At 68.9% G+C, this 54525-nt stretch carries 39 protein-coding genes (1 of these 39 only partly in view); 12 read left to right on the forward strand and 27 right to left on the reverse strand.

Annotated features, from left to right (window positions below):
- The 5 genes from HW130_RS24685 to HW130_RS24705 form a co-directional block, all read right to left on the reverse strand.
- Window positions 1-184, reverse strand: partial view of a RidA family protein gene (locus tag HW130_RS24685; RefSeq protein WP_177151880.1) — the 5' end (the start) only. The gene continues 320 nt to the left of window position 1, outside the view; the window shows 184 of its 504 coding nt (coding positions 1-184); its start codon is at window positions 182-184; its stop codon lies beyond the left edge, outside the window.
- A gap of 167 nt (window positions 185-351) precedes the next feature.
- Window positions 352-843 carry a hypothetical protein gene (locus HW130_RS24690; RefSeq protein WP_177151881.1) on the reverse strand — a complete coding sequence of 164 codons (492 nt, stop codon included), beginning with the start codon at window positions 841-843 and terminating at the stop codon, window positions 352-354.
- 930 nt (window positions 844-1773) lie between these two features.
- On the reverse strand, window positions 1774-2367 hold the full coding sequence (locus HW130_RS24695) for an isochorismatase family protein (protein WP_177151882.1): 594 nt from the start codon (window positions 2365-2367) through the stop codon (window positions 1774-1776).
- A 250-nt stretch (window positions 2368-2617) separates the two neighbouring features.
- Window positions 2618-3073 (reverse strand): ATP-binding protein, encoded by a 456-nt coding sequence (locus tag HW130_RS24700; RefSeq protein WP_309140558.1) that lies wholly within the window; start codon window positions 3071-3073, stop codon window positions 2618-2620.
- Between the two features lie 159 nt (window positions 3074-3232).
- Window positions 3233-3937, reverse strand: coding sequence for a DUF4190 domain-containing protein (locus HW130_RS24705; protein WP_177151883.1), 705 nt, complete (start codon window positions 3935-3937; stop codon window positions 3233-3235).
- 268 nt (window positions 3938-4205) lie between these two features.
- On the opposite strand from HW130_RS24705, the gene HW130_RS24710 reads away from it, so the two are divergent.
- Window positions 4206-4403, forward strand: a complete 198-nt coding sequence (locus HW130_RS24710; RefSeq protein ID WP_177151884.1) for a hypothetical protein — start codon at window positions 4206-4208, stop codon at window positions 4401-4403.
- A gap of 52 nt (window positions 4404-4455) precedes the next feature.
- Here HW130_RS24710 and HW130_RS24715 read toward each other — a convergent pair whose 3' ends face one another.
- The 4 genes from HW130_RS24715 to drmA form a co-directional block, all read right to left on the reverse strand.
- A complete protein-coding gene (locus HW130_RS24715; RefSeq protein WP_256356310.1) occupies window positions 4456-4905 on the reverse strand; it encodes a DUF6336 family protein in 450 nt (149 codons plus the stop codon).
- A gap of 328 nt (window positions 4906-5233) precedes the next feature.
- Window positions 5234-5998 (reverse strand): DISARM system phospholipase D-like protein DrmC, encoded by a 765-nt coding sequence (gene drmC / locus HW130_RS24720; protein WP_177151885.1) that lies wholly within the window; start codon window positions 5996-5998, stop codon window positions 5234-5236.
- Window positions 5995-7887, reverse strand: coding sequence for a DUF1998 domain-containing protein (drmB, locus tag HW130_RS24725; RefSeq protein WP_177151886.1), 1893 nt, complete (start codon window positions 7885-7887; stop codon window positions 5995-5997). Before drmB ends, drmC begins: the two co-directional genes overlap by 4 nt.
- The gene (gene drmA / locus HW130_RS24730) at window positions 7884-11702 is read right to left on the reverse strand and encodes a DISARM system helicase DrmA (protein ID WP_177151887.1); all 3819 of its coding nucleotides are present in this window, start codon (window positions 11700-11702) and stop codon (window positions 7884-7886) included. Before drmA ends, drmB begins: the two co-directional genes overlap by 4 nt.
- A gap of 177 nt (window positions 11703-11879) precedes the next feature.
- Here drmA and HW130_RS24735 point away from each other — a divergent pair, with 177 nt between their 5' ends.
- Window positions 11880-14051 carry a DEAD/DEAH box helicase gene (locus tag HW130_RS24735; RefSeq protein WP_177151888.1) on the forward strand — a complete coding sequence of 724 codons (2172 nt, stop codon included), beginning with the start codon at window positions 11880-11882 and terminating at the stop codon, window positions 14049-14051.
- 52 nt (window positions 14052-14103) lie between these two features.
- Here the strand turns inward: HW130_RS24735 and HW130_RS24740 are convergent, their stop codons facing one another.
- Window positions 14104-20088, reverse strand: a complete 5985-nt coding sequence (locus tag HW130_RS24740) for an AAA domain-containing protein (protein ID WP_177151889.1) — start codon at window positions 20086-20088, stop codon at window positions 14104-14106.
- Window positions 20089-20710: 622 nt separating this feature from the next.
- Here HW130_RS24740 and HW130_RS24745 point away from each other — a divergent pair.
- From HW130_RS24745 to HW130_RS24755, 3 genes are all read left to right on the forward strand, one after another.
- Window positions 20711-21547, forward strand: coding sequence for a hypothetical protein (locus HW130_RS24745; protein WP_177151890.1), 837 nt, complete (start codon window positions 20711-20713; stop codon window positions 21545-21547).
- 104 nt (window positions 21548-21651) lie between these two features.
- Entirely contained in the window at window positions 21652-24207 is a 2556-nt protein-coding gene (locus tag HW130_RS24750) for a DUF262 domain-containing protein (protein ID WP_177151891.1), read from the forward strand.
- 7 nt (window positions 24208-24214) lie between these two features.
- Window positions 24215-24889: a hypothetical protein gene (locus HW130_RS24755; RefSeq protein WP_177151892.1), complete on the forward strand. Its 675-nt coding sequence runs from the start codon at window positions 24215-24217 to the stop codon at window positions 24887-24889.
- A gap of 238 nt (window positions 24890-25127) precedes the next feature.
- On the opposite strand, the gene HW130_RS24760 is transcribed toward HW130_RS24755, so the two are convergent.
- The 3 genes from HW130_RS24760 to HW130_RS24770 form a co-directional block, all read right to left on the reverse strand.
- Window positions 25128-26183, reverse strand: a complete 1056-nt coding sequence (locus HW130_RS24760) for an EcsC family protein (protein WP_177151893.1) — start codon at window positions 26181-26183, stop codon at window positions 25128-25130.
- Window positions 26184-26571: 388 nt separating this feature from the next.
- Complete coding sequence (locus tag HW130_RS24765; RefSeq protein WP_177151894.1) at window positions 26572-26847, reverse strand: hypothetical protein; 276 nt, start codon at window positions 26845-26847, stop codon at window positions 26572-26574.
- Between the two features lie 162 nt (window positions 26848-27009).
- Window positions 27010-27660, reverse strand: coding sequence for a PASTA domain-containing protein (locus HW130_RS24770; RefSeq protein WP_256356311.1), 651 nt, complete (start codon window positions 27658-27660; stop codon window positions 27010-27012).
- A gap of 735 nt (window positions 27661-28395) precedes the next feature.
- On the opposite strand from HW130_RS24770, the gene HW130_RS24775 reads away from it, so the two are divergent.
- Complete coding sequence (locus HW130_RS24775; RefSeq protein WP_177151895.1) at window positions 28396-29475, forward strand: MerR family transcriptional regulator; 1080 nt, start codon at window positions 28396-28398, stop codon at window positions 29473-29475.
- 331 nt (window positions 29476-29806) lie between these two features.
- Here the strand turns inward: HW130_RS24775 and HW130_RS24780 are convergent, their stop codons facing one another.
- From HW130_RS24780 to HW130_RS24805, 7 genes are all read right to left on the reverse strand, one after another.
- The gene (locus tag HW130_RS24780) at window positions 29807-31930 is read right to left on the reverse strand and encodes a hypothetical protein (RefSeq protein WP_309140559.1); all 2124 of its coding nucleotides are present in this window, start codon (window positions 31928-31930) and stop codon (window positions 29807-29809) included.
- A gap of 393 nt (window positions 31931-32323) precedes the next feature.
- Complete coding sequence (locus HW130_RS24785; protein ID WP_177151924.1) at window positions 32324-33706, reverse strand: CCA tRNA nucleotidyltransferase; 1383 nt, start codon at window positions 33704-33706, stop codon at window positions 32324-32326.
- The gene (locus tag HW130_RS37045; protein ID WP_375256581.1) at window positions 33643-34680 is read right to left on the reverse strand and encodes a competence protein CoiA family protein; all 1038 of its coding nucleotides are present in this window, start codon (window positions 34678-34680) and stop codon (window positions 33643-33645) included. Before HW130_RS37045 ends, HW130_RS24785 begins: the two co-directional genes overlap by 64 nt.
- Window positions 34681-35023: 343 nt before the next feature.
- The gene (locus HW130_RS36170) at window positions 35024-35350 is read right to left on the reverse strand and encodes a hypothetical protein (RefSeq protein ID WP_256356312.1); all 327 of its coding nucleotides are present in this window, start codon (window positions 35348-35350) and stop codon (window positions 35024-35026) included.
- A gap of 182 nt (window positions 35351-35532) precedes the next feature.
- Complete coding sequence (locus tag HW130_RS36175; RefSeq protein WP_256356313.1) at window positions 35533-35979, reverse strand: hypothetical protein; 447 nt, start codon at window positions 35977-35979, stop codon at window positions 35533-35535.
- Window positions 35980-36071: 92 nt separating this feature from the next.
- Complete coding sequence (locus HW130_RS24800; protein WP_177151898.1) at window positions 36072-36935, reverse strand: SMI1/KNR4 family protein; 864 nt, start codon at window positions 36933-36935, stop codon at window positions 36072-36074.
- Window positions 36932-37264 carry a deoxyxylulose-5-phosphate synthase gene (locus HW130_RS24805; RefSeq protein ID WP_177151899.1) on the reverse strand — a complete coding sequence of 111 codons (333 nt, stop codon included), beginning with the start codon at window positions 37262-37264 and terminating at the stop codon, window positions 36932-36934. Before HW130_RS24805 ends, HW130_RS24800 begins: the two co-directional genes overlap by 4 nt.
- Before the next feature lie 163 nt (window positions 37265-37427).
- Between HW130_RS24805 and HW130_RS24810 the strand changes: the two genes are divergently transcribed.
- Complete coding sequence (locus tag HW130_RS24810) at window positions 37428-38108, forward strand: hypothetical protein (RefSeq protein ID WP_309140560.1); 681 nt, start codon at window positions 37428-37430, stop codon at window positions 38106-38108.
- Here the strand turns inward: HW130_RS24810 and HW130_RS24815 are convergent.
- Entirely contained in the window at window positions 38059-38637 is a 579-nt protein-coding gene (locus HW130_RS24815; RefSeq protein ID WP_309140561.1) for an ATP-binding protein, read from the reverse strand. The two genes, HW130_RS24810 and HW130_RS24815, sit on opposite strands and share 50 nt — an antisense overlap.
- Before the next feature lie 241 nt (window positions 38638-38878).
- Between HW130_RS24815 and HW130_RS24820 the strand changes: the two genes are divergently transcribed.
- On the forward strand, window positions 38879-39727 hold the full coding sequence (locus HW130_RS24820; protein ID WP_177151901.1) for a helix-turn-helix transcriptional regulator: 849 nt from the start codon (window positions 38879-38881) through the stop codon (window positions 39725-39727).
- Window positions 39724-39930, forward strand: a complete 207-nt coding sequence (locus tag HW130_RS24825; protein ID WP_177151902.1) for a DUF397 domain-containing protein — start codon at window positions 39724-39726, stop codon at window positions 39928-39930. Before HW130_RS24820 ends, HW130_RS24825 begins: the two co-directional genes overlap by 4 nt.
- A gap of 85 nt (window positions 39931-40015) precedes the next feature.
- On the opposite strand, the gene HW130_RS24830 is transcribed toward HW130_RS24825, so the two are convergent.
- The 4 genes from HW130_RS24830 to HW130_RS24845 form a co-directional block, all read right to left on the reverse strand.
- A complete protein-coding gene (locus HW130_RS24830; RefSeq protein ID WP_177151903.1) occupies window positions 40016-44332 on the reverse strand; it encodes an Eco57I restriction-modification methylase domain-containing protein in 4317 nt (1438 codons plus the stop codon).
- Window positions 44329-47589 carry a DISARM system SNF2-like helicase DrmD gene (gene drmD, locus HW130_RS24835; protein WP_177151904.1) on the reverse strand — a complete coding sequence of 1087 codons (3261 nt, stop codon included), beginning with the start codon at window positions 47587-47589 and terminating at the stop codon, window positions 44329-44331. The genes HW130_RS24830 and drmD overlap by 4 nt, the downstream gene beginning before the upstream one ends.
- 125 nt (window positions 47590-47714) lie before the next feature.
- Window positions 47715-48974 carry a serine/threonine-protein kinase gene (locus HW130_RS24840; RefSeq protein WP_177151905.1) on the reverse strand — a complete coding sequence of 420 codons (1260 nt, stop codon included), beginning with the start codon at window positions 48972-48974 and terminating at the stop codon, window positions 47715-47717.
- Between the two features lie 98 nt (window positions 48975-49072).
- Window positions 49073-50014 (reverse strand): serine/threonine-protein kinase, encoded by a 942-nt coding sequence (locus tag HW130_RS24845; protein ID WP_256356314.1) that lies wholly within the window; start codon window positions 50012-50014, stop codon window positions 49073-49075.
- A gap of 144 nt (window positions 50015-50158) precedes the next feature.
- Here HW130_RS24845 and HW130_RS24850 point away from each other — a divergent pair, with 144 nt between their 5' ends.
- Window positions 50159-52141 (forward strand): N-6 DNA methylase, encoded by a 1983-nt coding sequence (locus tag HW130_RS24850; protein WP_177151907.1) that lies wholly within the window; start codon window positions 50159-50161, stop codon window positions 52139-52141.
- Between the two features lie 24 nt (window positions 52142-52165).
- Here HW130_RS24850 and HW130_RS36180 read toward each other — a convergent pair whose 3' ends face one another.
- Window positions 52166-52288, reverse strand: coding sequence for a hypothetical protein (locus tag HW130_RS36180; protein WP_256356315.1), 123 nt, complete (start codon window positions 52286-52288; stop codon window positions 52166-52168).
- Window positions 52289-52587: 299 nt separating this feature from the next.
- On the opposite strand from HW130_RS36180, the gene HW130_RS24855 reads away from it, so the two are divergent.
- Window positions 52588-53391, forward strand: coding sequence for an N-formylglutamate amidohydrolase (locus HW130_RS24855; RefSeq protein WP_177151908.1), 804 nt, complete (start codon window positions 52588-52590; stop codon window positions 53389-53391).
- 33 nt (window positions 53392-53424) lie between these two features.
- Here the strand turns inward: HW130_RS24855 and HW130_RS24860 are convergent, their stop codons facing one another.
- Window positions 53425-53979, reverse strand: coding sequence for a M23 family metallopeptidase (locus tag HW130_RS24860; protein ID WP_309140562.1), 555 nt, complete (start codon window positions 53977-53979; stop codon window positions 53425-53427).
- A 183-nt stretch (window positions 53980-54162) separates the two neighbouring features.
- On the opposite strand from HW130_RS24860, the gene HW130_RS24865 reads away from it, so the two are divergent.
- On the forward strand, window positions 54163-54525 hold a 363-nt coding region (locus HW130_RS24865; RefSeq protein ID WP_177151909.1), incomplete at its 3' end, for an NUDIX domain-containing protein.

Here is a 54525-nt window from a genome sequence, read left to right on the forward strand (position 1 = left end):
AGATCCCCTGCGAGTAGGGCCCGATGGCGGCGGGCGCGTCGGGGGTGGCGACGACGCGGTGCCGGGATGTCTGCTCGGCGACGGCGGCGGAGCCGCCGATCCCGACGGCCAGCACGGCGGCCGCGGCCAGGGCCCCCAGCGCCCGTCGGCGGCTCCCCGGCCGGAATGTATTCGAGGTCTGCATTCGCTGTCCTCCCGCACGCATCGACACATGGACACGCCCTCGTTCGGGGCGTTGCATGCTGGTTGGTTGCGGGAGGCTGGGCGGAGGTTTACGGACGGGGGCATGGGATTGGCGTAGTTGTCCGATCCCCTGGGCGGCGCGGGTATCGACACCGCCCGGAGGTGGTGTCACAGCCCTCGCTGATGTTCTCGAACATAGGTGAAGCCACGCGGCAGTTCATGAGGGCCTACCAGGCCGGCCGCGGCATGGTCCTGCCGGTAGGCGGCCCTCGCCTCCGCGCTCGCTTCTTTGCCCAGGTGGCCGATACGCATCAGATGTCCGGCAACCCGGTGTGCACTCACCTCATGTGTGGCATGGAGAGGATTCGCCTCCAGATCTTCCTCCCCGGCGGGACGCACCACGGGGACGTAGCAGAGCAGCGGGACGAGCGGTTCGCCGGTGCGTGCGGGGTGGCGGAGGAAGCCCCCGGCGCCGAGGCTGCCCTGCCCCCTGGTGAGCACGCCCCGGGACAGCAGGCGCTCAACGGCCGCGCTTGTCCTGCCCCGTGCCGGTGTGTTCGGCCTGCTGCGCTCTGCGGTGTTACTGAGCAGGGCGTTCTCCGGCAGGAAGGCCCTGCCCTTCTCGTCCAGGTAGCCCAGTTCGCGCAGGGTGAGCAGCACCGCCTCCTCGACATGGTCGACTCCTTGCGCCCACGGCCGCGAGATCGCGCGTCATGATCCTTGGGTCGTACTCGAAGCGGACGTAGCAGCCGTCGATCACCTGGGGCTTGCTCAGCGGCGTGAGAAGGACACGGATATTGGTCCAGAGGTCCCACCGCACCGACACACGGGTGCCGGGCAGAACGAAACGCGGCCAGTCGAAGCCCACGAGTATCGGAGGGTCGCCCTGAATGTCGGGCTTCACGTCGTGTGGCGCCCAGAGGTTTCGGCTGAACTTGCCGCCCCGCCAGAAGCTGATGTGCAGCGCGTGCCGCGGAAGCCTTCTGGCCGTCTCCTCCGGTACAGGCAACGTCCTCCCCGCGATGTGCTCCGCGCGCACGACGAGTTTCCACTCCACCGCTTTGCTGGTGTGGGTGACGTCGCAGGGCGCCCCGCCGTCCGGTTCCTCGATCCCAAGCCGGGGGGCGTCCGCGGCAGTCGGCCGCTCGTCCTGCGGGTCCGGCCGGTCCTGCCGAGGCACAGGGGCGGGTTCCGTCGCGGAAGCCGGGGTGCCAAGGCCGATACCGGTGCCCAGCTGCGCCGGTGACCGACCGGAACCGCCGGTATCGGACTGGACACGCCCGTAACATCCGTTGCACACCAGCCGACCAGGGTCGCCGGGGTCCGTCGCGACAAGCTTCGCCGTCTTGCGCTGCTCGCAGTGGGAGCAGAGAAAAGAGGTCACCGACTCGAGCCGGAAGAGCTGCATTCCACCCTTCGGCGGGTAGGTCTTCACGATCTTTGCGTTGAACACTGCGATGCCCCCCGGCCCGTCCACCACTCACCCTCACGCCGGCGCGGCGCCTGCACCGGAGCACCTTGCGGGTCACGGTACTCCGCCCCACTGTAGGTACACCTCAAGGGCGTCCACCCTCGCGTAGGCAGTGGGGTTCAGGGTGCGGACACGGGCGATGCCGGCACCGCCTGGAACACCACATCCGAGGCGTGCGGGGTGATCTCGACGTCACTTCCGAGAGCCCATTCGGCCACCCGCGAGACCACGGCCGCGGGAATCCGTTCGCTGATGCCCGGGGCCGCCGGGATGTCCTGCGTGGCATGCGCGTCGTGCGGCAGGACGACGCGGTACCCGAGCGCCAGCGCCGTACGAGCCGTGGCCTGTACGCACATCTCGGACATCACACCACAGATGGCAAGCGACTTCACGCCGGCATCGGTCAACAGGCGCTCCAGAACGGTTCCTTGGAAGCCGTCGTCCTCAGGTTTGCGGACGACGGCCTCAGTGGGCCCGGACTCGACGGCGTGATGGAGCGCCCAGCCGGGCGTGTGCGGCTCGTCGTCCGCCCCGGCGGGACCGTCGTTCTGGAGGTGGATGACGAGCGCCCCGCTCCTTCGCGCCCGCGCGATCAGGTCGGTCGTCCGGTCCACGAGGCGGACGGCGTCGGGTACGGCGCCGCTGCCGGAGACGAACGCCGACTGAACGTCCACCACGATGAGGGCCTCTACGGGCTGCAGGTGAGTGCTCATGGCGTCATCATGACTGTCGCCATCACGCGCCTCCACCCGGTTTGGGTCTCTGAATATGAGTTTCCGTGGAACACCCTGACCGGCGCCGTCCACGGGCTCCGACAGCACCGGGTCGCAGCAGCGGCGCCGTCTTCGTGTCGCGCGGGGCGAACCGTCCCCACATCACTCGGCAGGGGCTCTCCCGGGGCTTGACCTGAATTCGAGGCCGGTCGCGACGGATCCAGGAGGGCGGCGACGCTCCCGGCTGCGGTCACGCCCTTCGACGGACAAGGGCGACTTCCGCCCAGACCGTCTTTCCGGACGGCGGATACGGCAGCACACCCCAGCCGTCGGTCAGTGCATCCACGATCACCAACCCGCGCCCGCCCTCGTCGGCGACGGGGGATGCGGCAGGGAGCAGGTCACCCCGCGGGTCGGTGACCTCGATCCGCAAGCGGGCGTCGGGAAGCAGCATCAGGCCCAGGCGGAAGCCACGGCCGGCCAGACGCCCGTGCACGACCGCGTTCGTGGCGAGTTCGGCGACGACGACCTCTGCGGCTTCCGCGCGCTCGCTGTCGCGCGGCCATCCCCACTCCACGATCTGCTCCATGGTGAGCAGCCGGGCGAGGCGGGCCCCGCGCCGTGTAGCGCTGAGCAGTTGACTGAACTGCCGTAAGGACGTGACTGGTTGTTGGGGCACAAAGGTCTGTACGGATTCGCTCTTCACGCCATTCAGCGTGGCGACACGCAACCGCACTGACCAGCAACGCTGAGCACACCCTGCCTGAATCCGCACCAAGGGCGTCACCGCAGCCGCCCCGCACGGTGGCTGCGGTGACGCCGAACTACTGGTTCGCCGGTATCTTCCGCCCGGCGGTGGAGCAGCTCAGAAGTCGTGGCGGTTGGCCTCGATGACCTTGCATTCGAGCTTCTTCGCACCCTCGAGCTTGTCGGAGGACACCAGGACGCCCGCATCCTCGTCCTTGAAGGTCTGGCCGGGGGCCAGGTTCTCCGCGGTCGACAGGAAGTCGCTGATCTTCTTGCCGTCGGCGAGGACCTCGCCCTCGAGGAAGTACGAGTACCGGCGGTCACCGTTGTTGGTGTAGTCGATGTGCAGCGCGAGCTCCTTGCCGCCCCATTCCGAGGTGGTGACGTCGCACTTGGAGAGGCGGAAGTCCTTCAGGACCGGGTTCTCATCCGTGCCCTTGCCGGTCTTGGCGCTACCGTCGTCGTCAACCTTCGCCGAGTCGTACGACTTGTCGAGCTCGTTCTGCGTCTCCTTGACGGCCTCGTCGACCGCGGACACGAACACGGCGTTCATGACGAAGAACATCACCACCGAGACGAGCGAGGTGACCAGGGCGGTGATCGACGCTCCCTTGCCCTTTCCGACCCTCCCGGACTTGGCCAGACCGATGGCACCGAAGATGAGGCCGAGGATCGCGAGCGGCCACACGATCACGTTGACCAGAGGGATGAAGCTGAAGATCACCGCGATGATGCCGAGCACCAGGCCGGCCGTGGCCAGGCCGTTGCTCCTGGCCGGCTGACCGCCGTCGACAACTGGTCCGGTCGGCTGAACGTAAGACATGGAAGATCCCCCCACGGGATGTGATGTATGAACCCCGGCGCACAGCCGGGTCGATCTACAGGTAGTTGACGTGTACACGACCTGGCCGTTGACCAGCCGCGCATGCACGAGCCCCCACCCTCTGACCAGACGACGAGGAACCCCCACCCCATCGCAAGCCCAGAAAGCAAAGCATGACATGAAAACATCGTCAATTAGCTGACATGTTCGGCGCACAGCCTATCGTTACGGTTGGTATCGGCAGGCGCTGGGCAACACGGACGCCCTCGTGATCTCGCTCCGCTCCGGTCTCGACTCCATGGTGGACGACCCGCGTCTGCTGGACCGCGGGGGCATCACGACGGTGGACGCCTTCGCCGGCCGTGTCGTGACCGAGCCGCCGGGTGCGGTGGCCCGACGGCCGCTTGTACGTCTCGTGGACGGGGCAGCCGAGTCCGTTCCTCGTGGAGGCGGGCGTGTCGGTTGAATTGACGCGCTCAGGGGCGCCGGGGTCGCGAGCGACGCCAGGCCGGCCCGGCTCAGGCCCCGTACAGGAAGCTGTCGTACGGCGCGTTGTCGACCACCTCGTAGAGGCCGAACGCGCCGGGGAAGAGCACAAGCGCGAGCACGCCGAGACGGAAGAGTGCCGGGCCCATGACCGTGACGGCTTCCGTCTGGCCGGTGATGGTGCGCCAGTCGCGCCACCGTCTGACGTCGCCCCCGCAGACGGCCCAGAAGAAGCCGCCGAACACGATGCACACCCCGGAGCCGACCATCGAGAACCCCGCCACAACGGCCAGGAACGTCTCGCGGTCGTGGTGGTCGGCGACGAACAGTGACACGACGGCCAGCAGGACCACGGCGGCGATCCCTTGCACGGCTCCGCGTACGACAACGTCCTTGAAGCGCAGTCGCGGCAGTCGTACGCCGTCCTCGTCGGTCGTCGGTGCGGGAGCGGGCTCCGGTCCGGGCCGCAGGGTGCGCGTCATGCGGGCACGCTACCCGGCGCGTTCGCAGGGCGATGCGGGGGCCCTGGTCGCGTACGTCTTCACTGTCGTCCCAGGGGGGAGCCCTGTGTCGGACCCTCCGGTTGGAGTCGTTCCCAGGTCGCCCGCTGCTTCGCGGGCAGACCGCCTCTGGTGGGGAGGTGCCCCGTTGTCCTGTCGCCTCGGCCACCGCAATACTCCCCCTGCCCACGGCCGCCTGCGGTGGTGTGGTTACGGCCGCGGTGAAGTCCGACTCCGGCGGCGATGCCCATACAGCAGTGATCGCCCATCCTGGTGACCGATTACGGAACTGAATTCCGCCCGGACCTCGTCATGGCCGCAAACGGCGCAGAACTCCCTGGCTTTGAAGTGCCATGATGTGCTCGGCCGCCCGCAGTGGTGCATCTCCCCCACGTATCAACACCCCCGCCTCCATATTCCTCTTCGCAGCCGACTCGGTGAGATTGGCGCTACTGAGGAACAGCACACGGCGGTCGGCGACCGCGAGCTTTGCATGCTGGCGCGACCGCTCACGCGAAGCCGGATCGCGCGCCCAGTGCCACAGGCGCACCCCATCGACGGATGCGAACGCCTTGGCTGGTTCGTCTCCGGCGAGCAACCCGGCCGCCCCCGCCAAGGTCTCCACGATCACGTGCACGACGACACCGCGGGCAGTCGCCTCTGTCAGCGCACGGGTCAGCGTTGGATAGGGACGGGCCGCATAGGTCATGGCGAGTAGTTCGTGACGTGACTCGTGTATCACCTCGGCCAGTACCTGCGCTGTTGCCCGAACGGGCACCGCAGGTGTGGCCGGCCCACTCCACACAGTACGTACCTGCACCGCATCCCGTGTATGCAGCGTCGCTGCGACGTAGCCGCGCAAATAGGCGGCGGCTTCCTCAGGACGAACACCGTCGGCCGCCACAGCCTTGTAGAGCTGCTCAACTGCCTCACGGAAGCCGGGAGTCGACAGTTCGGTCAGTGCCCGTTCGCGGCTGTGCCCGATCGCCAGCAGGCCGGCGAGGTCCTTCGTGCGGGAGGGGCCGAGGACCGCGACCACCGTTTCGGCCGCGGCCTCGAACCGTCGCCTGCTCATGGCAGCAGACCTACTGGAGTGAGCACTTGTTCCTTGGTGCCAGTGATAGGCACCAGAAACCGACGGTCGAGGAAGCGATTGCCCCGTTCGCACGTCGTCTCTGAGACGAACAGGCAGATGTGACAAGCAGCTCCGTGCAGATAGTCGGCCGGGTCGTGCGGCAGTCGCTCGGAGCACAGCGGGTCGGCCGAGCAGTGGGAGGCGTCGCCGAGGGCGCGGCGGACGATACGGCCGAGATCCCGCTCCTCCGCCAGTGAGACGAGGCCGCCGAGGGTTCCTTCGGAGTCGGGCACCGCGGTGTAGATGAGAATGCCGCTCTTCGGGTTCTCGTCGTTGCCCGCGTAGATCCGTTCGGCGAGTGACGCGGAGCTGTAGCCGCATTCGAGGGCGATGGTCCGGATCAGCAGGTGGGACAGCGTGTGCAGGGCGATGTAGCGTGCGCCGGGCCACCCGTGCAGGGGATCGAAGTCGCTCGTCTTCCGGTCCGACTTGCGGTTGGTGCGGAATCGGGCGAACGCCTCCTGATGGGCCGCCATCTCCGGCGACTTCTCCATCCTCATGGTCCAGTCGGCCATCAGGTCGTCACGTACACGCAGGAAGATGCCCTCGCCTCGTACCTCGCTGGCCGGCACCCAGTTCTGGGTGCCGCGGGAGAGGTCGACGCGGGTCGCGATCTCCGGCGACTCGGGGTCGGGAGCGTCGAGGCGGGTGAAACCGATCAGCGCCCGTGCCTCACGGAGTCGTTCGACCTGCCTGACGTCGGAGAAGAGTTCGCCGAGCGGCGCCGGTACGGTGACCGGGCGGAGCGTGAAGTCGTCGCTGGGCGGCGGGACCGGTCCCGAGAGCGCGTCCCATTCGGGTCCGAACAGCCAGTCCTGGACGTCGGGTGCGGACGGGGCAGGGCCGTCGGCCCCGGCCTTGCGGGCCGCGACGGCGGCCACCACGGCGTCCGCGTCGAAGTCTTTGAGGTAGCCGAACGCGGGAATGGCGGCAAGGAACGTGAGGTTCTCGCGGGATTCGATGCCCTTCAGCTCCGGCCAGTGGTCGTCCAGCAGTTTGTCGATGTCCCCGCTCTGACCCTTGGGCAGCGCGAGTGCGCTGAGGGTCAGCGGGAACCACTGGTTGGACGCGCCGGCGACCATCAGGACTGCGTCTTTGTCGCAACCGCGGGCCTCGAAGATACCGAGGTGGGGGTGCCGTCCCCGGCAGCTCGGCAGGTTGCGCCGGCCCCGGTCGCCCATCGCCTCACGGATGTTGCGCTTCGTGCCGCACGCGACGCATTCGATGGTGACGTTGGCCGCCTGATTGCCTCCGTGGTCCTTCATCCGCAGCTTGGGGCGGGGCGTCTTGCCACAGGTCTGGCCGTGATGGACGTAGGACGTGTACGGGAATTCGTCGAGGTGTCCGTCGGTGCAGACGAGAGTGAAGCGGGCCGCGACCGCGAGGGGCTTGCCGCGCTTGCAGTCGTGGACGAACTTGGCCTCGTGCGGCGTGCGAGGGTTGAGGTTGACGTAGGCGAATTCGCCCGAGTCCACGGCGGCGAGAACGTTGCACGCCGTGCACCGCAGCCACTGGGGGAACGGCGTCACGGGCACGCCGATCCCTTGCGCCGCCCAGCCCTTGGGGTCTGAGTCCGCGCCCTCCAGCCATGGGGCGGCCCGCAACTGCTCGATCTCGCCTCGGCCGTACCTCTGAAGGGTCCGGTTGACGGCGGCCCTCAGCCGCGGTTCGTCGATGTCGTAGTCCGTGACACCGGAGTAGCTCCAGGAGTCGATCCCCCGGACGAGCACCGAGAAGTTGGGCAGGTCGACGAGTGAGCCGATGCCGGCGGTGTACATGAGGTGGCTTGGGCGGACGGCGCCGACCCTGCGGTTGGTGTGGGCGCTCATCGCTGTCCCTTCCCGGCTCCGCCGGCGGCCGTTCCGTACTCGTCGCTGTCGACGGTGGCCGCGGCGTCCGGATCGGTGTCCGTGTCCGAGGCGCCGAAGTTCCAGTCGGGGCCGCTGCCCGCGGGCTCGTCGAGGAATGCTCCGCCGCCCGGCAGGAGCAGGTTGATCTCGTTCTCGGTCTCGCGCATGGACATACCGACGGTCAGATCGGTCCACTGCGAGCCGTCGGCACGGCGCAGGAGACCGCTGACGACGGTGTTCTTGCGCTTCTCCTTGCGGTATCCGAGGGCGGCGCTGCTTTCGTCGCGCTTGCGGCGCCACTCGTCCTTGAGCCGGTCCAGGCGTTCGCCGAGGTACTGACGGGCACGCTCCCGGCCCACCCGTTCTGCCCGTTCGAGGAGTCGCCGTTCCACCTCCGCCGCTAGTGGGCCGTCCAGATCGACGTCGTGGGCGTCGAGGTTCCGCGAGGTGTCGTACGCGGCATGGCGCAGCGCTGCGACATAGGTGGCGGCGACGCCGCGGTCGAGGGCTCGGCGGGTGAAGGGGGTGACCGACAGCGCTTCGACTTGCCGGTAGAAGGTGGCGTGGTAGTGCTCGAAGTCCTCGTAGTGGGCGAGGTCGCGCGGCCGCGCCCAGTTGTAGAGGGTGACGACGAGGCCGGGTCGCTTCGCGTCCCGGCCGACGCGGGACGACGCCTGGATGTACTCGGCGGTGTTCTTGGGCTGCCCCACGACGAGCATGAGTCCGAAGCGGGAGACGTCGACGCCGACCTGGAGCATGGAGGTGGCGAGAACGACGTCGACGGCCTGGCGCATGAAGGGGGTCATCGAAGCGCGGGGCTCGCGCTTCTCCTTGTGGGCCGCCGCGTACTCGCGGAGAAACGCGTGCCGCCTCGCGGATGTGTCACGCTCGGGATCGAAACCGGTCTCCAGGCGCTTGAGTGCCGCGCCGATGTCCGAGGAGGAGATGCGGGACGTCAGTTCCTGGATGCTGAGCATCCCGGTCCTGCTGATGATGCGGTCGGACAGGGTGTCCTGTCCCTTGCGGCTGCCGTTGGAACGGACGCGGGTGGTGATGTCGTCGTCCATGTAGCGGCGCATGCCCGCGAGTTCGCGGGTCGCGTTGAAGTAGCCGACGAGCGTCATGTACGGGTCAGCGGGCTTGCCGTAGTCGTCGAAGAGCTGCTGGCCGGCGAGCAGGAGGATCTCCGCCACCCGGATCTCGGCGGCCTTGAGGCGGGTGCCGTGGGCGCAGACGCCAAGGTATCGGCGGCCCGGGTTCTCGCGGCTGAGTTCGACCTGCCGGGAGAAGAACGTGTCGCCGACGTCGAGCACCTGCGGCGGGAAGACGGCGACCTTGCGGCCGAAGACGCCGAGGACCTGGTCCGCGGCGCGCTTGGTGGTGGCCGTCGAGGCGACGATCTTCGGCCCGGCCTCGTGGCGGCGTCCGTCGGCGTCGCGCACCCCCCATGTGCACAGCTGGTCGATGGCGGACTCGAAGAGACCGACCGTGGTGCCGAGCGCGCCGGAGATCAAATGCAGCTCGTCCTGGATGATCAGGTCCGGCGGGCGCAGCCGGGTGACGGGCTGCGCGGTGACGCCGGGCAGTGGGCCCTTGGCGTGATGGCGGCTGCCGCAGCCGGTCTTGGCGTCCAGGTCGTCGTGGCGGTAGCCGTGGCGCGGGCAGAGCTCGGTGACCCGGCCGAACAGCAGGCCCGCGTACCCGTTCCACGGAAGCTGGGCGAACTTGTCGACGGTGGCGATCAGCAGCGAGGGGGCGAGGCGGTAGATCTCCTCGTCGACGGTGAGGACGGGAATGCCTTCGCCCGGGGCGTCGAGCCGCGAGAAGGGGCACCGGTCCTCCCCCTCGCCCCGTGGGCAGTACAGCACGACACGGCGGCGGCCTTCGTCGTACTCCATGTGGTTGCGGGCGGTCAGGCCGGTGCCGCACCAGGGGCAGGTGAGGACCTGGAGCACGCGGGCGTGTTTGTCGCTGGCGTTCTCCTTGGCGTCCGCGATCTGTTCCTTCGCCTCGTCGAACCAGTTCGGCGAGACGGAGGTGCCCACCCACAGTCCGATGCGGAACGGCGTGGCGCCCCAGCGCACGTCCCGCGCGAACTCCTCACGGCGCAGCACTTCGCAGGCGCTGACCAGTGCCGCGGCGCGCTGGAACTGCTGGGCGGTCAGCAGGCGCAGGGTGTAGCGCATGAGGACGCCGACACCCGCCTCGCCGCTGCGCGCGTCCGTGCCCGAGCCGATGGTGCCCTGAAGTCGGCGCAGCGCGAAGGTGTAAGCGGCGAGGCCGAGGTAGGCCTCCGTTTTGCCACCGCCGGTAGGGAAGAACAGCAGGTCGACGAGTGCCTCGCGGCCGGTGCCGCGGTGCGGGTGCCCCGGGTAGGTGAGGGAGGCGAGGTTGAGGAGCACGAAGGCGAGCTGGAAGGGCCGCCAGCTGGCGGCCTCCTTCCCCTTGGCGCGGACCGCGTCGTACGCCTCCCGGTACGACTCCCGCTCGTCCTCCCGGCCGGCGCGGGCGGCGGCGATGGCGGTGTTGCGACGCTGGAGGGCCATGGCCCGGTTGGCGAACCGGAAGGCTTCGAGAGCGTTGTTGTCGGCGACGAGTGTGTCGATGCCGAGGGTGATGCGGTCGCAGATCTCGACGGCCTGGTCGATGGCGACGAGCGCCGACTCCCTCAGATCGTCCGGGAGTGACTGTGCGCTGCGACGCTGCCGTTCGAGCCAGATCCCGTAGCCGTCGGCGAGGGGGGCGAGCGCGGTGCTGAGTTCGTCACGTCGGGCGGGCACGGCGAGGGCCGCGAGCTCGTCCATGCCCAACTCGAGTCCCCCCAGCAGGTCCTGCTCCCCGACGCTGGGTGCGGTGGTGGCGCGGACGTCGTACTCGGGGAGCCAGGTTGTGGTGAGCCGGTGGGCGTTGCGCTCCCCTTCGCGCACCTCGGCGTGCACGGCGACGTTGCGTCCCTTCGCGTGACTGAGGCTGTCCCGGTACAGGAGCCGCAGACGACGGTCTTCGGCGTCCTCCGGAGCGTTTCCCCGGTTCGCCTGGTCGAGGGGGTCGTCGACGGGGAAGAAGACGGCTGCCTGGTCGTCGGGGAAGGCAGTGACCTCGAGACTGGTCTGGAAGAGCCAGTGGGCGTCTCGCGCATCCCTGCTGTCGTCCTGCCGGTTCACCAGGGTGAGCTCGACGATGCGGAGGTCCTCGCCCGCCCGGCCGACATGACGCCGCACCTGCACGTCGAGAACGACGGCGTCCTCCTCGAGGGGGACGGTCCGGTCGGCGGCGCCGGTGACGTCGATGTCCTTCAGGTGCTCGACGGGCTCGCGCAACCAGACCCGACGGGTGGTGCCCCGGTCGGTGGCTTCCTCCGACTGCCTGTAGCGGCCCCACCTCGCGGTAACGCTGAGAGTGCCGACGGATGCCGGAACGGTGAACGACATGCCCATGGTCGAGGCCCAGATGTGGCCGGCCGCCTGCGGTGTGAGCCGGTCCTGCTGCTCGTTGTCGTCGCGTTCGGTCTCGTCCCCCGAGTCGCCGTCCGCGCTCTGCGCCGCGGCCAACGCAATCCTGTCCGCCGTCACCGCGCCGGGCCGAGGGCCCAGCATGCCGACGAGATACCGGTCCCGGGGACCGGAAGAGGCAGTGGAGAGCGTCTCGCTCTCACCGTCCCACGGTCCGAGAAGGTCGCGCCGGATGTACGTGACGAGTCCGTCGCGCACCGCGTAGGAGTCTCCGGCCTTGAACGTCTGTGGGACTTCGTCGAGCGGATGCGGGACGGCGGCCTGGTCGGGCTGGGCCGGCATGCGGTGGGTCCTTTCGGACGACGGAACCGGGGCGCGGAAGCAGTGGGCCTACAACCGCAGGAGCAATATAGACCGTTGACTCAGTTCACACAAGGAAAGGAGGGACTCTCGTCGTCCGGCGCCCGGACTCTCTACTCTGGTCCTGACCACCGTCGACCGCGCGACCCGAGGACGCCCATGCCCCGACTCGCCCTTTCCGACGACTTCGTCGCGGATCTGATCTCCCTGCAGAGACCTGTGCAGAAGGAGGTCAACGACGCGATTCAGATGTTCCGGAGCATGACCGTCCCCCAACTTCATGCCAGCAAGGGAATACATCTGGAGAAGCTCGAGCGGGCGCGCGACCCCCGCATCCGCACCATACGCGTCACCAAGTTCTACCGGGGCGTACTTCTGGCACCTGACGACGGCAGCGACCTGTTCACGCTGCTGCGGGTAGCGCCGCACGACGACGCGATCAGCTGGGCGGTGAAGCGCGCCTACTCCGTCAACGGCGCCACCGGCGCCCTGGAGGTGCGCAACGTCGAGGCTCTCGAGCAGATGGAGACGTATTTCGAGACGAAGGCGGACACGACTCCCACCCGCCTCTTCGACAAGCACTCCGACACCGTGCTCCGCAATCTCGGCATCGACGATCAGGTGCTGCGCCTGGCGCGCGTCTGCGTCACCGCCGAGGACTTGGGCGTGATGACGCCTCCTATAATGCCGGCCGACCAGTACGAGGTGCTGGAGTACTTGGCCGACGGGTGGTCGGCGGACGATGTGTGGGAGCAGGTGATCGCACCACGCGGCCAGACGGTGCGCACCGCCGAGGAGCGTCCCGTCGTGACGCTGTCCGAGGCGATCCTCAACACCCCGAACCGGATCGTCGAGGTCACCGGCCCCGGCGAGTTGGAGCGCATCCTCGCCGAGGACCTCATGCGCTGGCGCATCTTCCTGCACCCGGCCCAGCGGCGGTACGCCTACCACCCGGGCTTCAACGGCTCCGCACAGGTCACCGGTGGCCCCGGCACCGGCAAGACGGTGGTCGCCCTGCACCGGGTGCGTCATCTCCTGCGCACCGGCCGCGACGGCGAGCGCATACTGCTGACCACCTTCACCAACGCCATGGGGGCGGCGCTGCGCGACAGCCTGTCCCTGCTCCTCGGTGATGCGGACGCCCATCTGCTGGAGCGGGTGGACGTCACGACGGTGGACTCGCTCGCGGCCCGTGTCGTACGCGAGTCCCGTGGCCGGATGCACAAGCCGCTGTCGGCGGCGGCCGAGCGCAGCGCCTGGACGAGGGCCACGGCCCGAGAGGACCTGCCGTGGACCGAACAGTTCCTGGCCCAGGAGTACCGCAACGTCGTCCTGGCTCAGGGGCTGCGGACGCCGGAGGAGTATCTGCGCTGTGTACGGCGCGGGCGCGGCACACAGGTGGGCCGGGTGCAGCGAGCGCGGCTGTGGCGGGTGATGGAGCGGTTCACGGCGGACCTGGCTTCGCGTGACTCGGCGACGTACACGCAGTTGTGCGACCAGGCGGCGGAGCTGCTGCGGGCGAGTGGCCCGCGCTACCGGCATGTGGTCGTCGACGAGGCGCAGGACCTGCACCCGGCCCAGTGGCGGGTGCTCCGGGCCTGTGCGGCACCGCAGTCGGACGACATCTTCCTCGTCGGTGACCCTCATCAGCGCATCTACGACTCGCGGGTCTCGCTGCGCTCTCTCGGTGTCCATGTCCGGGGGCGAACGTCGCGGTTGCGGATCAACTACCGCAGCACGGACGAGATTCTGCGCTGGTCGGCCTCGCTGCTGGACGGCCGCCCGGTCGGCCGCCTCGGCGAGGACGACGATGACGACGGCGGCCGGGACTCGCTGCGGGGCTACCGCTCCGAGCTCCACGGCCGTGTCCCGTCGGCGCGGGGGTACGGCAGCCAGGACGAGGAACTCCGGGCGCTGGTGGTGCAGATCAGGGTCTGGATCGACCAGGACGGTGTCAAGCCCTCCGAGGTCGCGGTGTGCGCGCGTTTCAACACGCTGGTCGACGCGGTGATCGTCCGACTGCGCAGGGAGGGCATCGCCGCGGTCGCGGTCAAGGACGATCCCGGCCCCGGGGTCTCGGGCGTGCGAGTGGGCACGATGCACGCCATGAAGGGGCTGGAGTTCCGCTGCGTGGCCGTCGTCGGCGTGACGTCCAGTGTGCTGCCGTTCGCCCACCAGGTGACGCCTGCCGAGGTGGACCCGCTCCAGCACGAGCAGGATCTGCTGGCCGAGCACTGCCTGCTGTTCGTGGCGTGCACCCGGGCCCGCGACGCGCTGGCCGTCTCGTGGAGCGGGCAGCGCAGTCCGATGCTGGACCCGGTGGCCGACTGAGACCTTCTACCGGCCGTCGCCCGGGGCGCGGCGGCCGGTACGGGTCGGCCTCTCAGGCCCGGATCTCACGGACCACCACCTTGTGCGCTTTGTCCGCGGAGGCGTTGTACGACACCTCACGCCCTGCTCGCTGCCACATCAGGGCATGCCCGAGCGGCGACGACGGTGAAACGATGTCCGCGCCGTCGGTGGGCAGTTCGGCGACCGTGTAAAGCGTCTCCTCGTCCAATTGGCCGTCGAACTCGAGCACCAGCAGGGCGCCGGGTACGACCGTTTGCGGCGCTCCGGAGCCGTCGACGGCGACCGTGTCGAGGAATCCTCGCAGGAACGCCAGCCGCTTGGTACGGCGATCACGCTGATCGGCCTGTGTCTTGCGCAGGAACACCAGGTTGGCGGCGTCGATGCCGTCCGGTGTCTCGTCGGGCGCATCGATGGCTGCCTGCAGTTGTTGCATCTCCCCCAGCAGGCGCCGGAAGGCAGCAGCCGGAATCGACTGGATGGGGAAGCGCCCGGCCGCAGGGCGGGGCTCGGACGGCCGCTCTCCGGTGCCGACGGAGGACGCCTGTCGCACGGTCGGCGCCTTCGGGGGCCGGGCAGCCTGCCGATGCGCGGGTAGCTGCGCGGTGGGCGTCCGATCGGCCGGCACCGGACCCGCCGCTGCCGGTTCGGCGGGGAACAGGGCTGCAGCGGGCTCGCCCGAGACCGGAGGCACCGGGGTCCGGTCCACCGGTTCGGCCGAGGCGGACTCTCCTGCGGGCCGCAGTGAGCCGGGCTGCTCGCCCGTGGACCGCTGGGTCTCGGAGTGCTCGTTCGGCCCGGCTACGGCGACCCCGAACTCCTTGTCCGGCCCGGCAGTTTCGGTAAAGCGGTAGGTGTCCTCCGGTCCACTTGCGCCTGCCCACTGCCGGTCGGTCGCGACCTCCTCGGCCGCCTCTTCCTCGTCGTCCTCCTTGACCGGCTCGATGCCCAGCCGCTCCAGCTCCGCCCACAGCGGCGTGAGCGCCTGATCACGGTCCAGGTGGAAGCGGCTGCCGCGGATGCGGACGAACGTCCAGTCGACGCGCTCCAGATCCCGCTGACGGGCAGCGGCCGTGGACGCGTCGTCGCCTTCGGCGAACGCGTCGCCGTCGCATGCCACGGCGAGGCGCCGCGTACCGCCCTCGACGACCAGGTCGATCGCGTGCCGGCCGACCCGATAGCCGGGCCGCACCCGGTAGCCGCGTGCCGTCAGTTCCAGGTAGACCTTCTGCTGGAAGAGGCTGTCGAAGGCCTCGTGCCGCACGTCCGGCAGCACTGCTCCCTCGACAGCAAGGGTCTCCTCCTCCGCGGGGCGGGTCAGGTGGTCGAGCCACTGCCGGCGCAGGTCGTTCTCGTGGAACTGTTCGGTGCGGGCGCTGTGGAACACCCACAGCTGGTCCTGGGCGCGGGAGGCGGCAACGTTGAGGCGCTGTTCGTACGTCTTGCCGTTGAAACCGCCCGGCACCGTCCCGGCGGCGGTGGTGGGTGAGTTGACGCATGAGACGAACATGACGTGGCGCTCGTCGCCCTGGAAGTCCTCCGCATCACCGACGCGGATGCGCCGTGCCTCACGCTGCTCGTAGTCGAGGCGCTCTGCCAGCAGGTTCTCCAGCTCCGCCAGGTGCGCCTTGCTGCCACGCAGGCTGATCACCCCCATGGTCCTGCCGTCGTAGGCGGGGTCTTCGCAGCAGCGCACCACCTCGGCGACGAGTGCCTCTGCCTCCGCGACGTTGGCCAAGCGGGAGTTGGCACCCAGGGCCTCGCCGTTCTCCACGTACACGGTGCGCACCGGCGGCAGGCGGTCGGCGCCGTACTGACGCAGGGGCTGCAGACGGCGGTTGTAACAGAGTTCGTTGGAGAACGAGATGATCTCCGGCATGCACCGGAAGTGCTCCTTGAGCATGAGCGTGCCGCGGCCCGCGGACAGCGCCTCTGTCAGGTCGAAGAAGCTGGAGTCGGGCCCGAAGAGGCTGCGGACGTCCGCCTCGAGTCCGGTGAGGAGCCGGTCGCGGAGGTGGAAGTACTCGTCCTGCTTGAGGCCGACGTTGGAGGGGCTGACCTGCTTGCTGTCGCCGACGACGACCATGCGGTCGGCGAGCCAGCTCAGCAGCATGGCCTCCAGTCCGGACTGGCTGGCCTCGTCGACGATGACGACGTCGAACATGCCGGGCCGGTCCATGGGGACCGTTTCCGCCACTTGGTGCAGCGGCATGATCCAGGCGGGTACGGCCGTCTGTGCCTTGCTCAGCGCGGCCTGGGCGTCACGCCGGTAGCGGTGCTGGTACTTGCCTTTGATGCGGCGTGCAGCCTGCTGGTAGGCGCTCAGCGCACGGGACTGGTCGCCGGTGAGCAGTCCGAGGCAGCGGTGCCAGGCGCGTGCGGCGGCGAGTCTGGCGAGCATGATGCGCGCCTCGTCGTCGGCCTCGGTGAGCTTGCGGCGCAGGGTGCGCTCGGCCTCCGGGTCGGTGAGCCGCTCCATGCGCTCACGCCAGGCGGACCAGGCCCATGCGGCGGTCAGCGCGGGGAGCCGTTCGTCCCACACGCGGTCCCCGGGGTTCTCGGTGATCCTTTCGGCGAGCGAGGGGAACGCTTCATGTACCCGGGCGAGAGCCTGATGGTGCTCGGCTCGCAGCCGGGCCGCCTCCCGGACCTCGGCGATCTCCTGACTGAACTCGCGGTAGCCTTCGCTGTTCCGTTGGCGGACCGCGTCGAGTGCTCGTGCCACCGCGGGCGAGACTTCCGGCCGGTCGCTCCAGGTGCGCAGCAACTCCTCCGTGTCGGTGATGACCCGGCGCGACTGCTCCGCGGCGCGCAGGGTGGTCGCCGCGCGCAGCAGAGCACGGACGGCGCTCTCGACTGCCGCGTCGTGCCAGACGGCGGACGTGAGCTGTGCGGAGGTGGCGGCGGCCGTCAGCACGTCGGTCCGTGCGGCACCGACGGCGAGGACCGCTTCGAGTGCCTCCGCCTCCTGCCGCAGTCGGGCGAGGCGCGGACCGTGCCCCAGCCAGGGCGCGGCAGGAGTGCCCCACTCCGACTCGACCTGCGCAAGGCGCAGTTCGAGCTGTACGCGGGCGAGGACGACGGCCGCAGTGTCCGTGTCCTCGGGTGCACGGCCGTCGACGCGTACGGCCTCGACGAAAGGCCCGACGGTCTTGGCGAGCTTGGAGCGGATGCCGAGCGGTCCGCGCAGCTTCTGGCCCTCGCGGAGCCCGTCGTGCAGGGCCGTCGCCTGACCAAGGGCGGTGGCCGGGTCGTACTGCTCGATGCCGCTGACCATGGCGTTGCGCAGCGTCGCGAGTGAGCCGTCGACGGCGGCAAGGGCCTCGTTCACCGCGGCGTGTCTGCTGCGGGCCTGCCAGTCCTGGCCGGCGGCCACCTCGCGCAACAGTGCGACAGCCCACTCGCCGGACGCTGCGACGAGCGAGGCGGCACGGCCGCGGGCGGCGGCATAGGCGTCGAGGCTTGTCGACAGCCGCTGCTGTTCGGCCTCGGAGAGTCCGCGCACTGAGGCGTCGTACTCCTGGCTCAACGGGTCCTGCCGCACCGCCGTGTGCGCCTCCTCGGCGGAGCGCACGATCTCGACGGCCTCCTCGAACGCGCCGGGCCCCGGCAGCTCGGACGGCCCGGGCACCTCGGCGGCGAGCGCCCGGTGGTGCGGAGTGAAGGCGCGGGTGGTGCGCAGCAGCCGCAGGGCGTCCTCGGTGCTCAGCGCAGGCTGCTCCTGCGGCACCGGCCCGAGCCAGTCGTGAGCATGGGCCTCTGCGGTGAGCCGTTCGGCGATGTCCTGGAGGCTTCCGCTGTAGTCGCCGATCTCCGCCTCGAACCGGTGCGTCTCCTGCTCACGCAGCAGGGCGAGGTCTCTGAGCATGGCCTGCTGCGCGGACCGGGCGGCGCTCAGCCGTGCCTGCAGACTGCGGATCGCGCGCTCGGACGCCTGCGGGTCATAGCCCGAGTACTCGCTGAGGATCTTCTGGACCGATGCTTCCAGTTCACGCTGCGCCGCGGTGCCGTCCTCGGTACGGCTGACGCACAGGTCACGCACGGACTCGGGCAGCTTGTCCCGCAGCACGCGCAGGGCACGGGGCGTGTGGCTGGTGATGAGGACGCGCTTGCCCTGGGCGAGCAGGTCGGTGACCAGGTTGGCAATGGTGTGCGTCTTGCCGGTGCCGGGCGGCCCCTGGACGACGACCAGCCGGTTGGAACGCAGGCGCTCGGCGATGGTGCGCTGTTCCTCGTTGGCGGGGAGGGCGAAGTACATCTCGCCCGCAGCGGGCTCCATGTCGCCGTCCTCGGCCTCCGCCAGGTCGGCGGCGGTCAGCGCACCGTCCCGGCCCGCGATGTAGCCGAGCAGTTCGGTGGGGGGTGTGCCCGCCTCGATCTGGCGGGCGATTGCTCTGAGGGCGTCGAGGGTGGAGCGCCGGTTGCGCTCGCGCAGCACGAGCGCCGGGGTGAAGCCGACGTGCGGCACGTCCAGGCTGCGCGGCTTGGCACGCTCAATGTCCGGCACGTAACCGCCCGCGCTGTGCGCCGCGTTGACCCAGCTGCGCAGGGCGGTGTGCAGGGCGTCGAGGTGTTCGGGGTCGGTGGCGTCGGACGCGTTCTCCAGAACCGCGACGATCTCCTCGCGCACCGGTCCGGGCACATGCTGGACGGCTTCCAGCATGCCTTCCTCGAGTTCCATGCCGACGCCGGTCGGGTCCGGGGCGGCGGTGAGCATGCCGGTGGAGGGATCGAGCTGGATGGTGGCCCGGTGGGTGACGAGGTGGCGTTCGACGCGCTGTCCGGCGGTGGTCTGCCAGGTCAGCCGGCCGAAGCCGAGGACGAGTTCGTAGGCCTCGCCGAGGTTGGCGGCGTCCTCGTGCATCTTGTGGAGCCGGTCGTACAGCCGCACGAGCGGGTCGATGGAGCGCCGGCGCTCGGCCCATGCGAGCCACTCCTGCTCCCAGGCCGCGTACAGCTTCTCGATCTTCTCGCGCTTCGGGTGCTCGTCGAGTTCGTGGTACGTCTTCTCCAGCGGAATACCCGCCGACCAGTCGGGGAATTCAGGCTCGATCCGGCGCCGCAGGTGCGGGGCGCGGGCCTGCTTGAAGTCACGGATACGGGTCTCGTCCACCCAGGGCGCCAGCAGCGGCTTCCGCTGCGGCGCGTCCTGACGCTCGGGGCGGGCGACGGTGAGCCACGCCGGGTCGTCGGTCGCGAGCGCCCCGTCAAGCATGACGGCGACACCGGGTCCGGCGGGGAGTTCCTCGAACCACACGGTCCCGGCAGCCCCGTCCAGGGTGCGCACGGGGCGCGTCCTCGACGCCTCGGCCTCGGCGAGGAAGCGGAAGATCTGGCGGACACGCGCGGCGTCGGTGTCGCCCGCCTGCGTGTCGCGAGGCGGGGCCACGGGAGCGGTGTACGCCGGAGCGAGCAGGTAGTCGGCGTCGGCGGGGTCCGGCTCGGGGTCCGTGAACAGGAACCGCTGCTCGTCACCGAACAACACGGCCTGGTCCGGCACGGCCGCGGCACGGGGGACGCCGGGCACGGCCGGCGCGGTCCTGGCGTCCGGCACGCGAGCATCGGCGGGCGCGGCAGCCTTGGCGTTGGTGAACGTGACACTCTCTCGTTCGTGCCCGCTCCTGAACCGCACCTCGATGTCCATGTCGCCGGCGGTGCCTGCTGGGATGCTGTACGCCCAGGTGGCCGACAGCCGCCGTCCTGTGCGCAGCGTCCCGTCGAGTTCGCCGTCGAGCACGTCGCTCTGGTAGTCCTGCACTTGGCGGCCCGTCTTGCCGTACGGCCCGCAGCGGACCAGCAGACCGATGCCGTCGACGTCGATGGGCTGCCCCGTGCCGTTGCTCAGGAACAACGTGCACCGGATCACGTCGTCGCCCGGCCGGACACCGTAGGAGTCGTCGGGGTCCACCAGCTCGTACGGCACGATGTCGTCGACGCGGACGTGCAGCCCGTCGTCGTAGTGATGAACGGAGCCGATCGGCAGGATGCCGTCGCTCAGCACGTTCTCGCCCTGGCTCACACGCCACTCCACTGCTACTGAGGGCCAAGAAGCTGGCCTGCTTGTGATCGCGCCCCGGCCACCCGGAGCATCAGTGCAGCAGGCGCCCCCGACACCGCCCCACCCCATGTGAACTCAGCACACGCCATGGAGCGTACCAGGAGCCCCGTGCTGCGGAACCCTCTCGTCAACACGCCGGATCGGCGCCGCGCCGACGGCCCTGACGGCCGCACAGTTCGCATAGCAGACGCTGCCGTCATCGCCCGAGCCGTTTCCTTCGCGGCCCGGCTCCTCCCGTCCGCCACGGCGCTTCCGGCGCGCGATCGGAGGCTTTGGGCACGTTCAGGCGCGCACCGCCAAAGACCCAGAGCCACAGGGCCCGCGAGACAGCCACACCCGACCTTGGCCCCCTTGCCACCGTCAGCGTCATTCCCAGCGGTCTTCTTCACGTTTCGGCCGGCACCGGCGGCCATCGACCCTCCCTTGACGCACGCGAGGGCGCACTCAGCGAGGGGGCCGACCCAAGAGACGTGTAAACCGTAGCAGATATTCATTGACTCAGTTCACAACTATCATGCACGCTGTCTCCACACGGCCTGCCCTTCAGGCCTCCGCCTCGAGGACGAAAGACGGAACAAGGCCCATGCACATGGAAGTTCTCGACGTCACACCCGAGTTGGCCACCACGTGGCTCACGCGCAACACCAACAATCGACCACTGAGCAAGAACACCGTTCAGCAACTGGCCGCCCAGATCCTGCGCGGCGAGTGGCAACTCACGCACCAAGGAATCGCGTTCGACGAGGACGACGTACTCATCGACGGACAGCATCGCCTGGCCGCCATCGTCAAGGCAGGCGTCGCGGTGCCGTTGACAGTCACACACGGCGTGCCGCGTATGGCCTTCACGGTCATGGACACAGGTCGCAAGCGCACCGGCCGCGACGCCCTCGCACTCGCCGGCGAGGCCAACGCCACACACCTGGCAGCGGCCCTGCGCGGCCTGCACCTCTACCTGCACTCGCCCGACTCCTCCTGGAGCGGCGGGTCGTCGGTGACCAGCAACGACCAGCTTCTGACCTTGCTGGAGAAACACCGGGGCCTCCGTGACGCCCTCCACCACGGCATCGCCCTCAACCGCGGCTGCCGTATCACCGTCACAGCGGCCACGATCGGCTGGTACGTGACGTCGGGGGAACGCCCCGACGTGGACCAGTCGGCGTGGCAGGACGGCGTGGTCACGGGCGCATGGCTGGAGCCGGGCGACCCCCGCCTGACCCTGCGCAACACCATGCTGAGCCTCGCCGCCGGCAAGACCCACCGTCGCCGCGACGACTCACGCGAGCACCTGCTCTACTACCTCAAGTCCTGGAACGCCTGGCTCGAGGGCCGCAGCATGAAGCTCCTGCGCCGCTCACCGAACGAGAGGATGCCGCAGATCTCCCATCAGCCCGCGGCTGCGAAGTTCGACGTCGCCTGATACACGACGAAACCGGAGAATCGGTGGCGAGCGGCACGCGGCATTGACAGGGTTCACATATTGGTCGGCCCACGGGTCGGCAGGCCGACGCGGAAAGGATGCGCATGCGCGCGCAGGAGATCACCTTCCTCAAGCTCATCCAGGGCGAGAAGCAGTTCCAAGTGCCGCTCTACCAACGGACTTACAGCTGGGGCAGGGAGCAGTTGCAACGCCTGTGGGAGGACGTGTGCGAACTTGTCGACCAGCACCTCTCCGGCGAGCTTTCCGCACCTCATTTCCTGGGCTCTGTCGTGCTCGCACCAGGACAGCTGCAGGCCGGTGGCGTCCAGAAGTGGCTCGTCGTCGACGGTCAACAGCGTCTGACCACGCTGATGCTGGCGTTCGCCGCGCTCCGTGACCATCTCAGGGAACAGGGCGACGAGCTGGGCACGGACCGGGTGCACCGGCAGATCCTCGTCAACGAGTTCCATCAGAAGAACCTCGACCACTACCGACTGCTGCCGACCCAGGCCGACCGGGAGGCATACACGGCCTGCGTCGAATCGACCCCGCAGGCAAGCGGAAGCGGCAACATCGGCTCGGCGTACAGGTTTTTCCGTGGCGTGCTCTCAGAGGCCCAGGAGACGAGCCAGTCCGAACAGTGGATTGAGACAGTCGAAACCGTCCTCAAGGACCTGCTCTCCATCGTGGAGATCACCGCCGAGTCCGGCGACAACGTCTACCGAATCTTCGAGTCGATCAACAACACCGGTGTCGGTCTCAGTCAGAGCGACCTGCTGCGCAACTACGTGTTCATGCTCCTGCCCACGCGGGGCGAGCTGGTGTACCGGCAGCTGTGGCTCCCCATGCAGCAGAGTCTTGGCCCCAGGAACCTCGAACACCTGGTCTGGCTGGACCTGATCGTACGAGGTCACCACAAGACGAAGCAGAGTGAGATCTATCGCGAGCAGCAGAAGCGGCTCCAGCCGCTCGCCGGCGACGAGGAGGCCCTGCAGGGCCAGATCGCACAGCTCGCCGAGCGGGGACAGCGCTTCCTGCGCATTCTCGAGCCCCACCGCGAGCCCTCCGCGGCTCTGCGGGCAGCGCTGGAGCGACTGGCCGCCTGGGGCGGCCAGACCCACCACCCCTTGGCGCTGCACTTGTTGGACCTGGTCGACGCGGGCCGCACCACCGCGGAGGACGCGGCGGAGGCTCTGGGCCATGTCGAGTCGTATCTGGTGAGGCGCTTGATCTGCCAGACTCCCACCACCGGCCTCAACCGGATCTTCATGGAGGCCCCGAAGGAGCTGGAGACGGACCGCACGGCCGCCGAAGCCGTCCAGCGGTTCCTGTCGGGCCGGCGGCGCCGCTGGCCGAGTGACGAGGAACTGCACTCCGCGATCCGCAGCAAGCCGTTCTACTGGAGCGGCCGTCCGCCGCAACGGAGTTTCATCCTGCGCCGTCTGGAGGAGAGCTACCGCCCTACGGAGCCGGTCGACTTCGAAAGGGCGTCGCTCAGCGTGGAGCACGTACTCCCCCAACGGCCCGCCCAGGCGTGGTTCGATCTGCTGGCCGACGAGACCGAGGACGGCCAGTCTCCGCAGGAGCTCCATGACCTGCTGGTGCACACGCTCGGCAACCTGACCCTGACCGGTGACAATTCGAAGCTCTCCAACCACCCATTCCAGCGCAAGCAGGAGATCCTCGAGTCCAGCGCCCTGCGGATGAACCTGGAGATCGCCTCCTCCGAGCGCTGGGGCAGAGCCGAGATCATGGACCGCGCGGACCGGCTGTCGGAGCGTGCCAAGGCTCTGTGGCCGGGTCCGGTGGGTGGCGTGAAGCCGGCCGCGAGCGAGGAGTGGCCGGGATGGGCGGAGTTGCGGACCGCGCTGGTCGCCATGCCGAGCGGGACCTGGACGACATACGGCGACGTCGCCGAACTGATCGGCAGCCACCCGGTGTCGGTCGGCGCCTATCTCGCCTCCAACCCCTCGGTCATCGGCGCCCATCGCGTCCTCACTGCGGACGGCAAGATCTCGGCCTCCTTCCGATGGCCGGAGGGCAGCGACCGTCGGCCTCCGCAGGAGCTGCTGGAGCGCGAAGGAGTCCGCTTCGACCCTTCGAGCCGCGCTCACCGGTCGCAGCGCCTGACGGCCGCCGAGCTGGCCACGTTGCTGGGCAAGGACGTCGCTCAGGCCACCGCCCACGATCCGCTCCCGGACGACGAGAACGCCGAGGCCGCCGCACGGTTCCGCGGCCAGTTGCAGGAGCACAGTCCTCAGGCGGCGTCGGGGGTCCTGGCGCTGCTGGACTTCTGGCGCGGGCAGGGCGGCTACCTCAACTACGGGCGGCATGAGGAGACGAGCTGCTTCCCGATGCTGGACGCCGACACGAGCCACCGGCCCCACCTGCTGTGGCCGTTCGCGATCTACCCGGTCAGCGGGACTGTCGAAGTCGTCTTCCAGTACCTCAAGGACCGCGCGCCGTTCGACGCCACCGAGCAGCGCCTGGAGTTCCTGCACCGCCTCAACAAGATCGACGGGATCGACCTGCCTGAGTCGAAGCTGGAGCTGCGCCCGTCGTTCCCGCTCAGCGTGTTCACCGAGCACGGTGACGCCGTCTGCGAGGTCCTGGACTGGTTCGTCCACGCGGCAGCGCTGGATCTGGCGCGGAGGGCGTGAGGCCGAGATGGCGGAACTTCCTTCCGACCTCATTGTTCCGCAACGCGACGACATCCTCGGCCAAGCGATCCCGTTCGACAGGGAGCGCTGGCTGAGCCATCTGCCCGACGCCGGCTGGTGGCCCGACGAGCTCGACGCATGCCCGCGCGTCGGCCGATGGCACCGGGTGGACCGCCGCACCGTATTCCACGTGGCCGACCGGGCCCGGACGGCGGTGGGCCGCAGACAGCTGCTGGTCGCCTCCTTGGTCTGGGGCACGGGTACCAAGGCCCGGTCGGTGGATCGGCGGGCACGAATCTTCAGGGAGTCCACGGCGGTAGAGATCGACACTCGGCTCGCCAGTGGGCTCGGCCTACTGCAACGGAGAGGAGCTGCTCCCGCCTACTACACTTTGAACAACGACCACCACATCCCTCGGCTAGGGGCGGCGTTCTTCACCAAGGTGCTGTATTTCGCCGGCCACGATCAGCCGGTCGGTCGGTGGCGGCCACTGATCCTGGACAGCGTCGTAGCACGCGCGCTGCGGGCCGCGGATCGCGGCACCCGGTGGCCTGTGCGGGGCTGGACAACTCCGCAATACACCCGGTACCTGTCCCTCACCCACGACCACGCACGGCAGGCGGGAGTCCTGCCGGACCAGGTCGAGGCCGCGCTGTTCGACTACGGCAAGCGGCTGACGTGACTTCCGGCCGTGCGTCCCTCGTCCCGGCGATCGGTCGGGACAAGTAGTCCGGTCTCCGACGTCCACGTCATCGAGAGGGCGCGTCGTACGCGACGGGTCGCATCGATGCCCAGCACCTTCCTCTCGGGCACCAAGGCGTCGAGGACCTCGCGCGCCGACGTGCGAAATGCGTCCATTCCGTCGGCCAGGACAAGTGCAGGTCACGGGCGGCTGGATGACAGTGGAGCCCCGGCCGAGCTCAGTTGTCCGGCTGATCGTCGGAGTCGGACCGGGTGGACGTCGGCAGAGCATCCTCGTCCCGGAGCAGTTCGATTACGCCGATCGCGTCGTCGTCCTGCACGAGGTCGGCGTCCTCGTCGTTCAAGTCACCGGTCAGGTCACCGTCCGACTTCTCGATCAAGAAGCGTTCCCGATACGCGTCGCGCGCCGAAACGGCAATTCGATCGATGAGCATGTAGCTCAGCCCTGCACCGACAGCCATGCCGGCGATGGGCACGAACTGCCCGAGCTTCTTCTTCGGCAGTTGCTGCGCGAACTTCGCCGCGAAGGACTGGGCGATCTTGGTAAGAACCTTCTCGTTCAACTTGGCCCAAGGAGCGTTCCTCGCCAGCAACTGGGTGAGTTGCGACAGTTCGGCGTACGCGGCCGTCTTCGCCGATGTGCCTGTGGACATTCCGAGAGCAATCACGGACATCACGAAGAGTTCCTCTTCTGGATCACTTGGGTCGTAGCCGTACTGAAGAGCCGTGGCGGCGACCGTTCGCGTAGCAAGGGCAAGCATGAGTGCAGTGTCGGCTGCCATCGCCCCGGCTACGGTTCCGATTCCGGGTGCGGCACCCGCACCCGCGCCGGCGATTGTTCCGGCGCCGGCGAGCACCTCTCCGCCTGTCACGGCTGCTGCAGATCCAAGGCCAGTTGCCGCTGCAGAAAGCGCATGGCCGTACCGAACCAAGTTACGTTTCGCGACCTCATCGACGACCCGCAAGTCGAGCTCATGTATCTCGTTCAATCCGGCGATCTCGTGTCCGGCACGTCGATACTGCTCAACGACACGCTTCTTGCTCACTGTCCGGCTTGCGGTGTCTCCCACAGCCTTGCCGAGACCCCTCGCGGCTCCCTTGTAGGCGGCTGCCACTTTGTCGGCACCCGGGGTGCTCATCGCCTTCTGGCCGAGCGAAGCGAGTCGGTTCCGGGCCTGCTGCGGTAGGAGGTTCCTCGCCTGCTTGTTGAGGGAATCCGCCTTTCGCTTCTGGAGTCGGTCCCACTCCCGTTGTTCGTAAGCAGAGAGAGTCATGTCGCCGCCTCAGTAGTCAGAGTGTTTGGAAGCAGCCCCGCATGATCGCGGCCATGAGCCTGCGCCGCAGGACGAGGAACTCCGTGTGGCTGCCCGCCGCGACGTCAGCCAGTCTTGCCGGGTCAGTGCGTCGAGTGGTGTAACTCCCGGACAGGTACCGCTAGTCAGCACTGGTGAGCCTCCCAGGGAGGAACAGCATGAAGCAGAGTACGCGTTTCGACGAGGTCCATGGAGGGCATCGCCCGTAAGGACGTCGAGACCTCACGCGACTGGCCCGACACCGCTGGACCGTCGATAGATGTGCCAACCCGTCGTGGCACCAGTGGCTGTGTCCCACCGACGACGGACTGCCGTACGCACGGCTACCGTCCGCCCGGCGCCGCCGGTCTCATACGGCGTGCCGCTCGGCCCACGTCGCAAGTCCGACCATGCCGCCCTGTTCCGCCTCTGCAAGGCCTTCGCGGGCGCGATCTATCACGTTGGCAAGGGCGTCCAACTCGTCAGCCGTGAGCATCATGACCACCATCGAGTCCTCGTATGTCTCCTCGTCCTCGTAATGCGTGGTCAGCACCGCGCGGTTTCCGAGATCGGGATCGTTGAAGAGGCTCACCACAGCGGTGGCGCCGAGCTCCGCCTCGACTGTGCCGAGCTGGATTCTGAACATGAAGGTCGGTTCTCCACTCCGAAGCAGGCGGGAAACAGTTCTCTCCATCGTGTTCGATGGCGGTGTCGTACCTGAAGGCAAGGGATTCGTCGGACCCCGCTGGACAGAGCTCGGGCTCCGAGAACCCAGCGGATCCGTGTCGCGTCCGGGCCTCAGCCGGTGTCAGCAGTTCTCGCCGAACTTGACGGCCTCGATCGTCACCGGCTGCCCGTCGAGCTTCGCGCCGGCAGCCGGGTCGGTCGAGCAGACCTGCCAGTTCGACTCGACGAGCACCATGCGGTCCTGACCGGACAAGTCCTGCACGGTGATGCTCGTGGAGCTGTCGAGCGCCTGGTGAGCGACCTTGACCGCCTTGCCGACGAAGTCGGGCATGGTGGACCCGGCCTTCTCAGGTTCGCCCTGGTCTCCGCCCGCCGGGCACGCCTCCTCCAGCTTCACCGTGCCGAAGTCGACCTTCGTGTCCGTCGAGTGCGTGCCCGCCGCCGGCGTCTGGGAGCAGACCTTCCAGCCGCGGTCAAGGATCTGATTGCGGCCTCGCCCGAGCGCGTCGTGCGACGTGAGGTGGTAGAAGCCGGCGGCCTGCGCCTCGTCCTGGGCGCTCTGCAACCCCTTGCCGACCATGTCCGGCAGCGCGGCGGCGGAGGGCTCCTGAGTCGGCGTGGCCGCGCTGGTGGCGGGCGCCTTGGCGGCCGGTGTCGCCGAAGCGGTGGGCTTGGAGTCCGCGCCGGTGTCCGTTGCCGGGTCGCAGGCAGTGAGCCCGGCGAGCAGGAGCGCGGCGGCTGCGGTGATAGCGGTGGTGTGGGTGATGCGCATCGTGAACCCCAGGGGACGTTTGCAGCGGAGAGTCGGCCGTCGTACGGGCCGCGACCGACGCCGAAGGTGGACCCGGCAAGGTCGCCCCCCGGCCGGTGACTGGACGGTCTCGGCGGCCTCCGGCCACAGTATGCCGTCCGTGCACTAAGTTCACAAGCTTCAACAGAAAGTTGCGTGTGTATCCTGTCGCCACCGGTCCGCGGCGCATGACTCCGAATCAAATGCCGCTCTCCGCCCTCGTGGTGTTGAAGGACACCGGCCTACCCTCCGGCGGCTTCTTCAAGTTGGCCCGGCGGGCCCCGCACAAGCGGCCGGGTGACGGCATGGAGCTGTGGATCCTGGAGATCAGACAGCTCACGAACCATCACTCCGATCGCTGAAGACGCCTGGGCGATGACCGGCGAGCGTCGCCCAGTCCCTGTCTAGGAACCAGGAGTGAGCGCAAAGGCTCCGGCGGAAGAGTCCGGCCGGCTCGTTCCGGCGCTCCCTCCCGCATGGGCCAGCACCGGATCATCGGCCGTCTCGGTGTGGGAGGTACGGGGGCCGCCCATGCCGGAGTGGGCATCGACTGAACGCGCGCCGCGGTGAAGGGCGTTCACCCCGAGCCGGCCGAGGAACGGAGTTCAGGGCTCGCTCCAAAATTGCGGTGGAGCTGCCCTGAGCTCGACCTGGAAACTGATCAAGCTTGACCCTCGACATGGTGAAGAGCCCAGAGTTCTGGGCGTGGAGAACGACATGCACAGCATTGGCGAGACGGCCCGGGACAGCGGCCTGAACATCAGCACTCTGCGGTTCTACGACCGCGCCGGTGTGCTGGTCCCGACCTGGGTGGACCCGTCGACCGGCTACCGCTGGTACGCCCCCGAGCAGCTCGACGAGGCCCGGCTGCTGGCCCGGCTGCGCCGGGCCGCCATGCCGCTGCCGGACATCCGGCTGGTGTTGGCCGGCTGGTCCGGCGCGGACACCGACCTGGTACGGAAGCTGTTCGAGGCCCATCTGCGCCGTCTCGAGCAGGGCCTGTCCGATGCTCGCAGCGAATTCTCCACGTTGCAGAGACTCATCGAACGCAGGGAGATCCCCATGACATCGCTTCGCACCGCCGCAGTCCCCCTGTCCCTCTCCGCAGCCGAGATGGCCGCCGCACTCGACGCCGTCCGGTTCGCAGCGGGCAGCGACCCGGAGCTGCCGATGCTCGGCGGCGTCCTGTTCGACGTCGAGGGCGACGCCATCGGCTTCGTGTCCACCGACCGCTACCGGATGGCGATCGCCCGTACCGGCACCACAGGACATGACGGCACCCGTGTCCAGGCCATCGTCCCGGCCGCGCTGGTCGACGCCATGCGGGCCCTGCTCAGCGGCGAGGAGCCCGTCCAGCTCACCATGGACGGTGATCGCGTGACGCTGGAGAGCGGGGGCCGGCAGATGGCCGGCCAGTGCCTCGACCACGACTTCCCCGACTACCGCCGCCTCGTCCGACTGCCGGCCGGACACCGCGCCCTTGTCGACGTGGCCGCCTTCCGGCACGCCCTGGAAACGGGCCCCGTTCGCACGGGCGAGGTGCGCAAGCAGGACGGCGTGGCCTGCGACCTCAGTGTGCTCACTGTGAGCGCCGACGACACGGTGACAGTCTGCGACGACGGAGACGATGAGACCCGGGTCGCCGTCAACCGCGAGTTCCTGCTCGATGCACTGACCGCCGGCTCCCGTGACCGCCTGATCCTCGAACTTGGCGCGCCCACGGCCCCGGTCGTGATCCGCCGCCCCGACGACGAGAACGCGTACTCACCGCTCATGCCGATCCGCCTGGACAACTGACGCAGCTGCAGGACGCAGCGTCCACCATCGCGGCCCCCGGACCCGCTCCATGTGACGGGGGCCGCGATACTGATCGCGCCGATCCGCAGTACTGAGCGCGCGCAGCGGTCGCACATGACCACGATGACAACGCTCCCGTTGCCGCATCGCCGTGGCGGCCCGGCCACGCCGTCATCGTACGACTCGGTCGGCGGGTCCGGCGATCGACGTCGCAGGCTGCCGGCCGTGGACGTCTGCATGGCAACGGGGCCACCGCCGATGAGCCGCAGCCCCGCCGTGGCTCCGCACGCATACAGTGCCGGGTCCGGAATCGTCTCCGCCGTTCAGCGGCTCACGGGCGATGACCGCTCCAGAGCACCAGTCCGTTCTCCTCGGCGACCTGCTCCACGAGATCTGACATGGCCTGCAGCAATGCGCCGCCATCGGGTGACGCAGTGACGTTGGGGATCGGAGCGCCATAATCGAGCACCTTGGCATCGATGATCTTCGCCCGAGTGAAGGTGGAACCGGTGCCCTGCTGGCCGAAGGCCTCCAGCCAGGCGCCTTGAACGTCCGTCTTGATCCGCTGTTCTGTCAGGGCGTGCAGCCTGCTGGTCACTGCCTGGACAATCTCCTGAATGATCGCTTCCCGCTCATCGCCCGTCGGGGGTCCTCCCTCCCAGCGAACGGAGCGCTCGAGCAGGAGCAGGATCTGCGTCTGCAGTTCGTTCCGGAGCTCGGCGACCGGCTTCAGCGTGTCGTACTCGTCCTGCCCCCATTCCCCGAGTCGACGGCAGAGGGCCTTGATTCGGGTCCAGTGTTCTTTCGGCGCCGCCGAGTTGTATTCGAGACCGAGAGAACCCCGCCAGCGGGCGTGAAAGTTCCGTGCCGCTTCCGTCACGGCCAGCGCGAGGTGCATCCGGTCGACAACCGGCCTGGCCGGCCCGAGCGCCACCGGCGCCTCGCCGGCAACCAGCTGTTGGGACAGTCTCTCCAGCTGAGCGATGGTGCGGCGACCACTGCTGCTGGAGGCGCGTAGGGCCTTGTGCATTCCTCCGACGAAGAAGCAGCGTCGCTCAAGCCGCCGACGGATACCTCGCTCCGCGGTCGGACCCAACTCCTCCCCGATCGAACTGAGCATGTTCTCCGCCGAGGCACGGATGTGCTCTTCCCTGTCCGTGAAGGTCGGCAGGTTGTCGGCCCTCATACGGTCGAAGTGCGTGAAGAGGAAGTGCAGCTTGTTCGTGTTGCCCGAGACTGCGATGGTCTTCAAGGCGGCTGCGGGAGCCGCCTGCATTGGAGCCGTGGCGTTGTCCACCAGCAGGATGGCATCGACTTCGTCGAGTCGCTTGGCGAGGTCGGTGGAAAGGGTGGACGCCGACTTCGGAGTGTGGCCCAGACCTTCGAGGTCAATGAGGACCAGCGGCTGGGGCACGTCCGCCCATGAAGGAGTGAAGGGTCCGACTACCCGGATCCCGTTGACGAGTGGCGTGAGCAGTCGCCCGAAGAGTGGAGCGTAGTTGCTGGACAGCCAGGTCACGGCCTTGAGGAACGCACCACGATCCTCGGTCGAAAGGGTCCAGCTGAGCGGCCATCCCTGGCGTGTGCGCCGCAGCTCGCCCTCGCTCAGAAGTGCGAACCGGAGCTCGATCTCGTGCAGCATGTCGTCGACGATGCGGTGGAATGACTCCAGCTGGCGGAGCTGGGAGTCAAGTTCTTCCTCCAGGATCTCTTCGATGACACGCTTGTCGTCACTCTCGTGCGGCTGCAGTTCCGAGAGGGCGCCCGCCTTCTGCTCCGCGACGATCCCACGTAGCTCGGACACGGCTTCGAGGAGCATGGCGGTAGTGGCATCACCATCGATGAGGGAGAGCTCGTCGGCGTCAAGCGCCATCGGGCCTTCGCTCACCTCGTCATCGTCGTCCGGCATGTCGTCGTCATCGGACGGGAGCACCGGTCGGCCAAGGGTGTAGCTGAAGCGAAAGCGCTGGTTCACGTGATCCAGGAGTCGCCTTAGAGCTTCCCTGTCCGGCGCGCCTTGGAAGATCGCCAACGCCGCGGCGGAGACATTGTCGGTGAGGTGATCGATAACTTCGTCCCGGGCGGCGAAGGTGACCACCGCACGATAGGGACCGTCCGCCGATGGAACGATCTCGGTGTCGGCCACCGTGGTCTTGGCTGTCGACGTGGACGGGAAACGCTCAGTGCCGGGGTCGGTCCCGAGCAGTTGCCTCACCGCCGTGGTCTTTCCGGCCCCCGTGGTGCCCAGCAGCAGAACGTGACGGTACCCATCGGCTTGAGTCGGCAGGGCCAGAAACTCTTCACGAAGCGCTCTGAAGTCTGTGCGTGCGGCCTCAAGGCCGTCGTAGAACACGTCGACTACCCGGCTGTCGTACAGTGCTGCCGCCTTGGACCGAGCCTGCGGCTCCCACAGTGCCTCGTCCTGGAGAATCTTGTTCAACTGGTCGACCAGCACGTCAGCTTCCGCATCGACACTTGTCCCCAGTCCTCGTCGGACACGACGCCCGGGTTTCCCGGTTGCCGGATCGAGGCGGCCCGGGTGGCGGAAGATCACCGACCACCCACCCCGTCCCTGTGAGCGGCTCTTCGACGCGGTGTAATGCCGCCCCATCTTCACTCCTGTTGTTCCTCGTTGTTCCAGCGTGGACCACGGTGACAGAGGGCCTGACGGACCGTCAAGTCGATCAAGCCGTACCGCTCGAGTCCGCCGAACCCGATCGGTCAGTGGCCAGTGGTGGATCAGGTCTGCTTCGACAGAAGGAGCGCATCGCCTCGAAGCGACTGAAGAGGATGTGGAAAGCGATCGGCCCTTCTCACCGTCCGGTGCGCATGGGCGCATCTCCGGAGGTCATCGGTTCCGATGTGCCCGCCATGCCAGCAACGCCGCCCTGGCGGCTTCGAAGTCCTTGGGACCCTCCTCCATACGGAGCTTCCGCAGGTACTCGTACGCCCGGCCGACTTCGGCTCCGCGGCGGATGCCTAGGATTTCCATGATCTGGTAACCGTTCAGGTCCGGACGGAGCGCTTCCTTCGCGTCCTCGGTCGCCAAGTGCTCGATGCGCTCCTCCAGGGCGTCGTAGGCACGGGCGAGCGCAGCCGCCTTCCTGCGGTTGCGAGTGGTGCAGTCGGCTCGCGTGAGTTTGTGCAGCCGGTCGAGCAGTGGGCCCGCGTCCCGTACGTAGCGGCGCACGGCGGGGTCCGTCCACTCCTGGGTGGAGTAGCCGTGGAAACGGAGATGCAGTTCGACCAGCCGAGCGACGTCCTCGATGAGCTGCGCCGGGTACTTGAGGGCACGCATGCGCCGGCGGGACATCTTGGCGCCGACCACCTCGTGGTGATGGAAGGAGACCCGACCCCCCGGCCCGGTCCGACGGGTGCGCGGCGTGCCGATGTCGTGCAACAGCGCGGCGAGACGCAGCGTCAGGTCAGGCCCTTCCGTCTCGAGGAAGACGGCCTGCTCCAACACCGTGAGAGTGTGCTCGTAGATGTCCTTGTGTCGATGGTGCTCAGCGCTTTCCATACGCAGCGCGGGCAGTTCCGGAAGGATGTGTTCGGCCAGTCCCGTCTCGACGAACAGGCGCAGACCGTCACCAGGGCGGGCCGCGAGCATCAGCGCGCTGAATTCCTCCCGCACCCGCTCGGCCGGAACCGCAGTGATCCGTTTCGCCATCGCCGTCATCGTGGCAACCAGTTCGGAGGTCGGTTCGAAGCCGAACCGGGCGGCATGGCCGGCAGCTCGCATCATCAGCAGCGGGTCGGCCGAGAGGGAATCCGCCGGTCTGCCCGGCGTACGCAGCACACGCCGGTCCAGGTCTTCGAGTCCGCCCGAGGGGTCCACCAGAGTGGTGGACGACAGTTCCAGAGCCATGGCGTCGACGGTGAAGCCGGATCGCATGAGATGCGCTTCCAGGCCGCGCTCACGCCTCCCGCCGGACGCCGACTCGACCCGGCTCCGCGTCCGAGGCATACGGGTATTGATTCTCACCCTGTGTCGATCATCTTCTCCGCCCTTGTACGCCTCCACCACCCCGGACGAGACGTGGGAGTCCCCCAACTCGTCCGCCCATCCACGGACGACCCGCAGCGCCTGTCGAGGGTCGGCGTCCGTGGCGAGGTCGACGTCCTGTGGACTCTTCCCCAGCAGCACGTCGCGCAACGAGCCGCCGATCAGCGACAGCTCGAAGCCGGCGGCCGTGAAGCGGCCGGCGAGGTCGGTGGCGATGGGCGGCAGCGCCTCTGTCGCCGCCTTGGCGCGCGACGCAAGGCGGTCGCGGCGGGCATCCGGAGCCGCCTTGTGCGAGGTGCCGACACGGGTCCGGGGTGGCCTCCGGAGTGGGTCGGCCCGTCGGGGCCCGAGGTCGGTGCCGCCTGCCGCTGTCCGGGTGCAGTCGCAGTCGTTCCCTTCGCCGGCTCCTCAGCCTTCTCGGCAGATGACGCCGGAGCCTCAGCAGCGGATCTCTCCGGCTTCGCCGCCCCCTTGAGACGTATGCCTTCCGAGGTCGGCTCCAACGCCGGCGTCAGAAGTCCCTGATCGTGGAGACGGCATCGCTCGAGGATCGTCCACTCGATCTTGTGGCCGGGCAGGTGCGTGCCGACGAACACCTCGCGGGTTCCGTTCTGCGTCTCGCAGCGAAACCGCAGGGCGTATCCGGCGACTTGCAGTTCATAGGGAGCAAGCTCGCTCCCCGGCCCGTACATGCGGATCGTGGAGGGCCTGCCCGGCGTTGCCCCGAGCCTCCTGCGGTCCTCCTCCCACTCGGTGAAGGAACGGCGGGCCATCTGCACATGCAGGAGGCGGCGCTTCTTCTTCGGTCCGAAGCGGATCTCGATCGCGTCACTGCGGGCGTGCTTCTGCCGGACGTACTCCACGGTGATGTTCGGCCGCCCCTGTCTGCGAAGCCAGCGGACAAGCGCCTCCCCGATGTAGAGGTGGTCGGCGCTGCTCTCGTCCCGGGCGGTACGGGTGCAACGGACTGGTGGGCGGTGGGCGAAGTGGGACTTCTTGTCGTCACACGCTCGCAGCGTGAGCAGCTTGCCGCAGCCCCCGAGGAGAACGCCACAGGAGAAGCCGTCGGCCCCGTGCATTCGGCGGAGCCGTTCGGCAGACTCCTTCTCGTACGGGAGGAAGACGGGATGCCGACTGTCGGAACCGCCCAGGACAGCGGTCTGCACCTTGCGGTTGTCCTCGTCGGTCACGGCTGCCATCGGAGCGCGCTCCCCTGCTGGGTTGAAGGGAAGCCAGTCGGATCACACGCGCTGCTCGGCTTCGCAGAGGCGGAATTCGACAGCCCTCCAGCGCTCCGCTCCGAGGCGGCGCGGAGCAGCACGGTCCGAAGTCCTGCCGGTCCCCTGGTCACGTACACCCTCTTCTGGACGACATCGATACGATTCCGTCCCAGTATGTGACCCGTGCACGAGTTCACAATAGGCGGCGTGGCATTCTGCATTACCTCTTCGCTTTCCGGCCGCGCGCCATGGGCTCGCGGCTCACGTGGCTCGGTCAAGGACGGGACAGGGCCGGTGCGAAGCTTGCCTGAACGCCAAGGGGTTACGCCCTTGTGCGCAACCAGGTGTCGCCGGTACGGAGCCACAGAACGCCGTCGCGGCCCTGGCCGCACCGCAGAACGACGCGCCCGGGCACCTCGACTCTGCGGCGACTGGTCACCGCCCAGGCGGCACCGTCGAATTCGGCGTGCACGAGTTCGACGGTCCATTGGTTGTGGTCGCGGCGGCTCAGCACGGCCCGGTCGCCGCGAACCGCGAACCCGTCCGGGGAATCGACGGGGCTCGGGTAGCTGGTCACTTCGCCGGTGGACGGGGTGATACGGGTCAGGAAGGTGCCGGACTCGCCACCCGAGTACCAGACGAGCCACACCCGGTCGCCCTCGGTCGCGGCGGTGCACCCTTCCAGCGGGGCATCGGGCAGCCTGCCCTTGGGTGTCCACGTCGCACGGCCGTCGGTGCGCCAGCCCGCCAGCCCGGCCCCGGACTCGGGGTGGCCGCCGTAGATGCCCTCGTCTCCGTAGGCGGTCCAGATCCCTCCCCAGCGGTCGGTGATCAGGGCCGGGATGTCGTCACCGACGCAGAACTCGCCCTCGGGGTCCCCGAGGGCGAGAACACTACGGCGTTGGGCGTCCAGACGCCTTCGGTCCTGCTCGGGAACGTACGGCCGCCGACCAACAGGAACCGGGAACCCGGAAGCAGCGCGAGGTGGCTGGGCCGGATCCGGATGTTCACCAGCGACGTGCGCTGCTCCTCCTGCCCGGCGATGGTGACCAGTTCGGCGTCGAACGGGCCTTTCGGGCCCCAGCCGACCCATCCCTTGACGGAGGTGTTGTGCTGCAAGTATCGCCGGTGGACGAGCATGACCGCGAGTTCGCCGGCCGGCCCGGCACTCCACCACAGAGCCCGGTAGCCCCGCGAGATATCGGCGGCAGGCAGGCTCCACGCCTCGTGGGCCGCGGGATCGGAGTGATGACTCGACTCGGGACACCTGTTCGTCAAGTGCAGTCGCTTTCATGGCTCCAGGGCCTGCGCCACCTGAAGATCCCAACCTTACCGGGCTGGTCGCGGGACGGCTTGGCGGGTTGGAACATCTACGCGCCCTCGTCGACGAAGGCGTCCCAGGCCGCCAGCGGCTGGCCGTCGGCCGCGGTGATCCGGAGCACCTCGCAGCGCATCCGCCCAACGGCGGCGAAGAGGCGTTGCCGAGCAGCCGCACTGTCCTCTGGCGGGAACGAGATGCGGATCTGGTGCGGACGTGACATGTCGTACGTGAGCAGCCAGTCGGTGTCGGCGGTCGCGAAGTGGTCCTGGCCCATGTCGGCGTCGCCGGAGCGCCAACTGCCCCTACCCACGGTCGGGGCCAGCGCCTCCCGCAGGATCGCCAGCCGCCGGTCGTACGTCAACGGCCCCTCGGACAGCCGAAGGCAGCGGTGGGTGCGGGGCCGGAAGGCGTTGAACCACGGGGCCAGGTCCGGCTCCATGTCGACGAGCAGCCGGGAGTCGAGACGTGCCCCGGCCCAGGCCTCGACGAACGCGGCCGCGCCCATGGGATGTGTCTCGTACCAGCCGTCGCGGCTCCACACCACGACGGGCCAGCTCTCGGGCGCCCCGTCGGTGAACCAGCAGAGTCGGTCGGCGTCGACGGTGGTCCCCCAGACCAGCAGCCCGCCGGGAGCCGGGTGGAGCGGATACGGGTAGCGCTCCCGGTTCCTGTCGGGCGTACCCGACGGCCTGCCGCGCTGCCATTCGAGGCGGTTGTGCTCGCGCGTGCCGAAGGGTGTGCGGAGGTTGAGGTAGTCGCAGAACTCGCCCCACCCGTACGTCTCGACGAGACGCTTGTAGTCGGCGGGCAGCGGTGTGCCGAGCGCGCTCTCGGCGGCGGTCCAACTTCCGCGTGCGTCGACCGGGGCAGCCGGCGGTGTCACGAGTAGCACGAGCGCGGTGTTGTCCGTCATGGCACGTCAGGGCGTGTGAGTGCGGTGGCGATCGGCTCGCCGTTGCGCTCGGCGTACGTCATCCGCTCGCGCACCTCGCGCAAGGTGCGCGGACGGTAGCCGGGCCCGCAGCAGCAGCCCATGTGGAAGCGGACGCCCGCGTGCAGGAGGACGGACAGCGTCCGCCAGGCCGTGGTGTCCCTGCGGCGGGGCGCCGCGAACGCGGACCCCACGTGGATCAGCGGCTTCGCGCACCGGGGGCAGCTGCGTTGCGGCCTGTCCCGGTCGTGGGGCTGCTTGTACGAGGCCCGGCAGGGCAGGCAGACGTACGAGGTCTTCGAGTGGGACATGCGGCAAGGGTAGGCGGGCGGAGGTGGGGCTCGACCGGGTTTTGGCGCGCACCCGGGGCTCATGATGGTCTGTGTGTCCGTCGGGTGGGGCGCACACAGGTGGGCCGTCGCGTCGCCGCTATTGGGGGTGCGGTGCGGGAAGGGCATGGCGCACACTCGGTGGGTGATCGTGTTGCAGCCAGTCCTCGAGGTCTACTGTTCCGCGGACTTCGCTCTCTGGCCGGTCGCCGAGGTCGAGCGGTACGGCTTCATGCCGCTCAGCGGGGCCCTGGCTGCGGCCGAGGTCGGCACGGCGGTCATGCGCATCGCCGAGTGCAACAACGTCGAGCCGGAGACGGACGGACACCCGCCGAAGCCCGCCGACCCTCTCGGGGCTTTCCTGTACGGGCTGCTCACCTTGGAGAACCTCTTCACGGCGGGCGGTCTGCGCGTCACCGACACCGACGCCGGGGTGACCCTGCTGCCGGGCTGCTGCAACGGACTCGAAGAGCGCGGCGACTGGTTCGACGTCCTCGACGGCGACGGCTGGGCCTCCTTCGGCCACGATCCCTCCCCGCTGGCCGAACGGCGCGGCGACAGGGTCCAGCTGACCGTGGACGTCGAGCGGGACGACAGCCCGGTGATCGAGCTGCCTGCCGAGGAACTGCGGCGTCTGCTCGCCGGGGCGGAGCGCCATCTGGCCGACTTCTTGGACTTGGCGGCTGCTTGGGCCGCTCGGCACCTGCCGCATCATGCCAGCAGGGTCACGGCGGCTCTCGCTCGCGCCCTGGTTCTGCCCGTTCCGGGCTCGGCGGTCACGCCCGACGAGCTGTCGGGGCGTTCCGGGTTGCGGGCTGACGGCTGACGTCGTCCGTGGCGTGGTTCCGGTCCGCCGCCGTCGCCGTGGCGTGTCCGGTGCGGAGGGGCGGGGCGGTGGTCGGCGGCTGGAGAGACACCTCGGCCCAGACCGTCTTGGTGTACGCGTCGCGGACGGTGCATCCCCACCGGGCCGCATACGCGTCGACGAGGTACAGGCCGCGGCTGGCGGGCGCGTCGGGTGAGGGCGTCAGTGGTTCGGAGGCGGGTTGCTGGAGCGGGCGTTCGGGCCGGGTGTCGGTCACCTCGATGCGGACCGCGTCGGGCAGGAGGCGCAGGGTGAGGCGGAAGTCGCGGCCGGGGACGCGGCCGTGGGTGATGGCGTTGGCCGCCAGCTCGGCCGTGACGAGCGCGACGGCCTGGGTGGCGTCGACGTCGTGCGGAAGGCCGGTCCACTCGGCTAGCTGCTGCACGGCGAGCTTGCGGGCGAGGCGGGCGCCGCGTCGTGTGCTGCTGAGGCGCAGGGTCAAGTGGCGGGCGGCGGTGCGGGGTTCGTCGGCGATGTCCTGTTGCGTCACGCGGTCATCGTGGGTGGGTGACTGCGTCGCTGACCAGGGGCGACGGCCGTACGGGGTGGGTGGCGTACGGGGGTGGAGGTCGTGATCGTGAGGGTTGTACGGGGCGTGTACGGGCGTTGTACGGGTACGGGGGCGTGTCCCGGGAATCGCTGCCTGCGTTGAACCTTGGCGCGGCGCGTTGGGGCTGGCAAGCGTCGTGGTGTGGGCGGGGTGCACTCGGGGACGGAAGGGCGTGAGGGCGGTGCGGGACACGCGAAACAGCCGGACGGTAAAGGCTGCCAGGGAGGAGAGCGATCTGCCGGGGGCCTGGTCGGCGTACGGCAGGCTGCTGCAGCACTTTCGGAAACGGGCCGGGTTGAACCAGCAGGCGCTCGGCGAGGCCATCGGCTACTCGCTGGAGCAGGTCGCGTCGGTGGAGCAGGGGCGGCGGCCGGCGAAGGCGACGTTCACGACGGCGGCGGACCGCGTGCTGGAGGCGCGGGGCGTTCTGGAGGTCCTCCAGGACGAGGTGGACCGGGCGAAGCTGCCACAGTTCTTCCGCAACTTCGCGCTGATCGAGGCGGAGGTGGTGAGCCGCTTCTCGTACGATCCGCTGCTGGTGCCGGGGCTGTTGCAGACGGAGGCGTACGCGCGGGCGGTGTTCGCGGGGCACTGTCCTCCGCTGAGCGAGGAGATCGTCGACCAGCACACGGAGGCGCGGCTGAGTCGCCAGAAGTTGCTGACGCGGGTGCCGCTGGCGGAGCTGTCGTTCGTCGTGAGCGAGGAGGCGTTGCGTGACCCGGTCGGCGATTCGGAAGTCATGCGCGGGCAGTGGCAGCGACTTCTGGAGGTCAGTGCGTTCAGGAATGTCGAGGTTCAGGTCATGCCTGCACGTCGGGGGTTCCATCCGGGCAAGAACGGTGCCTTCGTGATCGTGGAGTCGAAGGAGCACAGGCACTTCGGGTACTTCGAGTCGCAAGGCGTCGGGTGCGTCGTGCAAGATGCCGCTGAGGTCAGCGCCTTCGGGCTGCGCTATGGCAAGCTGCGATCGCAGGCCTTGAACGTCGAAGAGTCTGCGCGGCTCATCGAACGGATGGTTGGAGAGACATGAGCGTGGAGCAGGTGGCCGACAGCGTGGACGGGCTCCGCTGGTTCAAGAGCAGCTACAGCGGATCGGACGGCGGCGACTGCGTGGAGGTGGCCGCTGGCCTGGACGCCGTGTTCGTGCGGGACTCGAAGGCGGCCGGCAGCGGGCCAGTGCTGCGGGTCAGCCATGTTGAATGGGTCGCGTTCGTCGCGCTCACGGCGGGCTAGCTCCGACCAGGACTTCCGAGCGAAACAATGGGCTGGTTCGCGTCACTTGAGGTGACGCGAACCAGCCCATTGTCATGCTGTCGGCTCAGAAGAGGGCACCCTCGATGCCCTCACCGAAATCCGAACCACCTCGTGCGGCCAGCTGCTCCTTACGCTTCCGGATGGCCTCGGGAGAAGGCGGGGGGAGGTCGGGGTGCTTCTCCCTGGCCTTCTTCTCCGTCACTCCCTTGTGCAGACCGAGGTGAACTTCGTCGGCGTACGCCTGGTGGTTCAACTGCCGCAGGCGGTCGATGATTTCAGTTCGGGCGAGGAGTCCGATCGTGTAGCGAGTGCCCTGATCGGTCTCATGAAAGCCGTGGTCTAGCGGGAAGGCCTCGTGGGTTGGATCGATCGGCGGGGTCTGCCCAGAGTGATCCAGGAGATCGTGCCAGCCATAGGCCTCGACGGTCGCCTTGTCAATAGCTTCGTGGATACGCCGGAGCTCCACGATGTCCTCGTCCTGGCAGTCAGGGATGTGCACTAGATTGTAGACGGAAGTGAGACCCATTTTACGGTCTGCCATAAGGTCTCGCCGGTGAGCATCGAGTTCGCCACCGAGGGTACGGAGGCGCGTGGTGAGCGCGGGCCGAACAAATGTCACTGCAACGTCAGAGGGTGAGTAACTCAAGTCCGCCTTCATGGTGGCACTCCTGTCCAGAGCCCACCAATAATGCAAGCAACTGCTATAGAGGGCCAAGTCGGCATAGTCTTCGGTCGCGAACACGATGACTTTGTGCGAGAAGACCTGTCGGGCCGACACCATAACTGGCATCACCGTTTTGCTCACCTGGGCAAGAGCGACGCAGCGCTCGACTCCGGAAATGGCCTCCTCCATACCCTTCCGGTAGTCGGCAAACCGCCACCATCGACGCCCATGAGCTGCCCTGTTACGCCCCTCACGTTCAGGACGCACCAATCGCTCCACGATCTCAAGGCAATCCGGATAAGAGCGAGCTTGGTCCAGATCTCGCTCGCCAAAGTTGATGACCCATCTACTGGCTTGACTGGCCGGACTCTGATTCAGGTCCTGACCGATTACATAGGGGAACACAACGTCCGCGTTGCGAGCTGCCCGAGCAAGAAGCCGAGAGGCTTCCTCATGGTTGAGTACGAATCCGGAACCGTTCACATGATGGCCGATGAAGGCGAAACGCCCTTCCTGTACCAAGCCGAACGCCTTGCTCTCCAAACGCGTAGCCGCCGAGAGTGACGCCGTGATCCCGGGGACAGATCCACCATCGAGTACCTTCAGAGCAATCTTGATACGCCCCATCCACACTGCACAGTATTCGAGAGCCGCGCTACGCGAAGGCCAAGGCTCGCTTCGAATCGCACGGTTGATGGTCCACCCGGATGACAGGAGTTGTTCCAGACCAACTGCGCGAGTATCCCCCTGAGCGAGGCTGTTGGTTGCGAGAAGCGCCAAGGCTCCTTCTTGCCCAACTAGTGCACTGCACCGCATCAGAAAGAACGCCACCAGATCCGTATTCGTCTTGCTGACGCCGTTCGAGACATGCTCGGCGATCATCTGCCGGTACGCCACTCCCATCGAGGGCGTGATCTTGGCTCCCCCCAAAAACGGAGGGTTTCCCACAACGGCATCGAACCCGCCCCGCTTGGAGAACACCTCCGGAAACACCAATGGCCAATGCACAGGCCGCCGCTGCAGCGCCCCGTCTGGCAGCTCCGCTGCCAGCCACTCCTCCGCCTGCGCCCGCGCCTCCCGGACCACCTCCGAGTCGTCCTCGACCCCGTTTTCCATGATCTGCTGCACGATCCACGCTGCCTGCGGAAACAGCTCCCGCACCCGCTCGCCGCCGTTCGGGGCGTACCACTCCACGCGCCCCGACGCGCACGTGGCCAGCGCTGCCCCCGCGATCAGGTCACCCACCAGCCGCAGCCGCTCCGAGTGCCGGTTGACCTCCGCCAGCCGGGCGCGCTTGTCCTTGAGGGCCTGCAAGTCGACGCCCTTGATCGCGGTGATGGCCAGACGCTCCTGCGTCAACTGGTCCACCAACTGACGGGCTTCCTCCGCCAGGATGTCCGACTGACGCCCCGGCTTCATGTGCACGGACTGAAGCTGCTCCATGCTGTGCACGCCCAGCAGCGAGTCCCCGGCCACCAGCCGGTCGTCCAGGAACGTGAACGGCCGCTCCGGGTCCATCGAGACCAGCCACAGCGACAGCTTCGCCATCTCCACGGCCATCGGGTTGATGTCCACCCCGTACAGGCAGTGCTCGATGATCTGACGGCGTGCCTCGACGACGACAGGGTCCTGTTCCGCGTCCGCCGCCGTCACGGCGTCGACCGCGCGGCCGGCCCGGTACGCCATCGCGTCCAGGTCACCCTTGTCTTCCTTGGCCTCAATGAGCCGGTCAGCCAGGTAACGGCAGGCGGCCACCAGGAAGGCCGCCGAGCCCATCGCAATGTCGGCGACCTTGAGTTCCAAAATCTGCTCAGGTTCCTTGAGTCGCCACTTCCAAGTGTCCGCCGTCTGCAGCGGGCCCGGCTCGTAGACCAGCGGCTCCAGCGCGTGCAGCACGACCTCCTCCGCCAGGAAGCGCGGCGTGTAGTGCGTGCCCGTGTTCTTCCGGAGCGAGGACTCCGTGACGTACAGCGCACCGTTCGGAATCACCGTGGGCAGCCCCCGCAGGTCATCCCGCAGAATGCCCACGAACGGCAGCAGCCGCTCCGTCAGCTCAGCGTCCTTCGTGACCGCGTTCAGCCGACGCCGCGCCTCCGCCGCGTCCTCCGCAGACACCGGCGCGAGCTTCTTTTCCAGCTGCCCCGCCGTCGCCGGCGGCTTCGGGTCCTTCCACTTCTCATGGATGGACTTGGCCAGCGCCGTCACCGACGCGCCCGCCTTCGCCGCCAGCGACTCCAGCTCCCGCAGCGGCACCTCGTGCTCAAGCCCCTCGGGCCCGATGAGGCCGACCATGTGCTCCGTGGCCCGGCGCCCGTCGTACGAGAGCAGGCCCTCGTACACGTAGCCGATCTGCTCGACGTCCAGCGCGCGGAAGCTCAGCGTGCGGACCTCGCGCTGCTTGCCCTTGCCGACGCGGACCTCCTGCACCGACTGGAGCATGTGCAACACGGTCCGGTCGTCGATCGGAAGCAGCGGGGTGGAGCGCTCCAGCCACGGGTACTTGTCCGGGTCGAAGATCGAGCCGTCGTACGCGGGGAGCTTGAGCTCCGGGTGGTCCACTCCCCCGTGCACGGCGTGGAACAAAGCAATGAGCCGGTGCCACGCGGACGTGGTGTGCTCCAGCGAGGTCTCGCCCTCCTCGTCCGCCCGCGCCTTGAGTTCGTTGCGCAGGAAGCGCGCCGAGTACGACCGCGCGTACACCTCGTTGTCGGCGGGCAGCAGGCCGCGTTCCTCGGCGAAGAGCAGGAAGACGACGCGCATCATGACGGCGACCGCGCCGCGGTACACGTCGCTCGCCGCGACACCGGACGCGTGGAGGCCCGGCGCGCCGTTCTCGATGGCGCGGACGTCCGCTCGCCCTATGGCGTCGACGAGGAGTTCCACGGCCTGCCGGACCTGCACGCCAAGAGCTTCCGTGACGTCCTCGCCCGCCGCGAGGCTGGCCTTGAGCAGGCCGACGAGCGTCTCGGCCTCCTCGTACTCGAAGAAGCGGCGGCGGCGCAGCAGGGACACGAAGGCGCGCACGACGTTGCGTTCGGCGGCCTCGTTCCAGCCGATGGAGTCGAAGACGGCGGTGGTCGTCACGCCGCCGACCGGCGCCCACACCAGGCACCACCAACGGCCGTCCGTGACCAGCCCGAGCGCAACGCCGTGGTGGCGGAGCAGGCGGGCGAGGCGGTCGGCGGGGCCGGCGGCCCAGTCTCCGTCACGGGCCCCTCCGCCCGCCCGGCCGGTGGGGACGGTCCCGGCGGGGACGGTCATGCCGAGGAGGCGGACGCGCTTGGCGGCGGAGTCGGTGTCCGGTTCGGCGGCGAGGTCGGCGCCGGGCTCGACGAGGGCGAAGTCGGGGCGGACCTCGGTGTTGTGCTCGGCGACGCGCAGGGTGAGGCGGTCGAGGCCGTGGTGTTCGGCGTCGCCCTGGCGGAAGGCGAGGGCGTCGTCCCAGCCGAGGAGTTGGCGCAGGACGTAGGCCACCCACTCGTCGCGGCCGGCGACGGTGTCGGTCTGCCAGTCGGCGTGGCGGGCGCGCAGCCGGGCCCGTTCGTCCTTCTCCAGGGCGTCGAGCTGGGGCCAGGCGCGCAGCAGGACGGGCATGGTGAGGAAGGGGCCGGAGACCTCGGTGAGGTCCAGCCACTCCTGGTGCTGCTGGCGGCCGTCGAGCGCCTTGGCCTTGGCGGCGGCGAGTCCACTGCTCTTGGGGGTGGCGGGGCGGCTCATCGGCTGGCTTCCTTTGCGGGGACGACGAAGACGACTGCGACGGGGAAGAGGTGCGAGCGGGGCTCGTGGTAGCGGGCGGCGATGGCGGCGAGTTCGCGGGTCCGCTCGGCAGGCAGGCCCTTGAGGCGATCGTCCCAGCGTTTGCGGTCGTCCTCGAACTGGCGGCGTTCGTGGCCGGCCAGTTCGTGGGTGGACAGCAGGGCGAGCTGTTCGCCCTCGCCTTCGCCCTCTTCCTTGAGCTTGGCGCGCAGGGTGTTCTCGAAGCGGTCGAGGGTGGCGGTGATGCGCCGCTCTTCCTCGGCCTGGCGGTCGGCGAGGCGGCTTTCGAGCTGGCGGCCGAGTTCGCGGGCGCGGGCGGAGAGGGAGTCGTACAGCGGCTGCTGGAGCTTCGGCCAGGCGTCGGTGAGCTGCTGCCGCAGGTGCGGCGCGGCCTCGGTGCCGTCGGTGAGGGCGCGGGAGAGGACGCGGCCCTGCTCGCCGACGGATTCCCAGCGACGGAAGCGTCCGGTGTCACCGAACCAGCCGCCCGCGTAAAGGACTTCCTCGTGAAGGCGGGTGCCGTCGTTGCCGACGAGGACGTACCGGGCGTACGCGGAGACGAGCGTCGTCGTGACGGCCGGGTCGTCGGAGACGACGGCGGCGACGCGCTTGAGGCCGACCGAGTCCGCGTTCCAGACGGCGGCCGTGAGCAGGCGCGTCGAGAGGGCGACGAGCGGGTGCTTGAGGTGGGCGAGGACGACGTCGTCGCGGCCGTGCGCGGCGACGGCCGGGGAGAAAGTGAGGGGGCGCTGCTCGCCGTCGCGGAGCTTGTGGGCGAGGCCGCGGGTGGCTCGCTCCCAACTCCCCGAGAGCGGCTGGACGTCGAACAGGTCGCCCGGCTCGAAGTCCTCCGCGCCCACCAGCGAGGGAACGAGGGCGGGTTGGTGGTCGAGGGCGAGGGCGGTGTCGACGACGCGCTTGATGTTCACGGGTGTGAGACCGAGCGTGGAGACCGTGTCGTCGTACTGGTCGGCGAGCTTCTTCGTCTGCGCGGTGACGTTCTGCTCGGGTGCGACCTCGCCGCCAGTGCGGCGGCCCTTGATGGGCTTGGGCTTGGCGTTCTCGATGTCGACAGGGCCGGTGTCGCCGGTCATGCGGCGCTGGACGGCGTCGGCGAGGACGGCGTTGACGGAGCCCAGGTCGTGCTCCATGCGCGCGACCTTCTTGGCGACGCGGGAGAGGAACTCCAGGTCGGCCTCGTAGGAGCCGGCCTGGGCCTGCTGCCAGCCGGAGCCGATGAAGTGGGTGATCTCCGGATCGCACTTCTGGCCCCAGCGGTCGATGCGGCCGATGCGCTGTTCGAGCTTGTTGGGGTTGAAGGGGATGTCGTAGTTGATCAGCCGGTGGCAGTGGTTCTGAAGGTCGATGCCCTCGCCGGCGGCGTCGGTGGCGAGGAGGATGCGGACCTTGCCCTCCGCGCGGGTCGGGTCGGCCTGGAAGCCGAGGCGGATCCGTTCGCGTTCCTCGGCGGACAGGCCGCCGTGGAGGCGCTCGACGCGGCCGCCGTCGGTGAGTTCCTCCTGCCGGAGGAGGTTGTGAAGCCATTCCTGGGTGTCGCGGTACTCGGTGAAGACCACGACGCGCTCGTTGGTCCAGTGCTTGCCGTCGGACGTCCGGCAGATGGCCTTGAGCTCGTTGATGAGCGCTTCGGCCTTGGAGTCGGGGGCGGCCTCGTGGGTGAGGGCCCAGCGCTCCATGTGCTGGAGGAGGTCGAGCTCCTGGCCGTCCTCAGCGGGGGTGAGAGAGGTGGAGCGGGTCAGGGCGTCGTCCTCGGCGTCGACGAGGCCCGTGTCATCGAGGTCGGCGACGAGGTCGGCGAACTCCTCCAGCCACTCGGGGACGTCGGCGGCGGCCGCGCGACCGCGCACCGGGCCGGTGTCCTCCAGGTGGGAGAGGTAGACCTGCACGGTGTGGAGGAAAGCGGCCGGGGAGGAGAACAGGCGCTTCTTCAGCAGCAGCGTCACCAGGTCGGCCGCCCGGCGTCCGCCACGGGCCTGCGGGGTGAGCTTCTTACGGCGCAGCTCGGCGAACGAGCCGAGCAGCTGGTGGATCTCGCGCTCCTGCGGCGTGTAGTCGACGGACAGCTCCACGGTCCGGCGGGTGCGGAAGCGCGGGGTGCCGTCGGCGTTGGTGACGGACGACTTCAGGCGGCGTACGACGGTGTCCTTGAGGGCTTCCTTGTCGGGGTCGACGCCGCGGGCGAAGCGCTGGTCGTCGATGAGTTCAAGAAGGGCCGTGTAGGACTCGGGGTAGCCGTTGTGCGGGGTGGCGGAGAGGAACAGCCGGTGCTCGAAGTGCGGGACGAGGCGGCGGATCAGCTTGGTCTGCTGGGAGTCGACGGCGTAGACCTGCTTGGGCGCGGCGGGCGCGACGTGGTGGGCCTCGTCGAGGACGAGCAGGTCGAAGAAGCGCTTGTGCTCGCCGTCGCTGCTCTCCTCCGGGGCGCCGATGACCTCGTCGAGGAGGCGCTGGGCCTTCTGGCCGCGCAGCCACGGCAGGGACACGATGGTGAGCGGGTGGACGCGGAACGGGTTGGCAGCCGTGCCGTGGGTCCGGCGCAGCCGGGCGCAGTGCTCGGAGTCGACGATGGTGAACTCGAGGCCGAACTTCTCGGCCATCTCGTCGCGCCACTTGAGGGTGAGGCCGGCCGGGCAGACGACCATGACCCGCCGGGCCCGGCCGCGCAGCAGCAGCTCCTGGACGACCAGTCCGGCCTCGATGGTCTTGCCGAGGCCGACGTCGTCGGCGAGGAGCAGGTTGACGCGGGGGGCGCCGACAGCACGGGAGACGGGCTCCAGCTGGTAGGGCTCGACGGCGACGCCGGAGCGGAACGGGGCCTGGAGGGTTTTGGCGTCGGCGGAGGCGACGGCGGACCAGCGCACGGCGTCGAGGAACGCGGCGAGGCGGTTCGGGGAGTCGTACTGGCCGGTGGAGGCGTCAGGGAGGGAGCCGGCGGGCAGCACGCGGCGGCCGGGCTCGACCTCCCAGATGACGGAGAGGGTGTCGCCGAAGCGGCCGTCGGCGACGGACTGGAGGTGGACGAGGGTGGCGGCCCGGCGGGGGGCGGCGTCCTCTCCCTCCTCCACGGTGTCGGAAGCCGGCGAGGGCTCGACGCGGGCGACGACCCAGGACTGTCCTCGTACCTCGACGAGCTTGCCCTCCTCGGGGAGCTCCTCCGCCTCGGTGCGTTCCGTCTCGCGCTGGGCTGCTGGCGTCATCGGCAGTGTTCCCCTCGGTCCGTCCTGCTGCCGTTCGTAGACAAGTGTCCTGTCTTCCCACCCGAACGGTGCGACGGCATCCTAACATCGCGAGCAGGCTGTGAACAGAGATTACAAAGATGATCTCAGGTCATCCGGTTCAGCCGAGTGAGCAGGGCTCGTGAGCGGCCCCGCCTCGGGTCGTCCTCCGTGAAGGCCCGCTCCTCGTCGTCCGCGAGGCGACGCAGCAGCTCATGGGCAGGATGGCGCTCGCCGGATCTCACGAGAAGCACCGCGATTTCGTAGCGCGTGTCCAGGACGGCCGGGTTGGAGGGACCCAGCAGACTGCGCTGCTCGGCAAGAACGGACCTGAGTTCGTCGAGGGCCTCGCGGGTGCGCCCGAGGGCCCCCGCACACAGGGCTATGCCGACCCGTGCGGCAAGGACGTCGGCGCCGGCCAGATCGGCCGACACCAGCAGCTCCTCGTACGCCGCGAGCGCGGGCGCGGGGCGACCCGCACGCCGCAGCGCGGCGATCTCCGCGAGCCGGGGGTGTGCCGTCGCCGCCTGACCGACGGGGGCCGGGACCCAGGGGTCGAGCAGGGCCCGCACCTCGGAGGCCGAGGCAGGACGATCCTCGGGAAGCTTCTCCAGCAGGGCCCCCACCAGCCTGTCCAGGCCGTCGGGGACGTCGGGCCGGCGGCGGGTGAGCGGGGGGACAGGCTCGGTCGCGTGCCGGTGATAGAGCATGAAGGGACCGCCTTCGGTGAACGGCGGCGTTCCAGCGAGGAGTTCGTAGAGCACGCAGCCCAGGGAGTAGAGGTCGCTCGCCGGCACCGTCTTGCCGACGGCCTGTTCGGGCGCCATGTAGACGACGGTGCCGAGGGCGGCATTGCTCGCCGTGAGCCTGGTCTCACCGGGCCGGGGCTCCAAGGCCGCGGCCACTCCGAAGTCCAGCACCTTGACCTGTCCGGCATCGGTGATCATGAGGTTGGACGGTTTGAGGTCGCGGTGGACGATGCCCTGCCCATGGGCGTAGGCAAGGACATCGGCGACGGCTTGGGCGATCCCGGCGGCGCGGTCGATCGCCATCGGGCCCTCGTCCTTGAGGACGGCGTCGAGGGCACGGCCGTCCACGAGCTCCATGACGAGGTACAGCTCGCCGTCGTGGCTGCCGTGGTCGAGGACGGCAGGAATGCCGGGGTGGCTGAGACGGCCGGTGAGGCGGGCCTCGCGCAGGAAGCGGCGTTCCAGGGTGGTGAGTTCGGAGCCGTATCCCTGGGGAGCGAGCAGTTTGAGAGCGACCTCGTGACCGCCCTGGTCGTGGTCGCGCGCCGCCCAGACGACGCCCATGCCGCCCCGGCCCAGCTCGTGCGTCAGCTCGTACCGCCCCAGGCTTCGCCGCATCGCGCCCGTCCCCACTCCTGGCGCCGGCGGCGCCCGTCACACCCCTACGGCCGGGGCGGTGCGGTGCGCCCGGCCAGCGACGGCCATCCTCTCACCGATCACAGGGGCCTCGGCCCCTGTGGGACGAGGAAGGGACGGCGTGGGTCCTCGGGCAGGCCGCGACGGGTGGCCAGCGCCGGATCGGACGCGGGGAGGAACGGGCCGAGGGTGGCGTACACCTCGGTGGCGGTGGAGGGCCGGCCGTCCGGGCTCTTGGCGAGCAGCGACGTCACCAGCGCCTCGAGCGGTTCTGGAACATCCGCGCGTGTTTCTCCGATCGGCGGCGGGGTCTCGCCGAGATGGCAGGAGGCGAGGCGGGCCGGCTGGGAGACGTTGAACGGAGGTGCACCCGTAAGCATGTGATGGAGGAGGCAACCGACCGCGTAGAGGTCGCTGCGACCGTCGATCCGGCCGTGCCCCTCGAGCAGTTCCGGTGAGGCGCACAGGATGTTGCCGATACCCTCGCCGGTCATGGTCAGCCGCGGATCGGCGTCGGCGAGGGACTTCACCAGTCCGAAGTCGAGGATCTTGACGACACCGTCGCGGCGGATCATGACGTTCTGCGTCTTGAGATCACGATGCACGAGGCCGGCCTCGTGGGCGGCAGACAGTCCGGAGCACAGTTGGGCGGCGACCGCGGCGGCGGTCGGCACGTCGAACCGTCCGCCGTCCTGCTGGTCGAAGAGGTGCTCCAGGGTGGTGCCGTCGACCAGTTGCATCACCAGGCAGCAGGTGTCGTCGGTGATCGACGCGTCGTGAACCGTGGTGATGTTGGGATGGTCGAGGCGGGCGGCTGCTCGGGCCTCCCGGTGGAAGCGGGCCAGCGCCGCCTCACGACTGCTGGGTACGGCGAGCAGTTCGGCGGCGACGGTCTTGACCGCGACCGGTCGTTCGAGGGAGAGGTCCCGCGCCTGCCAGACCTGGCCCATCACGCCGCGCCCGAGCACCGAAGCGAGTTCGTATCGGTCACACAGCACCATTCCTGGCACGAAGGTCTGCAAATTCCCCATCCTCCACACTTCCCACACAGCAGCAGCACGGATCTATCCTGTGAACAAAGTCAATCATCGTAGTAGCCTGGGCATTACTACGGCTGCCGGGACCGCCGACCAACCCGGTGGCCCGATGAACCCGGAGCCTCCCAGATGAGCACACCCAACGCTGTACCCGTCAGCCTGGCCGAGATCGCCCGGATCGCGGGAGTGGGCCGCGCGGCAGTGAGCAACTGGCGCCGCCGCCACGACTCTTTCCCGTCCCGTATCGGGGGCACCGACGTCAGCCCGCAGTTCTCGCTGTCCGAAGTGGAGCAGTGGCTGCGTGATCACGGGAAGCTCGACGACGTCGGCGGACGTGAACTGCTGTGGCCGCGCTTCGAGGCTCTGGGCACTCGCGACGAATCAGGCCTCGCCATCGCCGAAGCGGCACGTCGCATGCGCAGCCCCCGGGCACGTACAACCGGCGCGGGGCTCACGGCACCGGCCGTCGACCTCGTCGGCGACGCGGCCCGGCTGGGCCGCGCGGAAGGACAGCGGGAGACGTTCGAGTTCCTGTTGCAGCGTTGGCTGGACACCCACGTCCGCCAGCTGAGCACCACCCCGCCGCCACTTGCATCATTGATGGCCCGGATCGCGCTGCGGATCCGCACGGGGGACAACGGCGACGGGCTCACCGTCTTCGACCCGGCCTGTGGCACGGGGCACCTGGTGGCAGCCGTCACTGAGGACTACAAGGGCCCAGATCTGGCGCTGCTGGGCTGCGAGAAGGACACGGCCCTCGCTGCCCTCGCCTCAGCCCGGCTCGGCTTCGCCACCGAAGGACATGACGTACGTACGGAGATCGCCACGGCGGACGCTCTGCGCGACGACCCGTTCGCGGGGCTCCGGGCCGACATCGCCCTGTGCAACCCGCCGTTCAACGAACGGGACTGGGGCTACGAGGAACTGGCAACGGACCAGCGCTGGACGCACGGGCTGCCGCCGCGCACCGAGCCGGAACTCGCCTGGGTGCAGCACCTGCTGGCCCATCTCAGGCCGGGTGGCGCGGCCGTGGTCGTCCTCCCCCCGGCCGTCGCCTCCCGCAAGGCGGGCCGCCGCATCAGGGGGTCCCTGCTGCGTACCGGTCTGCTACGGGCCGTCGTGGCACTGCCTCCCGGTTGTGCCCAACCGCACAGCGTCTCGCTCCAATTGTGGGTGCTGCGAGCGGCGGGGGAAGGTAGCACCGCGTCTCCGACCGCTCAGGACGCACTCCTCGTCGACGCGGCCGGGTTCGGCCGATCGGGAGTGCGAGAAACGGGCCCGGATTGGGGGGTGTTGTCATCCTTCGTGCTGGACGCGGTCGCCGAACTCGACCGACCGGAAGCGAAGCTCCCGGAGGGTGCCGTGCGCGTCTCCCTTCTCGATCTGCTGGACGACGAGGTCGACGTCACTCCCGGCCGCTACACCGTTTCCGGAGAGACAAGCGATGTGGACCTTGCGGCTTCGTGGGACGAGCTGTCCGGGGCGTTGGGTGAACTCACCCATCTGACACAGCACCTGTCGAAGCTGGGCTTCCTGGAGGGTGAGTCGCGCACGACCGCCACCGTCGGGGACCTGGTCAAGGCCGGCGCCCTGACGCTGCGGGTCGGACAGCAGCCGACCGCGACCGGTCCGGTGCAGGGCGAGGGCGTTCCTCTGCTGACCGTTCCCGACCTGCTCATGGACGGCACTCCCAGCGGAACGGTGTCAGCCATCATCGAGCACACCACGGCCGAGGAGGGCGACGTCATTGTGGCCGGGGTGGTCCGCGCCTTCCGCGCGTGGGTGCACCAGGGGCCTCCCGTGGCGCTCGGACCCCAGCTCTACGTGCTGCGTGTGGATCCGGAGAAACTGGACGCCCACTTCCTTGCCGGATGTCTACGTGCCCCTTCCAACGGCCGCCAGGCCGGCACGCATGCTTCCAGTTCGTCACGTGTGGACATCCGAAGACTTCAGGTGCTCCAACTGCCGCTGGACGAGCAGGCCACCACCTATGCGGAAGCCTTCCGCCGCCTGAGCGACTTCCAGGAACTGCTGGTGCAGGCAGGGAACTTGGGCACGGGGCTGATCGACGATGTGCGCGACCGACTGGCGGCGGGCGGGCTGACGGGCTGACGGGCTGACGGCGCACCGGGCCCCTCACACGCCCTCGGGTCCGGCAACCCGCTCATCGATGTCGACGGCCACTTCGTCGCACACCTCGGCCAGCTGCGCGGCCATCACTTCCGTCGAGGTCGCGGCGAGAGAGCGGCAATCGTCCAACGCACGCAGAGCAGTGTCTGGCTGTCCGTAGGCGAGTCGGCATTCGGCAGCACGAAGCCGGGCTGTTGCGCGAGCCAGCACGTCGTCGTTCCCTTCAAATGGCGCGAGGCCGTCCGCAAGGAGAAGACCCTTGGAGCAGCTGTCACTCTTCTGACAGGAACCATGGCCGGCTAGGCCGGGGTGACCACGAACGGCTGTCCCACCTCCTTGTGGTGCCGTCTCGTTCCACGGCCCCTTCCGCCGTGGGCAGCTTTCGAAAATAGCCAGAGCATCAGTCCCCACACCACAAGGACCAGCGCATGAACGGCCCTTCACCGTCCTTCCAACTCCTCCCCGGCGCCCCCGACTCGCCCGTCATCCTCCACGTCCCGCACTCCTCCCGCGCCATACCCGCCGACGTCCGCGCCGGCATCGTGCTGGACGATGCGGCGCTGGAGCGGGAGCTCGACCACATCACCGACTCGCACACCGCGGAGATCGCCGCCGCAGCAGCCGCAGCTGCCGGTTTCGCTCCCTGGCGGTTCGTCAACCAGCTGTCCCGGCTGGTGATCGACCCCGAGCGTTTCCCCGACGAGCGGGAGGAGATGCTCGCCGTCGGGATGGGCGCGGTGTACACGCGGACCACGCACCGCGAGGCGCTGCGACCCGAGGAGTACGACGGCAGCGACCTGGTCCGGCGGTACTTCGAGCCGTACGCCGCCGCGATGACCGCGGCCGTCGATGCACGGCTCGCCGCCGCCGGGCGCGCCGTGGTCGTCGATGTGCACTCGTACCCGACCGAGCCTCTGCCGTACGAGCTGCACGGCGACGGGCCCCGGCCGCCGATCTGCCTCGGGACGGACCCGGTCCACACGCCGGCCAGGCTGCTGGACGCGGCGCGCACGGCGTTCGCCGGATTCGGCGGGACCGGGACGGACAGTCCGTTCGCGGGGACGTACGTGCCGCTGAAGCACTACGGGCGGGACGAGCGTGTCAGCGCGCTGATGATCGAGATTCGGCGGGACGTGTACATGGAGGAGCCGGGTGGCGCGGCAGGGCCCGGTCTGGAGGCGCTCGGTCATGCCCTGGCCGGCCTTGTGGAGGCCGTCGGCTCGTTGGGGTGACCGGCCTCTTCCCGGTCTGCCGCTCCCCGGTTCTCAGGCGCGTGTGTTCACGCTGACCGGCCACGAACCCGTGGGCGGCGTCCAGCCCTGGAGGGTGGCCGGGATGCCGGCGCGTGTGTTGCAGTTGATGACCTGGAAGTGCAGGTGCGCTCCGTGGGCCGCTCCGGTGGCGCCGGACCAGCCGATGATCCGGCCCTGCGGGACCCAGTCGCCCGTGTTGTAGATGGCCCGGTTGAGGTGCGCGTAGTGCGTGCACTGGCCGTTGGAGTGGCGGATGATGACCTCGATGCCGTTCTGCCAGTACGGCGACCAGTTGGAGACGAGGACCGTGCCGCCCTGCGCGGCGGAGACCTCGTAGTTCGCCGGGAGCCCGAAGTCCCAGGCGTATTCGTTGTACGGGCCGGTGTGCGAGTACGTGCCCTCCGGCCCTTGGGTCACCATGTAGGACTCGCCCGACGGGTAGGGCAGTTCGTAGTAGTAGTCGACGGCTGCGGCGGGAGGGGCTCCCGCCAGGCCGATGCCCGCGACCGCTGCCACCGCACTTGCCGCGGCGGCGATTCTGCGCAGGACCTTGTTGGCATGGCGCACTGTGTACCCCCGTTGTCGTGAACGACCTGACCAGACTTGGCTTCCCTATCAACTAGCCGATAAAACAAGGCAGTTGAGGAAGTCAACACTGGTCGCGGCACCCTGCGACCCGCCCTTCCACGGCCGGAGGTCCGGTCTGGCAGCATTCAGTTACATGTCGGCGGAGAACGAAGGAGAGGCCGAATGAACGGTGGCGCGCAGTCCGTGGAACGACCCGAGCGTGCCTTTCCCACTCCCAACGGGCTCGTCGGCGTCGGTGTCGTCGTGCTCGACGCTCGGAGCGCGGACCTGCGGGAGCACCACGACGGCGTCGCCGCTCCGGCCCTTGACGGGAGGGTGCTGCTCGGGCTCGGGCACAACGGCGTATGGGAACTGCCGGGCGGCAAGGTCGACCCCGGGGAGAGGTTCGAGGACGCCGCGGTCCGCGAGCTGGCAGAGGAGACCGGGCTGCGGGCGGACGCCGACGGCGTCCGGATCGGCGCCGTCCTCGTGGACGGCACGCGTGGGGTCACCCGGGTCACCGCCGCGGCGCTGGTCGCAGCGGCG

The sequence above is a fragment of the Streptomyces sp. PKU-EA00015 genome (genome assembly GCF_013387495.1).
Classification (GTDB): domain Bacteria; phylum Actinomycetota; class Actinomycetes; order Streptomycetales; family Streptomycetaceae; genus Streptomyces.

What these genes read in the sequence shown, in the direction of transcription:
- HW130_RS24805 (WP_177151899.1), bottom strand. Translation starts at nt 37,264, where the DNA reads ATGTCCCACTCGAAGACCTCGTACGTCTGCCTGCCCTGCCGGGCCTCG.
- HW130_RS24695 (WP_177151882.1), bottom strand. Translation starts at nt 2,367, where the DNA reads ATGAGCACTCACCTGCAGCCCGTAGAGGCCCTCATCGTGGTGGACGTT.
- drmC (WP_177151885.1), bottom strand. Translation starts at nt 5,998, where the DNA reads ATGAGCAGGCGACGGTTCGAGGCCGCGGCCGAAACGGTGGTCGCGGTC.
- HW130_RS24855 (WP_177151908.1), top strand. Translation starts at nt 52,588, where the DNA reads ATGAACGGCCCTTCACCGTCCTTCCAACTCCTCCCCGGCGCCCCCGAC.
- HW130_RS24760 (WP_177151893.1), bottom strand. Translation starts at nt 26,183, where the DNA reads ATGACTCTCTCTGCTTACGAACAACGGGAGTGGGACCGACTCCAGAAG.
- HW130_RS24770 (WP_256356311.1), bottom strand. Translation starts at nt 27,660, where the DNA reads ATGCGCATCACCCACACCACCGCTATCACCGCAGCCGCCGCGCTCCTG.
- HW130_RS24775 (WP_177151895.1), top strand. Translation starts at nt 28,396, where the DNA reads ATGCACAGCATTGGCGAGACGGCCCGGGACAGCGGCCTGAACATCAGC.
- HW130_RS24715 (WP_256356310.1), bottom strand. Translation starts at nt 4,905, where the DNA reads ATGACGCGCACCCTGCGGCCCGGACCGGAGCCCGCTCCCGCACCGACG.
- drmD (WP_177151904.1), bottom strand. Translation starts at nt 47,589, where the DNA reads ATGACGCCAGCAGCCCAGCGCGAGACGGAACGCACCGAGGCGGAGGAG.
- drmB (WP_177151886.1), bottom strand. Translation starts at nt 7,887, where the DNA reads ATGAGCGCCCACACCAACCGCAGGGTCGGCGCCGTCCGCCCAAGCCAC.
- HW130_RS24800 (WP_177151898.1), bottom strand. Translation starts at nt 36,935, where the DNA reads ATGACGGACAACACCGCGCTCGTGCTACTCGTGACACCGCCGGCTGCC.
- HW130_RS24840 (WP_177151905.1), bottom strand. Translation starts at nt 48,974, where the DNA reads ATGCGGCGAAGCCTGGGGCGGTACGAGCTGACGCACGAGCTGGGCCGG.
- HW130_RS24735 (WP_177151888.1), top strand. Translation starts at nt 11,880, where the DNA reads ATGCCCCGACTCGCCCTTTCCGACGACTTCGTCGCGGATCTGATCTCC.
- drmA (WP_177151887.1), bottom strand. Translation starts at nt 11,702, where the DNA reads ATGCCGGCCCAGCCCGACCAGGCCGCCGTCCCGCATCCGCTCGACGAA.
- HW130_RS24825 (WP_177151902.1), top strand. Translation starts at nt 39,724, where the DNA reads ATGAGCGTGGAGCAGGTGGCCGACAGCGTGGACGGGCTCCGCTGGTTC.
- HW130_RS37045 (WP_375256581.1), bottom strand. Translation starts at nt 34,680, where the DNA reads ATGGCAGCCGTGACCGACGAGGACAACCGCAAGGTGCAGACCGCTGTC.
- HW130_RS24745 (WP_177151890.1), top strand. Translation starts at nt 20,711, where the DNA reads ATGCACATGGAAGTTCTCGACGTCACACCCGAGTTGGCCACCACGTGG.
- HW130_RS24705 (WP_177151883.1), bottom strand. Translation starts at nt 3,937, where the DNA reads ATGTCTTACGTTCAGCCGACCGGACCAGTTGTCGACGGCGGTCAGCCG.
- HW130_RS24765 (WP_177151894.1), bottom strand. Translation starts at nt 26,847, where the DNA reads ATGTTCAGAATCCAGCTCGGCACAGTCGAGGCGGAGCTCGGCGCCACC.
- HW130_RS24755 (WP_177151892.1), top strand. Translation starts at nt 24,215, where the DNA reads ATGGCGGAACTTCCTTCCGACCTCATTGTTCCGCAACGCGACGACATC.
- HW130_RS24850 (WP_177151907.1), top strand. Translation starts at nt 50,159, where the DNA reads ATGAGCACACCCAACGCTGTACCCGTCAGCCTGGCCGAGATCGCCCGG.
- HW130_RS24830 (WP_177151903.1), bottom strand. Translation starts at nt 44,332, where the DNA reads ATGAGCCGCCCCGCCACCCCCAAGAGCAGTGGACTCGCCGCCGCCAAG.
- HW130_RS24750 (WP_177151891.1), top strand. Translation starts at nt 21,652, where the DNA reads ATGCGCGCGCAGGAGATCACCTTCCTCAAGCTCATCCAGGGCGAGAAG.